General features: G+C 72.9%; 53 protein-coding genes and 2 pseudogenes (1 of these 55 running past the window's edge). 18 read left to right on the top strand and 37 right to left on the bottom strand.

Features of this window, described 5'->3' with window-relative positions; translation table 11 throughout:
- The 3 genes from GEV43_RS22515 to GEV43_RS22505 are packed head-to-tail and all read right to left on the bottom strand — an operon-like array spanning position 1 to position 3,032.
- Positions 1–378, bottom strand: coding sequence for a DUF742 domain-containing protein (locus GEV43_RS22515; RefSeq protein ID WP_160822372.1), 378 nt, complete (start codon positions 376–378; stop codon positions 1–3).
- 6 nt (positions 379–384) lie between these two features.
- Positions 385–1,611 carry a sensor histidine kinase KdpD gene (locus GEV43_RS22510; protein ID WP_160822371.1) on the bottom strand — a complete coding sequence of 409 codons (1,227 nt, stop codon included), beginning with the start codon at positions 1,609–1,611 and terminating at the stop codon, positions 385–387.
- Positions 1,551–3,032, bottom strand: a complete 1,482-nt coding sequence (locus GEV43_RS22505; protein WP_160822370.1) for a nitrate- and nitrite sensing domain-containing protein — start codon at positions 3,030–3,032, stop codon at positions 1,551–1,553. The genes GEV43_RS22510 and GEV43_RS22505 overlap by 61 nt, the downstream gene beginning before the upstream one ends.
- A gap of 337 nt (positions 3,033–3,369) precedes the next feature.
- Between GEV43_RS22505 and GEV43_RS22500 the strand changes: the two genes are divergently transcribed.
- The 3 genes from GEV43_RS22500 to GEV43_RS22490 all read left to right on the top strand — a co-directional run bounded on the left by GEV43_RS22500 (position 3,370) and on the right by GEV43_RS22490 (position 7,408).
- Positions 3,370–4,617, top strand: a complete 1,248-nt coding sequence (locus GEV43_RS22500; RefSeq protein WP_309239776.1) for an ABC transporter substrate-binding protein — start codon at positions 3,370–3,372, stop codon at positions 4,615–4,617.
- 116 nt (positions 4,618–4,733) lie between these two features.
- Positions 4,734–5,471 (top strand): DUF5701 family protein, encoded by a 738-nt coding sequence (locus GEV43_RS22495; protein WP_309239775.1) that lies wholly within the window; start codon positions 4,734–4,736, stop codon positions 5,469–5,471.
- A 332-nt stretch (positions 5,472–5,803) separates the two neighbouring features.
- Positions 5,804–7,408 (top strand): glycoside hydrolase family 3 protein, encoded by a 1,605-nt coding sequence (locus tag GEV43_RS22490; RefSeq protein WP_160822368.1) that lies wholly within the window; start codon positions 5,804–5,806, stop codon positions 7,406–7,408.
- A 330-nt stretch (positions 7,409–7,738) separates the two neighbouring features.
- Here the strand turns inward: GEV43_RS22490 and GEV43_RS22485 are convergent, their stop codons facing one another.
- The 6 genes from GEV43_RS22485 to GEV43_RS22460 form a co-directional block, all read right to left on the bottom strand.
- Positions 7,739–7,990, bottom strand: coding sequence for a hypothetical protein (locus GEV43_RS22485; RefSeq protein WP_160822367.1), 252 nt, complete (start codon positions 7,988–7,990; stop codon positions 7,739–7,741).
- 31 nt (positions 7,991–8,021) lie between these two features.
- Positions 8,022–9,551 carry a serine/threonine-protein kinase gene (locus tag GEV43_RS22480; protein ID WP_160822366.1) on the bottom strand — a complete coding sequence of 510 codons (1,530 nt, stop codon included), beginning with the start codon at positions 9,549–9,551 and terminating at the stop codon, positions 8,022–8,024.
- Positions 9,552–9,625: 74 nt separating this feature from the next.
- Positions 9,626–10,633, bottom strand: coding sequence for a family 2 encapsulin nanocompartment cargo protein polyprenyl transferase (locus tag GEV43_RS22475; protein WP_160822365.1), 1,008 nt, complete (start codon positions 10,631–10,633; stop codon positions 9,626–9,628).
- 14 nt (positions 10,634–10,647) lie between these two features.
- On the bottom strand, positions 10,648–12,018 hold the full coding sequence (locus tag GEV43_RS22470; protein ID WP_160822364.1) for a family 2B encapsulin nanocompartment shell protein: 1,371 nt from the start codon (positions 12,016–12,018) through the stop codon (positions 10,648–10,650).
- A complete protein-coding gene (locus GEV43_RS22465) occupies positions 12,015–14,504 on the bottom strand; it encodes a germacradienol/geosmin synthase (protein WP_160822363.1) in 2,490 nt (829 codons plus the stop codon). The genes GEV43_RS22470 and GEV43_RS22465 overlap by 4 nt, the downstream gene beginning before the upstream one ends.
- A complete protein-coding gene (locus GEV43_RS22460; RefSeq protein ID WP_309240029.1) occupies positions 14,504–15,889 on the bottom strand; it encodes a family 2B encapsulin nanocompartment shell protein in 1,386 nt (461 codons plus the stop codon). Before GEV43_RS22460 ends, GEV43_RS22465 begins: the two co-directional genes overlap by 1 nt.
- Positions 15,890–16,151: 262 nt before the next feature.
- Between GEV43_RS22460 and GEV43_RS22455 the strand changes: the two genes are divergently transcribed.
- Both GEV43_RS22455 and GEV43_RS22450 read left to right on the top strand, forming a co-directional pair.
- Positions 16,152–17,297 (top strand): epoxide hydrolase family protein, encoded by a 1,146-nt coding sequence (locus GEV43_RS22455; RefSeq protein ID WP_160822362.1) that lies wholly within the window; start codon positions 16,152–16,154, stop codon positions 17,295–17,297.
- Between the two features lie 266 nt (positions 17,298–17,563).
- Entirely contained in the window at positions 17,564–17,707 is a 144-nt protein-coding gene (locus tag GEV43_RS22450; RefSeq protein ID WP_160822361.1) for a hypothetical protein, read from the top strand.
- 19 nt (positions 17,708–17,726) lie between these two features.
- On the opposite strand, the gene GEV43_RS22445 is transcribed toward GEV43_RS22450, so the two are convergent.
- Both GEV43_RS22445 and GEV43_RS22440 read right to left on the bottom strand, forming a co-directional pair.
- Positions 17,727–19,124, bottom strand: coding sequence for an MFS transporter (locus GEV43_RS22445; RefSeq protein ID WP_160822360.1), 1,398 nt, complete (start codon positions 19,122–19,124; stop codon positions 17,727–17,729).
- 101 nt (positions 19,125–19,225) lie between these two features.
- Complete coding sequence (locus GEV43_RS22440; RefSeq protein ID WP_160822359.1) at positions 19,226–20,017, bottom strand: hypothetical protein; 792 nt, start codon at positions 20,015–20,017, stop codon at positions 19,226–19,228.
- Between the two features lie 296 nt (positions 20,018–20,313).
- Between GEV43_RS22440 and lpdA the strand changes: the two genes are divergently transcribed.
- On the top strand, positions 20,314–21,717 hold the full coding sequence (gene lpdA, locus GEV43_RS22435; RefSeq protein ID WP_160822358.1) for a dihydrolipoyl dehydrogenase: 1,404 nt from the start codon (positions 20,314–20,316) through the stop codon (positions 21,715–21,717).
- 279 nt (positions 21,718–21,996) lie between these two features.
- A complete protein-coding gene (gene ddaH, locus GEV43_RS22430; RefSeq protein ID WP_241683748.1) occupies positions 21,997–22,845 on the top strand; it encodes a dimethylargininase in 849 nt (282 codons plus the stop codon).
- Positions 22,846–22,864: 19 nt separating this feature from the next.
- Here the strand turns inward: ddaH and GEV43_RS22425 are convergent, their stop codons facing one another.
- On the bottom strand, positions 22,865–24,139 hold the full coding sequence (locus tag GEV43_RS22425; protein ID WP_160822356.1) for a nitrate/nitrite transporter: 1,275 nt from the start codon (positions 24,137–24,139) through the stop codon (positions 22,865–22,867).
- Positions 24,140–24,235: 96 nt separating this feature from the next.
- Here GEV43_RS22425 and GEV43_RS22420 point away from each other — a divergent pair, with 96 nt between their 5' ends.
- Positions 24,236–25,255, top strand: a complete 1,020-nt coding sequence (locus tag GEV43_RS22420; protein ID WP_175250115.1) for a transcriptional regulator — start codon at positions 24,236–24,238, stop codon at positions 25,253–25,255.
- A gap of 30 nt (positions 25,256–25,285) precedes the next feature.
- Here GEV43_RS22420 and GEV43_RS22415 read toward each other — a convergent pair whose 3' ends face one another.
- Complete coding sequence (locus GEV43_RS22415) at positions 25,286–26,719, bottom strand: wax ester/triacylglycerol synthase family O-acyltransferase (protein ID WP_160822354.1); 1,434 nt, start codon at positions 26,717–26,719, stop codon at positions 25,286–25,288.
- Between the two features lie 255 nt (positions 26,720–26,974).
- On the opposite strand from GEV43_RS22415, the gene GEV43_RS22410 reads away from it, so the two are divergent.
- Positions 26,975–27,652 carry a uracil-DNA glycosylase gene (locus GEV43_RS22410; protein ID WP_160822353.1) on the top strand — a complete coding sequence of 226 codons (678 nt, stop codon included), beginning with the start codon at positions 26,975–26,977 and terminating at the stop codon, positions 27,650–27,652.
- A 194-nt stretch (positions 27,653–27,846) separates the two neighbouring features.
- Here GEV43_RS22410 and GEV43_RS22405 read toward each other — a convergent pair whose 3' ends face one another.
- A complete protein-coding gene (locus tag GEV43_RS22405; RefSeq protein WP_241683008.1) occupies positions 27,847–28,707 on the bottom strand; it encodes a hypothetical protein in 861 nt (286 codons plus the stop codon).
- A 134-nt stretch (positions 28,708–28,841) separates the two neighbouring features.
- Here GEV43_RS22405 and GEV43_RS22400 point away from each other — a divergent pair, with 134 nt between their 5' ends.
- Both GEV43_RS22400 and GEV43_RS22395 read left to right on the top strand, forming a co-directional pair.
- Positions 28,842–29,615 carry a 1-acyl-sn-glycerol-3-phosphate acyltransferase gene (locus tag GEV43_RS22400; RefSeq protein WP_160822351.1) on the top strand — a complete coding sequence of 258 codons (774 nt, stop codon included), beginning with the start codon at positions 28,842–28,844 and terminating at the stop codon, positions 29,613–29,615.
- A gap of 53 nt (positions 29,616–29,668) precedes the next feature.
- Positions 29,669–30,841 (top strand): DUF5925 domain-containing protein, encoded by a 1,173-nt coding sequence (locus GEV43_RS22395; RefSeq protein WP_160822350.1) that lies wholly within the window; start codon positions 29,669–29,671, stop codon positions 30,839–30,841.
- 52 nt (positions 30,842–30,893) lie between these two features.
- Here the strand turns inward: GEV43_RS22395 and GEV43_RS22390 are convergent, their stop codons facing one another.
- The gene (locus tag GEV43_RS22390; protein ID WP_160822349.1) at positions 30,894–32,078 is read right to left on the bottom strand and encodes a PLP-dependent aspartate aminotransferase family protein; all 1,185 of its coding nucleotides are present in this window, start codon (positions 32,076–32,078) and stop codon (positions 30,894–30,896) included.
- Positions 32,079–32,377: 299 nt separating this feature from the next.
- The gene (locus GEV43_RS22385; RefSeq protein ID WP_175250114.1) at positions 32,378–33,313 is read right to left on the bottom strand and encodes a DUF2470 domain-containing protein; all 936 of its coding nucleotides are present in this window, start codon (positions 33,311–33,313) and stop codon (positions 32,378–32,380) included.
- A gap of 70 nt (positions 33,314–33,383) precedes the next feature.
- Between GEV43_RS22385 and rpsD the strand changes: the two genes are divergently transcribed.
- Together rpsD and GEV43_RS22375 are read left to right on the top strand one after the other, a co-directional pair.
- Positions 33,384–33,989: a 30S ribosomal protein S4 gene (rpsD, locus tag GEV43_RS22380; RefSeq protein ID WP_160822348.1), complete on the top strand. Its 606-nt coding sequence runs from the start codon at positions 33,384–33,386 to the stop codon at positions 33,987–33,989.
- Between the two features lie 137 nt (positions 33,990–34,126).
- A complete protein-coding gene (locus GEV43_RS22375) occupies positions 34,127–35,014 on the top strand; it encodes a TauD/TfdA family dioxygenase (protein WP_160822347.1) in 888 nt (295 codons plus the stop codon).
- A gap of 91 nt (positions 35,015–35,105) precedes the next feature.
- Here GEV43_RS22375 and GEV43_RS22370 read toward each other — a convergent pair whose 3' ends face one another.
- The 12 genes and pseudogenes from GEV43_RS22370 to GEV43_RS22325 all read right to left on the bottom strand — a co-directional run.
- Complete coding sequence (locus GEV43_RS22370; protein ID WP_160822346.1) at positions 35,106–35,609, bottom strand: MarR family winged helix-turn-helix transcriptional regulator; 504 nt, start codon at positions 35,607–35,609, stop codon at positions 35,106–35,108.
- Positions 35,610–35,709: 100 nt separating this feature from the next.
- Positions 35,710–36,783 (bottom strand): hypothetical protein, encoded by a 1,074-nt coding sequence (locus tag GEV43_RS22365; protein WP_160822345.1) that lies wholly within the window; start codon positions 36,781–36,783, stop codon positions 35,710–35,712.
- Between the two features lie 25 nt (positions 36,784–36,808).
- On the bottom strand, positions 36,809–38,104 hold the full coding sequence (locus GEV43_RS22360; RefSeq protein ID WP_160822344.1) for an MCE family protein: 1,296 nt from the start codon (positions 38,102–38,104) through the stop codon (positions 36,809–36,811).
- The gene (locus GEV43_RS22355; protein WP_160822343.1) at positions 38,101–39,219 is read right to left on the bottom strand and encodes an MCE family protein; all 1,119 of its coding nucleotides are present in this window, start codon (positions 39,217–39,219) and stop codon (positions 38,101–38,103) included. The genes GEV43_RS22360 and GEV43_RS22355 overlap by 4 nt, the downstream gene beginning before the upstream one ends.
- Positions 39,219–40,265 (bottom strand): MCE family protein, encoded by a 1,047-nt coding sequence (locus GEV43_RS22350; RefSeq protein WP_160822342.1) that lies wholly within the window; start codon positions 40,263–40,265, stop codon positions 39,219–39,221. Before GEV43_RS22350 ends, GEV43_RS22355 begins: the two co-directional genes overlap by 1 nt.
- On the bottom strand, positions 40,265–41,296 hold the full coding sequence (locus GEV43_RS22345) for an MCE family protein (protein WP_160822341.1): 1,032 nt from the start codon (positions 41,294–41,296) through the stop codon (positions 40,265–40,267). The genes GEV43_RS22350 and GEV43_RS22345 overlap by 1 nt, the downstream gene beginning before the upstream one ends.
- 31 nt (positions 41,297–41,327) lie before the next feature.
- Complete coding sequence (locus GEV43_RS22340; RefSeq protein ID WP_241683007.1) at positions 41,328–42,389, bottom strand: MCE family protein; 1,062 nt, start codon at positions 42,387–42,389, stop codon at positions 41,328–41,330.
- 8 nt (positions 42,390–42,397) lie between these two features.
- A complete protein-coding gene (locus GEV43_RS50795; RefSeq protein ID WP_241683006.1) occupies positions 42,398–42,553 on the bottom strand; it encodes a hypothetical protein in 156 nt (51 codons plus the stop codon).
- Positions 42,554–42,663: 110 nt separating this feature from the next.
- Positions 42,664–43,002 (bottom strand): annotated as a pseudogene (locus GEV43_RS50790) (virulence factor Mce family protein); the annotation flags it as partial.
- A gap of 35 nt (positions 43,003–43,037) precedes the next feature.
- The gene (locus tag GEV43_RS50785) at positions 43,038–43,493 is read right to left on the bottom strand and encodes an MlaD family protein (RefSeq protein ID WP_241683747.1); all 456 of its coding nucleotides are present in this window, start codon (positions 43,491–43,493) and stop codon (positions 43,038–43,040) included.
- Positions 43,490–44,344: an ABC transporter permease gene (locus tag GEV43_RS22330; protein ID WP_160822339.1), complete on the bottom strand. Its 855-nt coding sequence runs from the start codon at positions 44,342–44,344 to the stop codon at positions 43,490–43,492. Before GEV43_RS22330 ends, GEV43_RS50785 begins: the two co-directional genes overlap by 4 nt.
- Positions 44,345–44,438: 94 nt before the next feature.
- Positions 44,439–44,963: pseudogene (locus tag GEV43_RS22325) on the bottom strand (ABC transporter permease); the annotation flags it as partial.
- A gap of 466 nt (positions 44,964–45,429) precedes the next feature.
- On the opposite strand from GEV43_RS22325, the gene GEV43_RS22320 reads away from it, so the two are divergent.
- The 3 genes from GEV43_RS22320 (at position 45,430) to GEV43_RS22310 (ending at position 47,701) form a co-directional block, all read left to right on the top strand.
- The gene (locus tag GEV43_RS22320) at positions 45,430–45,945 is read left to right on the top strand and encodes a MarR family transcriptional regulator (RefSeq protein ID WP_309239773.1); all 516 of its coding nucleotides are present in this window, start codon (positions 45,430–45,432) and stop codon (positions 45,943–45,945) included.
- 375 nt (positions 45,946–46,320) lie between these two features.
- Positions 46,321–46,932, top strand: a complete 612-nt coding sequence (locus tag GEV43_RS50780; protein WP_160822338.1) for a lytic transglycosylase domain-containing protein — start codon at positions 46,321–46,323, stop codon at positions 46,930–46,932.
- 58 nt (positions 46,933–46,990) lie between these two features.
- Complete coding sequence (locus GEV43_RS22310) at positions 46,991–47,701, top strand: TetR/AcrR family transcriptional regulator (RefSeq protein WP_160822337.1); 711 nt, start codon at positions 46,991–46,993, stop codon at positions 47,699–47,701.
- A gap of 34 nt (positions 47,702–47,735) precedes the next feature.
- Here the strand turns inward: GEV43_RS22310 and GEV43_RS22305 are convergent, their stop codons facing one another.
- From GEV43_RS22305 to GEV43_RS22290, 5 genes are all read right to left on the bottom strand, one after another.
- The gene (locus GEV43_RS22305; RefSeq protein ID WP_160822336.1) at positions 47,736–48,248 is read right to left on the bottom strand and encodes a hypothetical protein; all 513 of its coding nucleotides are present in this window, start codon (positions 48,246–48,248) and stop codon (positions 47,736–47,738) included.
- A gap of 35 nt (positions 48,249–48,283) precedes the next feature.
- Complete coding sequence (locus tag GEV43_RS22300; RefSeq protein WP_160822335.1) at positions 48,284–48,721, bottom strand: hypothetical protein; 438 nt, start codon at positions 48,719–48,721, stop codon at positions 48,284–48,286.
- Positions 48,718–49,425: a hypothetical protein gene (locus GEV43_RS46930; protein WP_164717144.1), complete on the bottom strand. Its 708-nt coding sequence runs from the start codon at positions 49,423–49,425 to the stop codon at positions 48,718–48,720. The genes GEV43_RS22300 and GEV43_RS46930 overlap by 4 nt, the downstream gene beginning before the upstream one ends.
- Positions 49,426–49,732: 307 nt before the next feature.
- Positions 49,733–50,959: a helix-turn-helix domain-containing protein gene (locus GEV43_RS22295; protein WP_160822334.1), complete on the bottom strand. Its 1,227-nt coding sequence runs from the start codon at positions 50,957–50,959 to the stop codon at positions 49,733–49,735.
- A gap of 255 nt (positions 50,960–51,214) precedes the next feature.
- A complete protein-coding gene (locus GEV43_RS22290; RefSeq protein WP_160822333.1) occupies positions 51,215–52,414 on the bottom strand; it encodes a helix-turn-helix domain-containing protein in 1,200 nt (399 codons plus the stop codon).
- Positions 52,415–52,759: 345 nt separating this feature from the next.
- On the opposite strand from GEV43_RS22290, the gene GEV43_RS22285 reads away from it, so the two are divergent.
- A complete protein-coding gene (locus GEV43_RS22285) occupies positions 52,760–53,488 on the top strand; it encodes a hypothetical protein (protein WP_160822332.1) in 729 nt (242 codons plus the stop codon).
- A 6-nt stretch (positions 53,489–53,494) separates the two neighbouring features.
- On the opposite strand, the gene GEV43_RS22280 is transcribed toward GEV43_RS22285, so the two are convergent.
- Positions 53,495–54,397, bottom strand: coding sequence for an aminoglycoside phosphotransferase family protein (locus tag GEV43_RS22280; protein WP_241683005.1), 903 nt, complete (start codon positions 54,395–54,397; stop codon positions 53,495–53,497).
- 187 nt (positions 54,398–54,584) lie between these two features.
- On the opposite strand from GEV43_RS22280, the gene GEV43_RS22275 reads away from it, so the two are divergent.
- Positions 54,585–55,139 carry a GrpB family protein gene (locus GEV43_RS22275; protein WP_160822330.1) on the top strand — a complete coding sequence of 185 codons (555 nt, stop codon included), beginning with the start codon at positions 54,585–54,587 and terminating at the stop codon, positions 55,137–55,139.
- A gap of 7 nt (positions 55,140–55,146) precedes the next feature.
- Here the strand turns inward: GEV43_RS22275 and GEV43_RS22270 are convergent, their stop codons facing one another.
- The 3 genes from GEV43_RS22270 to GEV43_RS22260 all read right to left on the bottom strand — a co-directional run.
- On the bottom strand, positions 55,147–55,434 hold the full coding sequence (locus tag GEV43_RS22270) for a hypothetical protein (RefSeq protein WP_160822329.1): 288 nt from the start codon (positions 55,432–55,434) through the stop codon (positions 55,147–55,149).
- 47 nt (positions 55,435–55,481) lie between these two features.
- A complete protein-coding gene (locus tag GEV43_RS22265; RefSeq protein WP_160822328.1) occupies positions 55,482–55,673 on the bottom strand; it encodes a hypothetical protein in 192 nt (63 codons plus the stop codon).
- Between the two features lie 181 nt (positions 55,674–55,854).
- Positions 55,855–56,113, bottom strand: the 3' end of a protein-coding gene (locus GEV43_RS22260; protein ID WP_160822327.1) for a TetR/AcrR family transcriptional regulator. The gene runs 383 nt beyond the window's last position; the window shows 259 of its 642 coding nt (coding positions 384–642); its start codon lies beyond the right edge, outside the window; its stop codon occupies positions 55,855–55,857.

Raw genomic sequence — 56,113 nt, 5'->3', positions numbered from 1 at the left:
TCAGAGGGCTTGGAGACCATGCAGCACTTCCCTGAGCAGACGTTCCTTGGAGAGCGAGCTCTCCTCCTGGGGACGGGTCACCGTGATGAGCCGGTGGTGGAGCAGGTCGCCGAGCAGCACCCGGACGACGACCAGCGGCAGCCGGAGCTTGGCCGCGACCTCCGCGACCGGCTGCGGCTGGAGGCACATCTCCAGGATGTAGAGGTGCTCGGGCCCGATCCCGGGCGTGCCCGACCTCGGCCGCGCCGCCGTCGAGACGATCGTGATCATGTCGAAGCTCTCGCGCGTGGCCGGGCGGGCACGGCCGCGCGTCAGCGCGTACGACCGGACGAGGGGCCCGGCCTCCTCATCGATCCACTCGCTCCCGGGTCCGGTCATCGGACGTCACGAATCCTCGTCATCGCTCGCCGCCGTCTCGGCGCGACCGCGCCGGGTGCCCTGCTGGATGGCCGACATCATCGTCCGCAGCTCCTCCGGGGAGCGTTCCGGGGCCCGCGGTCCGGGTGCCGCGGGCGCCTGTTCCTGAGCCTCGTCGCGCAGCTGCGCGGCGAGGTTCTCCTGCCGGACCCGCTTCGGCAGCGCCGGACGCTCGCTCCGGCCGCCGCCGCTCGCGGGCCGTCGCCTGACCTCGCGCGGCGACCGCGGGAGCCGCGGCTCGCCCTGCTGCCGCGGCTGCGGCGGGGGCGGGCCCTGGATCGGCTCCTCGAATACCGTACGGGACGCGGCGGCGACGTCGGCGGGATTCGCGGTCTCACCCTCCGGTGCGCCGGCGCCGAACGGCTGGGCCGGGAGCGGTCCCGTGCCGAGCGGATCGCCCCCGAACGGGCTCGCGGCCGGTCCGCCCGGCGCCGGCGCGGAAGGCGGCCCTCCCGGGGTCTGCGGGCCCTGCAGGTGCTCCGGGGCGGACGCGTTCTGCGGCGGGACGTTGTACGGCCCGGTGGGCGGCCCGTCCTGGACGGTCTCGTACGAGCCCGAGTGCGTCGAGCCCCCGTACGGTCCGGCGGCGTGCCGTCCCGTCGGCAGTTGCAGCACCGACCCGCCCTGCGGGCCGCCGGGCCCGGCCGGGGCGCCCGGTCCGAGCTCGGCGACGCCGTGGCGCCGGCCGCCGACGACCGCGCCGACCGGGAGGAGCGCGTCCTCGGCGCGGCGGGTGGTGACCGGGGCGCCGTCGAGCGCCTCGGCGTCGCCGCGCACCACCAGGTCCTCGGGCAGCAGCACGATCGCGGCCATCCCGCCGTACGGCGAGGTGCGCAGCGTGACCTTGATGCCGTGCCGGTGCGCGAGGCGGCCGACGACGAACAGGCCGAGCTGCGCGCTGTCGGACAGGTCGAACTCGGCGGCCGTCGCGAGCCGCTCGTTGGCGGCGGCGAGGCTCGCCTCGTCCATGCTGAGGCCGCGGTCCTCGACCTCCAGGGTGAAGCCGTGCGCGACGGCCTGCCCGTGGACCTGCACGGTGGTGTGCGGCGGCGAGAACGACGCGGCGTTCTCGATCAGCTCGGCGAGCAGGTGGATGACGTCGGCGACGGCGGGGCCGACGACCGCGGCCTGGCTCATCGGCGCGACGTTGACCCGGGTGTAGTCCTCGACCTCGGACGCGGCGGCGCGGGCCACGTCGACGATCGCGACGGGCTGCGCCAGCCGCGGCCGGGCGCCTGCCCGGACAGGATGATCAGGCCCTCCGCGTGCCGGCGCATGCGGGTCGCGAGGTGGTCGACGCGGAACAGGTCCTCCAGGTCGTCCGGCGCCTCGATGCGGCGCTCCATCGCGTCGAGCAGGTTGAGCTGGCGGTGCAGGAGCGTCTGGCTGCGGCGGGCGAGGTTGACGAACACGTCGCTGACGCTGCGGCGCAGCGCGGCCTCCTCGACCGCGCCCTGGATCGCGGTGCGGCGCGCGGCGTTGAACGCGTCGCCGACCTGGTCGATCTCGCGGGTGCCGAACGCGAGCGGCGGCGCCTCGGCCGCGACGTCGACCTCCTCGCCGCGGCGCAGCCGCTGGATCACGCCGGGCAGCCGGACGTCGGCGAGGTCGAGGGCCTCGCGGCGCAGCCGGGCCAGCTCGCGGATGACCGAGCGGGCGACCCAGACCGCGAGGACGAGCGAGGCGACGACCGCGACGAGCCCGAGCGCGCCGGCGAGCACGACCCGCTGGATGATGGCGTCGGAGATCGGCTTGGCGCGCCGCTCGGCGGACGCCGCCACCGACAGCTCCAGCCCGCGCAGGCGGGTGAGGTTGGAGTCGGCGGTGGTCTTCCACAGCACGCTCGCCGCGCCCTTGGACCGGACGAGCCGGGCCGAGGCGACGAAGCGGTCCTCCAGCGCGCGCAGCCGCCCGGACTCGGGCATCGCGGCGACCCGCTGGTAGTAGCTCTGGTCCTCCGCGCGCAGCTCGCCCGCGGTGAAGGTGTAGAGGGACCGCTGCGTGCCGACGAGCTTGACGAAGTCGGCGTGCTCGGCGGCGGTCATCCGCCCGGCGGCGAGCGCGCCGGCGAGCAGCGCGTCCTCCTGCGCGAGCGTCTCGCGGGCGCGGCCGAGCGCGGCCTGGTTGCGGGCGTCCTTGGCGACCTCGGAGTTGTCCAGCGTCGACAGCGACGACTGGAGCGTGCCGATGTCGCTGATCAGCGCGCTGTAGTCGGCGAACGAGCGGGCCCGCCCGGTCGCGCCGGAGTCGATGCCGCGGCGGCCCGCGGCGAGCGCGTCCAGCCCGGCGCCGATCTTGTCGGCGAGCCGGCGGGCCTGCGCGGGCGCGGCGTCCCTGGCGCCCTGGTCGCGCACGAGGCCGCGGAACAGGTCGGCCTGCCGGTCGGTGACCAGCCGCGCGGACTCCATCGAGGCGCGGTCGCCGTCGGTGCGCCCGCCGAGGTAGACCATCGACTGGCGGCGCTCGGCCTGGAGCGCGCTGCCGAGCGCGCCCGACGGGTAGCCGAAGTGCTCCTGGACGGTCTTGACGTGCCGCAGGTTGAGGCCCTCGCCGAGCGCGATGCTGGCGGCGAACGCCCAGAGCACGCCGAGCGCGACCACCGACACGGTGACCATGAGGACGACCTTGAACCGGATCGACCTGAACCGACCGGCCTTCGGGCCGTCGCGCCGGTGGCTGACGGCTGGCTCGGTTCGGCGGCCTCGGGTTAGCACGGCGACTGCATCTCTCCGGTCGGCGGGGGACGTGTTGACGGGATGGTGCGCGGGCGCGCGCCCGGCCGCGGCCGGACGGCTCCCGCGGACGCCTCGCGCGGAACGCTGGGGAACGCTGCGGAGCGGTTCGCACGGAACGCAGGAGAGCCTAGGACGGACGCGGACGTGTGTCGACAGTTTCCTGATCATCACGGTTTGTGTCCACTCGGGCCTTCCGGACCCTCTACGATCGGCTAGCGTGATCTTTGGAACCCCGTCCGTGACGACGTCCCGCCCCCGCCGTTCGTTCCGCGCGCCGTTCCGCCCGTCCCGCGTGTCCCGCGCGGGTGCGGCCGCCGCCGCGCTGGCCGTGCTCGCCGCCGCGACCGCGTGCGGCGGGGACGGCTCCGGCAAGGCGGCGGCGCTGCCGAACGTCCCGATGCAGCAGGACGTCGGCGCGTCGGAGGGCAGGCTGAAGCTCGTCATCTGGGCCGGGTACGCCGAGAACGGCTCCAACGACAAGAAGGTCGACTGGGTCACGCCGTTCACCCGGGCGACCGGCTGCAAGGTCGAGGCCAAGGTCGCCGACACGTCCGACGCGATGGTCGAGCTGATGAAGACCGGCCAGTACGACGGGGTGTCGGCGTCCGGCGACGCGAGCCTGCGGCTGGTCTACGGCGGCACGGTCGCGCCGGTCAACACCGGCCTGGTCAAGGGGTACGCCGACGTCGCGCCGTTCCTGAAGAACCAGCCGTACAACTCGGCGCGCGGGCAGATGTACGGGGTGCCGCACGGCTACGGCGCCAACATGCTGATGTACCGCACCGACAAGATGCCGCAGCGCCCGACGTCGTGGAACGTGGTGTGGGACAAGGACTCCCCCGCCGCCGGGCACGTGGTCGCGTACGACTCGCCGATCTACATCGCCGACGCCGCGCTCTACCTGAAGACGCACCGGCCGGACCTGAAGATCAAGGACGTCTACGCGCTGGACGACGACCAGTTCCAGGCCGCGGTGGACCTGCTCAAGCAGCAGCGGCCGAACGTCAACCAGTACTGGGCGAGCTACACCGACGAGCTCCAGTCGTTCAAGAGCGCCAACAACTACGCGGGCACGGCCTGGCAGGTGACCGCCAACCTGGCGCTGGCCGAGAAGGCGCCGGTCGCGACCACGATCCCGGCCGAGGGCGCGACGGGCTGGTCGGACACCTGGATGATCTCCTCGCGGGCGCAGCATCCGAACTGCATGTACAAGTGGATGAACTGGATCACCACGCCGCGGGTGCAGGCGCAGGTCGCGCAGTGGTTCGGCGAGGCGCCGGCCGTCCCGAAGGCGTGCCGGTACACCGAGAAGGGCTTCTGCGCCACGTTCCACGTGGGCGACCCGGCGTTCTACAAGCGGCTGGCGTTCTGGCGGACGCCGACGGCCGACTGCGGTGACGGCCGGGGCAACGACTGCGTCGAGTACAGCCGCTGGGCGCGGGCCTGGACCCAGATCAAGGGCTGAGCTCTCCGCCAGGGCCGGGGCCGGACGGGTTTTTCTCCGGAACGGGAATGGGCCGCGTAACTCCGTACGTTGTATGGAGTTACATCGCCCCGCACCCCGACAGAGAGGCCCGCCACGTGACGCCCACCCCGTCCGGCCCGTCCACGCCCGCGACCTCGCCCGCGCCCGCCCGCGCCGTTCCGCACGCGGTGCCGTACGAGGCGCCGGAGGCGTTCGACGCGGGCATGGAGTTCGACCGGCAGGTCCTCAACCTGCTCGACCTGCGCTACCACCGGACCGCCGGGATGAGCGCCGAGTCGTTCACCGCGCTGCTCGCCCCGCTGCGCGCGGCCGTCACCGCCCGCGCCGACGGGATGGCGCCGCCCGAGGACGGCCGCGTCCCGTTCGTGCTGGTCGTGACGCGCGAACTGATGCCGCCCGCGGAGGGCATCGCGCTGACCGCGCTCGACGGCCGCCGCGAGCCCGGCGTCGTCGACCGCCACTACGCCGAGGGCGACCTCGAACGGTTCGTCACGACCGAGGAGGTCGGGCAGCCGGACGCGCCCGCGTACGTGCTGTTCGGCGTCGAACGGGGCGAGGAGTTCTGCGGCGAGGTCCCGAACGACGCGTTGGCCGTGATCGCCGGTCGCGGCCGTACCCCGCTCACCATCGAGGAGGGCATCGCGCTCGTCACCCACCATCCGTCCGTGCTCGCCAAGAACAAGTGCTTCTCGCTCGGCGGCTCGCGCTGCGGCGACCGGCGCGTCCCCGCCATCTGGATCAGCCGGAAGGCGCCGAAGCTCGGCTGGTGCTGGGCGGGCAACCCGCACACCTGGCTCGGCGTGGCGAGCGCCGCCCACCGCGCCGCCGCCTGACCGCGCCCGCCCTCGCCCCGTTCCGTCCCAGCGGCGCCGGGCGAGGGCGGCGCCTGACCGCCGGTCCACACGGTGACCTGGGGCGCGCCGCGCGCGCCCGCCGGGAGCGGCCGTACTGTCAAGATCTTCCATTGACTCCCCGCGCGGCGCCCAGTGGTCTAGACCAGAAGTGAAACCGAGCGAGGAGGCAGGATGAGACGACGCCGCAGCACCGCCGTTTCCACCGTCGTGGCCGCCGCCCTGGGCCTGTCGCTGGCCCCGCCGCGCACGCCTCGGCGGCGGCCCCGGCCCGGCCCGCGCGCGGCTGCGACCCCGACGCCCACCTCGCGCGGATGACCGACGCGGAGAAGGTCGGCCAGCTCGTCATGGCCGTCACCCACGACGGCCCGGACGGGATGCCGAACGAGGAGACGCGCCGCTCGCTCCAGGATCTGAAGATCGGGTCGGTCATCACGTCCGAGCCGCGCACGCCCGGCCTCGCCGCGCGCTACTCCAACCAGGTGCAGCGCTGGGCGCGGGCGACGCGGCTCGGGCTGCCGCTGCTGGTCTCGGGCGACTTCGAGTTCGGGACGACGCACAACGTGCGCGAGGGGACGACCCCGCTGCCGAACGCGATGGGCCTCGGGGCGGCCCGCGATCCGGGCCTCGCCCGCGACGCCGCGCGCATCACCGCGGCCGAGGCGCGCGCCATGGGCTTCCAGTGGAACTACGCGCCGGTCGCCGACGTCAACACCAACCCGCGCAACCCGATCATCGGCGTCCGGTCGTTCGGCGCGGACACCGGCCTGGTGGGCACGCTCGCCGCCGCGCAGGTCCGCGCGTACCGGGACGCCGGGATCATCGCGACGCCCAAGCACTTCCCCGGGCACGGCGACACCGAGACCGACAGCCACACCGGGCTGCCGAGCGTGGCCTACGACCGGGCCACGCTGGACCGCGTGCACCTGCCGCCGTTCCGCGCCGCGATCGGCGCCGGCGCGGACGCGCTGATGACCGCGCACGTCATCGTCAAGTCCGTCGACCCCGACCTGCCCGCGACGCTGTCGTCCAAGGTCCTGAACGGGGTGCTGCGCGGCGACCTCGGCTTCAAGGGCCTCATCGTCACCGACGCGATGGACATGGACGCGATCGCCAAGAACTGGGGCACCCGCGAGGCCACGGTGATGGCGGTGAAGGCCGGAGCGGACGTCATCATGTCCACCGGCGCGTACGAGACGCACGTGGACGCCGTGGACGCCCTGCTCGACGCGCTGCGCTCCGGCGAGCTGCCCCGCGCCCGCGTGGACGAGTCGGCGCGCCGCGTCCTCGCGCTCAAGTGCGGGTCGGGCGTCTTCCGGCACCGCTACGTGGACCCGGAGGCGGCCGAACGGCTCGCGGGCAACGCCGCGTTCCTGCGCAAGGCCGACCGGATGGGCGTCGCCGCGACCACCCTCGTCCGCAACGAGGGCCGCGTGCTGCCGTTCGACCCGAAGTCGGGCGCGCGGACGCTGGTCGCCGCGGCGGTGCAGGCGCCGCAGTTCGCGCAGGCGGTGGACGGCGCGTCCGCCGGGCCGGTGACGGCCTGGCAGCCGGCCACGCCCGACCCGACCGACGCCGAGATCGCCGACGCGGTCGCGAAGGCCCGGGACGCCGACCGGATCCTGGTCGCGACGTTCTCCTCCGGCGCCCTGCCCGCCGGGCAGGCGAAGCTGGTCCGCGCGCTCCAGGCCACCGGCAAGCCGCTCGCGGCCGTCGCGACGGGCCTGCCGTACGACCTGACGTCGTACCCGGACGTGCGCGCGTACGTGGCGAACTACGCGACGACCGCCCGCACGCAGCGCTTCAACATGACCCAGTACCGCGCGACCGCGGAGGTCCTGTTCGGCCGCCAGCCGGGCGGACGGCTCCCGGCGGCGATCGGCGACCTGTACCCGTACGGCCACGGGCTCCGCTACTAGGACCGGCGCGGCCTTACCTCATGCTCCAGGTGTACGTGCCCGGAGGGTGACTGCGCCGCACGGCGAAGGTCGGGTGCCGTCCCGAGGGGGATGAACGGGGTGGCCGTCCCAGGCCAGGATGAATCAGGCCGAACGGGACGGCCCACCCCCGTCCGCCGACGAAGGGAACCACCATGACCGCCCAGACCCGCACGAGGACCAGAATCCGACGGCGCCCCTCCGCACGCCGCAGACGCCACGACGCCCTGGACCTGCGCACCCCGTCGGGCCGCCCGCTCGCCTACTGACCATCCCGAGCCCCCGCCGCCGGGGGCTCGGGCGCGGGTACGCCTAGGGCCAGCGGTAGGCGGCGCCCCGCGTCGGGACGTGGTACGGCAGGTAGCACATCGTCGTCACGTGCTCGTCCTTGCAGGTCAGGCAGAGGTAGGTGCGGTGCCCGCGCAGGCCCCGGCCGCGCGCGGCGCAGGGCGGGCACACGCACGGCGACCATCCCACGATGACGCGCCCCGGCTCCAGCCGGTGCCCGCGCGGGCACAGGAACGGCACGTGTTCGCGGGTCGCGCCCGCCCGTTTCGCCTGCACGACCCACCACCCTACTCGAACGTATGATCGACTAGCGCAGGGCGTAGCAGTAGTTCGACCTGCCCTTGAAGTAGTGCCGCGCGCGGGGGTCGGAGAAGCGCCACCGGCAGCCCTGGTCGCGCTGCGCGGCGTTCAGGAGCATCGTCCCGCCCTTGCGCTTCACGCAGTACGCGCCGGGCTTCGGCGTCTCCCGGTACTCGACCCACTCCCAGCCGAGCTTGACGCAGTACGCGCTGAAGTGGCCGGGCCCGAGTTCGACGCGGCGCGCGGGGGCCGAGCTCTTCGGCTTGCGGGACGGCGCGGGCCGCGACGGGGACCCGGACGGCGCCGAAGGCCGGGCCGACGACGGTCCCGGCCGCGCGGACGCCGACCGCTTCCCGGCCGCGCTGTCGTGCCCGCCGCTCGGGCTCGACGACACCGCCGTCACCCCGCTCGCCGAGGGCGCGCGGTCGTCGGCGGACGACCCGCCGCCCGACCGCGTCATCACCACGGCCACCGTCCCCGCGACGGCCAGCACCCCCACGCTCGCGAGGGCGACCGGCAGCGCCTTGCGCCTCCGTTCCGGCGCGGGCACGGGCGGGGCCGCGGGCGGGGGCATCGAGACCGGCGGAAGGGTCGTGGCCTCCCGCGCGGGCTCCGGAACGGGTGGCACCACCGGGCCCGGAGCCGGAGCGGGGTCCGGGGCCGGAGCGGGGTCCGGGGCCGGAGCCGAGCCCGGGGCGTGGTCCGGGGCGGGCGGCAGGGTGGCGGACTCGGCCGCCGACTCCGAACGGCGCACCAGCCGGTCGAGGACCCGCTGCGCCGTCGGACGCCGCGCCGGGTCCTTCGCCAGGCACTCCGCGAGCAGCCCGCGCAGCGGCTCCTCCACGCCGTCCAGCGCCGGCTCCTCGTGCGCGATCCGGTTCAGCACGATCGGGATGGACTCGTTGCCGAACGGGGGCCGTCCCGTCGCCGCGAACACCATCGTCGACGCCCACGCGAACACGTCCACCGCCGGGCCGAGCCCGCCCGGCTGGAGCTGCTCGGGCGCCATGTACGCGGGCGTCCCGACCGCGCTGCTCACCATCGTCTGCGCGCCGCTGAGCGCGCGGGCGATGCCGAAGTCGATCACGCGCGGGCCGTCCGTGCCGAGCAGGACGTTCTGCGGCTTGAAGTCGCGGTGCACGATCCCGGCGTCGTGCAGCGCGACGAGCGCGGTGGCCGTCGCGACCGCGAGCCGGTCGAGGGCGCTGCCGCGCCTCGGCCCCCCGGCGCGGACCACGTGGTGCAGCGACGGCCCGTCCACGTACTCGCTGACGATGAACGGCCGGTCGCCGAACGTCCCGAAGTCGAGGACCTGCGCGGTGCAGAACCGCGCGACCTGCTTGGCGGCCTGGAGCTCGCGGCCGAACGTCGCGCCGGTGATCCGCGTGTGGAACAGCTTGACCGCCGCCGGTTCGCCGGTCTCCTCGTCGCGGGCCAGGTAGACCACGCCCTGGCCGCCCTCCCCGAGCCGCCCGACGACGCGGCGCCCGCCGAGCCGTTCGGGGTCGGCGGGTTCGAGCGGCTGGAGGTCCGGCACGCCTGCACTATAACGACGCGGACCGCACGGGCACCGGGCGCGCGGTCACGGAACCGCCCGGCGCCCGCGCGGCGTCAGTGGTCGCGCAGCGCGACCAGCTCGGCGAGGGCCTTCAGCTCCTCGGCCGCGGCGGGACGCGGCGCCGCGGCGTCCAGGGCGGTGAGCGCCTCGGCGAGCAGCTCCGCGGCCCGTTCCACCGCCCAGGAACGGCCGCCCGCCGACTCGATGAGCGCGGCGGCGCGCGCGGGCTCGTCGCCGGTGAGCGGCTCGGCGCGCAGGTAGAGCGCCGTGAGCTCGCGCCCGGCGGGCGTGCCGGACCCGAGCGCGGCCACGACCGGCAGCGACTTCTTGCGGCTGCGCAGGTCGTTGTGCACGGGCTTGCCGGTGACGGCCGGGTCGCCCCAGATGCCGAGCAGGTCGTCGACGAGCTGGAACGCGAGCCCGAGCCGTTCGCCGAACGCCCGCAGGTGCCCGACCCGCGCGTCCGTCCCGCCGCCGTACACCGCGCCGAGCGCGCACGCGGCGCCGATCAGCGCGCCGGTCTTGCGCCGGGCCATCTCCAGGCACTCGGGCAGCGTCACGTCCGACCGCTCCTCGAACGACATGTCGGAGCTCTGCCCCTCGGTCAGGTCGAGGACCGCCGTGCTCAGCGTGCGGAACGCGGCGGGCCGGTGGTCTTCGGCGAGGATCTCGAACGCGCACGCCAGCATCGCGTCGCCCGCGAGGATCGCCGCGTTCGTGCCGAACACGCTCCACACCGTCGGCCGGTGCCTGCGGGTGAGGTCGCCGTCCATGACGTCGTCGTGCAGGAGCGAGAAGTTGTGCGCCAGCTCGACCGCGACCGCCGCCCGGACCGCGTCCGGCGCGGACCCGCCGACGGCCTCGGCGGCGAGCAGGGTGAGCGTCGGCCTGATCGCCTTGCCGCCGCCGCGCCCGTCCTGCCAGCCGAAGTGGTACGCGCCGATGCGCCGCATCGACTCGGGCAGCCCGTCCACCGCCCGGCGGAGCGCGGGCTCGACGAGCCCGCGGCTCCAGGTCAGGACCTCCTGCGCCGAACGGGCCGTGCCCGGGGCCGCCGCCATGTTCCCCCCTCGCCTCAACGCGCGATCTCCACGTTCTCCAGGACGCCGACCGCGTCGGGGACGAGGATCGCGGCGGAGTAGTAGGCGCTGACGAGGTAGGACAGGATCGCCTTCTCGCTCACGCCCTTGAACCGCACCGACAGGCCCGGCCGGACCTCGTCCGGGATGCCGGTCTGGTGCAGGCCGACGACGCCCTGGTCGTCCACGCCCGTGCGCATCACCAGGATCGAGCTGGTGCCGGTCGGGGTGACCGGGATCTTGTCGCACGGGAAGATCGGCACGCCGCGCCACGCCTGCACGCACCGCCCGTGCGCCTGGACGGTGCCGGGGTAGACGCCGCGCCGCGTGCACTCGCGGCCGAACGCGGCGATCGTCTTCGGATGGGCCAGGAAGAACCGCGACTTGCGGCGCCGGCACAGCAGGTCGTCCAGGTCGGCCGGGGTGGGCGGGCCCCCGGAGGTCTGGATGCGCTGCCGCAGGTCGGCGTTGTGCAGCAGGCCGAAGTCGCGGTTGTTGACCAGCTCGTGCTCCTGCCGCTCGCGGATCTCCTCGATGGTCAGCCGGAGCTGCTGCTCGATCTGGTCCATCGGCTCGTTGTAGAGGTCGGCGACGCGGGTGTGGACGCGCAGCACCGTCTGGGTGACGGCGAGCCCGTACTCGCGCGGCGAGCCCTCGTAGTCCACGAACGTGCCGGGCAGGTCGGCCTCGCCCTCGTGCCCGGCGGACAGGTCGATCGCGGCCTCCCCCTTCGGGTTGCGCGGCGGCTCGGGAGCCGTCCGGTACTCCTCCAGGTGCGTGCGGAGCGCCTCGGACCGGTCGGTCAGCTCGGCGATCGCCTCCTGGGAGAGCGTCAGCACCGTGCAGGGCGTGAGGGCCCGTACGGAGCGGTCCCACTCCTCGGACCCGCCGAGCAGCGCCCGGTCGCCGAAGAAGTCGCCGTCGGCGCGCACGCCGAGGCGGGTCTCGCCGCCGTACGCGCCGGCGCCGATCTCGGCGACCTTGCCGTGCGCGATGAGGTAGAGCTGGTCGAGGGGACGGCCCCGCTCGACGATCACGTCGCCCGGCGCGTACTCCCGCTGGGTGAACCGGTCGGCGATGCCTTCCAGCACCTCGGGATCGTCCAGGTGCCGCAGCGGGGGCAGCTCCGCCAGCTCCGGCGGGACGACCCGCACCTCCGCCCCGGTGTTGACGAACGTCAGGCGCCCGTCGCCGAGCTGGAACGTCAGGCGGCGGTTCACCCGGTAGGTCCCGGCGTGCGCCTCCACCCAGGGCAGCAGCCGCAGCAGCCACCGCGGCGTGATGCTCTGCATCTGCGGTACGGACTTGGTGGTGGTCGCGAGGTTGCGCGCCGCCGCCGTACCAAGGCTCAACCGCTGTTCCGTCATGAGCTGCGACCTCCCGGCGTTACTGCGTGGACGGCTGCGTCGCCGGCCCCGCGCGCGGGCCCGTTGACGCTGGTGTGGACGGCCGCCTGGGCGGCCGGGGACGAGACGACGCGCGGCGGGCCGACGCGCGCGGCGGACGTGCCGAGCCCGGTGGGCCCGTCGAGCACGCGCCGCAGCGCCCCGCCGAACGGCCGCCCGTCCGGAACGCGACGCGCCGGGGCGGAGGCCGCGGGCGGGGGCGCGGGCGGGGTCGCGGAACGGGGCGGGTGGTAGCGGCCCGACTTCGCGGCCCAGTGGGTCTCTCCGGCCATCCAGCTCCGCAGGCCCTGGACGTACCGGTCGATCCGCTCGCGCGCGGCCGGGCCGAGGTCGTGCTCGTCCGCGAGCGCGGGCAGGTCGTCGTGGACGACGCGTTCGAACTGCCGGATCCGCGCGCCGACCAGGTCGGCGACGATCCCGGCCGCCCGCCGCGCGTCGCAGCCGAGGAAGTGCCGGACGGCGACGACGCCGTTGTTGAGCTCGCCCTCGGCCGCGGTCTCCTTCTCGTACGACACCAGGTCGTTGTGGAGGCCGACGATGTCGGCGTACGCGTCGCCGAGGGCCCGCATGGGCGCGGAGCCGTCGAACGCGGCGGGCAGCCCGGCCGACGTCGCGCCGCGCAGCAGCCGGGCCGAGAAGTCGCCGCCGGTCGTCCTGCGCCGCATCTCGACGTAGTCGACCGGGTCCGGGACGCGTCCCTGGGCGAGGCCCGCCAGCTCCCACAGCCAGCTCTCGACGAGGTCGAGGACGGCCGAGGCGAGCCCGGCGCGGTCGCCGGCCGCCATGCGCGGCGCGGTACGGGCCCAGAGGTCGGCGAGGCCCCGTTCGACGGGGTCGGCGGGGTCGGGCGGCGGCGACGCGTCCGCCGGCATGAACTCCGCGAGCCGCGCGACGAGCGCCTTGGCGCCCGCCAGGTCGCGGGGCCGCTTGTAGCGCTCCACGAACAGGTCGTCGAGGTGGAAGCCCCACAGGTGCCAGTCGTTGACCAGCTCCAGCTCGGGAGTGCGCAGGTCGGGATGGGTCAGCGCGGCGAACAGCCCGTAGTCGGCCGCGTCGAACGCGGCCTCGTCCCAGACGCCCGTGCCGAACAGGCCCATCTCGCGCGCCCACTCCTTGCCGTGCGCGCGGACCGCGCGGACGCGGGGGTTCAGGCGCGGCTCGTACGGCAGCGACACCTCGGGCACCGTGAACGGCTCGCCCGCGTCCGCCCCTGGCTCGGCGGGATGCCCGCCGGAGCGGGCGAGCGAGCGGAACCGCGTCATCGCCGCCGTGCCGAGGCCCGGACCGGACGTGCCCGCGGGCAGGAGCCGCGCGAGCCCGGAGCCGTTCGCCGCCGGGTTGCGGTCGGCGGCGGCCTCCTCGTTCATGTAGCGGCTGGAGCGCAGGTGCCACTGGTGGCCGCCCGCCTGCCAGTCCTGGAGGCCCTTGACGTAGGCGAGGACGTCGCCGCGCGCGGCGAGGCTCAGGCCGCGCTCCTCGAACAGCGCGGGCAGCTCGGTGAGGGCGGTGTTCTCGAACTGCCGGAGCCGCGAGGTCAGCAGGTCGTTGGTGATGTCGGCGGCCCGCTGCGGGCCGACGTCGAAGAACCGCTCCATCACCAGCACGCCGTTGTTGACCTCGCCCTCCTGCTCGGTCTCGCGCTGGTAGGAGAAGATGTCGTTGCGCAGGTGGACGGCGTCGGAGAACGTGTCGCGCAGCACGCGCAGGGGCCGCGTCCCGGCCACCTCCGCCGGGACCTCGGCCCCCGTCGCGACCTCCACCAGGCCCGCCGACCAGGGCGCGCCGCCGACCTTGCGGCGCATCTCGACGTAGTCGACCGGGTTGGGCACCCGGCCCTCGTTGATGTTGGCCAGCTCCCAGAGCGACTCCTGGAGCAGGTTGAGGGTGCTCTCGGCGAACCGTTCGCGCCACGCCCGCGACATCAGCGGAACGGTGCGCGCCCACAGGTCGGCGAGCCCCCGCTCGACCGGGTTGCGGGGCTCGGGAGCGGGCCCGTCCGCGCCGCCGGGCCCGCCCCCCTCCCCGTCCGCGCCCGTGCCGACCGGCATGAACGCGGGCAGCCTCGCCAGGTACTCCCGCGCGCCCGCCATGTCGCCGGTGCGCTTGTAGGTGTCGAGGAAGTGGTCGTCGAAGTAGAAGACCCAGACGTACCAGTCGTTGACCAGGTCCAGGATCGGCGCGGGGGCGTCGGGGTGGGTGTAGGCGGTGAGCAGGGCGTAGTCGTGGGCGTCGTAGTCGGCCTCGTCCCAGATCAGGGGGCCGGACGGGTCGCCGCCGAGGATGCCCGTCGCGTGCGCCCACGCGCGGGAGTGGTCGCGGGTGCCTTCGAGGTGCGGGTTGAGCCGGGCGGGATGCGGGGTGTAGAAGGCGGGAAGGTCGTACGGCCTCGCGGAGGCGGTCCCGCGGTCCCCGGGGGTGCCGCCCGCGGAGCCGGTGGGCGGTCGCACTACGCCGCTCCTCCGTGCGCGATCTCGACGCTCTCCAGGATCGCGAGCGCGTCGGGCACGAGGACGGCCGCCGAGTAGTAGGCGCTGACCAGGTACGAGATGATCGCCTTCTCGTCGATGCCCATGAACCGGACCGACAGGCCGGGCTGGACCTCGTCCGGGATGCCGATCTGGTGCAGGCCGATGACGCCCTGCGCGGCCTCGCCGGTGCGCATCAGCAGCACCGAGCTGGTCAGGGTCGGGCTGATCGGGATCTTGTTGCACGGGAAGATCGGCACGCCGCGCCAGGCGGGGACCTGGTTGCCGTTGACGTCGACGTTGCCGGGGTAGACGCCGCGCGCGCTGCACTCGCGGCCGAACGCCGCGATCGTCTTCGGGTGCGCGAGGAAGAACGCCGGGTCCTTCCAGACCAGGGTGAGCAGCTCGTCCATGTCGTCGGGCGTCGGGGGGCCGGACCGGGTGTGCAGGCGCTGGGTGAGGTCGGCGTTGTGCAGCAGCCCGAAGCCGCGGTTGTTGACCAGCTCGTGCTCCTGCCGCTCGCGCAGCGCCTCGATGGTCAGCCGGAGCTGCTGCTCGGTCTGGTCCATCGGCTCGTTGTAGAGGTCGGCGACGCGCGAGTGGACGCGCAGCACGGTCTGGGCGACGCTCAGCTCGTACTCGCGGGGGGCGCTCTCGTAGTCGACGAACGTGCCGGGCAGGTCGGGCTCGCCGTCGTGCCCGGACGCCATCTCGATCCTGGCCTCGCCGCCCTCGTCCTGCGGGCGTTCGGGCCGGTCGCGGTAGGCCGCGACGTGGTCGCGCAGCTCGTCGGAGCGGCCGGTCGCCTCGCGGAACTCGGACTCGGGCAGCTCCAGCAGCGTGCACGCCGTCACGGCCTTGATCGTGCGGTCCCACTCGCCCGCGTCGCCGGCGAGGACGTCGGCGCCGAAGAACTGGCCGTCGGCGAGGACGCGCAGGATCGCGTCGTCGCCGTACTCGCCCCGGCCGATCTCGTTGAGCTTGCCGTGCGCGATCAGGTAGACGGTGTCGGCGGGGCGGCCCGCCTCCACGACCACGTCGCCGGGCTCGTACTCGCGCTGGGTGAAGCGGTCGGCGAGGGCGGACAGGACGGGCTCGTCCTCGAAGCCGCGCAGCGGGGGCAGCTCGCCCAGTTCGAGGGGGATGACGCGGACGTCGGCGCCGGTGGTCACGAACGTGACGCGGCCGTCGCCGACGGTGTAGGTGAGGCGGCGGTTGACGCGGTAGGCGCCGCCCGCGGCCTGCACCCACGGCAGCAGCTTGAGGAGCCACCGGGAGGAGATGCCCTGCATCTGGGGGACGGACTTGGTCGTCGTCGCCAGATTGCGCGCCGCCGACGTACCGAGGCTCAACTGCTGTTCCGTCACGATCCACACCACCGATCCGTTGTCTGCTTGACAGAGGCCGCCCTCGGCCGGAGAACTATTTCGAGGGTGAATAGAAAATCGACGAAAAGAGCGCCGGAGTTTGGGAGGCGCCCTGCGCCGATCGCTCCGTGCCGCACCAAAGACATTACCTACGGTAATCACTTGATCGCAACGAGAGAATCGTCTTACCTCTCCATTACCTTGTGACCCACCCGGGATATGGCGGACAGCTTCTGGCCGCTACACCTCCTACGGTGCGGGGATGACCGAAACCACGACCACCGCCGTGCGGCCGTTCACCGTCCGGATCTCCGAGCAGGACCTCCGGGACCTGCGCGAACGCCTCGAACGCACCCGCTGGCCGGACGAGCCGCGCGGCGCCGGATGGTCCTACGGCGTCCGGCGCGACTATGCGCGCGAACTGGCCGACCGCTGGCGGGCGAACTACGACTGGCGCGGGCACGAGGCGGAGCTCAACCGTTTTCCGCAGTTCACGACATCGATCGACGGACAGGACGTGCATTTCCTGCATGTCCGTTCCCCCGAGCCCGGCGCGCTGCCGCTGGTGCTGACGCACGGATGGCCGGGTCCGTACACCGAACTGCTGCCCCTCGTCGGGCCGCTGGCCGACCCGCGGGCGCACGGCGCCGACCCCGCGGACGCGTTCCACGTCGTCGTGCCGTCCATTCCGGGGTTCGGGTTCTCGGGGCCGACGCGGGAGACGGGCTGGGACGTCGCGCGGATCGCGCGGGCGTGGGCGGAGCTGATGGCGCGCCTCGGCTACGAGCGGTACGGCGCGCAGGGCGGCGACTTCGGGTCGCTCATCTCCCCGGAACTCGGCCGGGTGGCGCCCGACCGCGTCGCCGGCGTGCACGTGAACGCGTTGGTCACCGCGCCGCCGGACGACGACCCGGCCGCGCTGGAAGGGCTGGCGGACAAGGATCTCGCGCGGCTCGCGCGCCTGCGGCGATGGCACCAGGAGCTGTCGGGGTACGCGGCGATCCAGAGCACCCGGCCGCAGACGCTCGCGTTCGCCCTGGCCGACTCGCCCGCCGGGCTGCTCGCCTGGTACGCCGACTGGTGGGCGGGCCACGGCGACAAGGTCGGCGCGCTGGACCCGGACGCCCTCCTGACCAACCTCTCGGTGGCGTGGTTCACCGGGACCGCCGCGTCGGCGGCCCGCCTGTACCGCGAGAGCGCGGCGCTGTGGGGCTCACCTCCGCAGCGTTCGGCGGTGCCTGTGGGCGTGGCGGTCTTCGCGGGCGACTCGTCCATCCGGCGGTTCGCCGAGTGCGCGCACGCCGTCGTCCGGTGGACGGAGTTCGACGCGGGCGGGCACTTCGCGGCGATGGAGGCGCCGGACCTGCTGGCCGGGGACGTCCGCGCGTTCTTCCGCCCGCTCCGCTGACCCGCCCGCTCCGCTGACCCGCTCGCCCGTACGCCGCCGGGCCGTCCGCCCGGACGCCTCCGGACGTGACCCGGCGGGCGGGCCGACGACCAGCCGTTTTTACGTTCTTTAAGGTTTCTTCGCAGGTCAATGGGGGTCATTGTGCTGCATATCACCCTGCGGAACGGCGCTCGCCAGGAACGGCCTGCCGCATCCTGGTGTTGCACAGGATGAGCATCGGACCCGGGTCCAGGAAGGACCCGGCCGGACCGGAAGGGAGGCCCCCCATGACCACCGTATGGATCGCACTGCTGATCGAGACCGGTGCCGCCCTCGGGATCTCGGCGTCGCTGGTGGGCTGGGCCCGCCGGTACTTCGCCACCGAGGCCGGCCCCGCCGAAGGGCGGGTCGCCATCGAGACCGCCGAGTAGCCGCCGAGTAGCGGCCGGCTCAGGCACGCGCCCCGGAACCCGCCGGTTCCGGGGCGTTCTCGTGCCCGACCTTCTCGATCGGCACGCGCGCCGTCTCCGGGATGCGCAGGATCGGCACCAGCGCGACCAGCCCGGCGAGCATCAGGTAGAAGGCCGGCACGTAGTTGCTGCCGGTCGCGTCGATCAGCGACCCGACCAGCACCGCGCAGGTGCCGCCGAACAGCGACGTGGAGATGTTGTAGCCGATCGCGAACGCCCCGTACCGCACCTTGGTCGGGAACATCGCCGGGAACGTCGCGCCGACCACCGCCAGCATCAGCACCAGCAGCCCGCCGATGATCGCGTAGCCGACCGCGACGCCCGCCGGGTTGTGCAGCTGCATGAGGGCGAACGCAGGCCAGGCCAGCACGATGTAGCCGATCGCGGCCGTCAGCAGCAGCGGCTTGCGGCCGATCCGGTCCGACAGGTGGCCGAGCGGCAGGATGACCAGGATCATCGCCGCCTCCACCCCGATCGTGATGAGCTGCGAGCTGACGTCGGCCAGGCCCAGGAAGTCGATCAGGTACGACGGCATGAACGTCAGCAGCGTGTAGTCCGCGATGTTCAGCAGGAACACGATCCCGATCAGCATCAGGATGCGCTCCCAGCTGTGCAGCAGCGTCTCCTTGAGCGGCGACTTGGCCTTCTCGCCCGCCTCCTCCATGTTCTGGAACGTCGGGGTGTCCTCGATCTTCTCCCGCACGTACAGGCCGACGAGGCCGAGCGGCAGCGCCACCAGGAACGGGATCCGCCAGCCCCAGTCGTGCATCGCCTCGGACCCGAGGATGAGGTTGATGAGCAGCACCAGCCCGGCGCCCATGATGTAGCCGGACAGCGTGCCGAGTTCGAGGAAGCTGCCGAAGAACCCGCGCCGGTTGGTCGGCGCGTACTCGGCGATCATCGTCGCCGCGCCGCCGTACTCGCCGCCCGTCGAGAACCCCTGGATCAGCCGCACCGCGAGCAGCAGCAGCGGCGCCGCGACGCCGATCGTGTGGTAGCCGGGCAGGATCCCGATGACGAACGTCGAGCCCGACATCAGGATGATCGTGATCGCGAGGACCCGCTTGCGGCCGAGCTTGTCGCCCATCGGCCCGAAGAACAGCCCGCCGAACGGGCGGGCGAGGAACGCGGCGGCGATCAGTGCGAACGAGCGGAGCGTCGCGTTGCCGCCCTCGTCGGGCGGGAAGAACACGGTGCCGACGATCGAGGTCATGACCCCGGCGCTGAACACGCCGAAGTCGAACCACTCGACGCAGTTGCCCATCGCGGACGCGAGGACGGCCTTGCGCACCGACGACTCGTCGGCCTGGTGGTGGGGCGCTCCGTCCGCCGCCGCGGGGACGTCGCCTTCTCCCGGCGGGTCCGCTGCCTGGTTCATCCCACCGTCACCTCCCGGATCTTCTCTGCCCCAAGATCGGCTACGCCTAACGTGGAGCGCCGGGCCGGTGACGGGGAGCGAGAACGCCGGGAGGCCGCCTGCTACCGCTTCCCGCGCTCGCGCCGGCCCCTGGCCTTCCCGGCGCCCGCCGCGGTGCCCGCGGCGCCGCCGGAACGTTCCCCCTGTTTCCCGTTCGACGCCTTTCGGGCGGAACCTCTTCCGGCCGGGGCGCCGTCTTCGGACCCGTCCTGCCGCGCTCCGGCCTCAGCGAGATCGGCCTCGTCCAGCTCGACGGTCGTGCCCGTCCGCGCCGAGTCCTTCGCGGCGCCGAACGCGTCGGGCGCGTCGTCGGGAGTGTCGTCGGGGGTGGCGGCCGTGCCGGTGGCGGGCGTGTCGGCGGTGGACGTCTCGGCCGTGGTCGTCCCGGCGCCGGACGAGTCGCCCCCGGCCGGCGCGGCCGGCTCCTCCGGCTCCTCCGGCCCGTCCGCGAGTTCCGGGAGGTCGGGGAGTTCGGGCAGGGCCGCGGTGCGCTGCGGGTCGTCCTCGCCGAGCAGGTCGTCCTCGGGGATGGCGAGCAGGGCCTGGGTCGTCTGCGCCTCGCGGGTGATGACGCCGCTCGCGAGCACGGTGTTGCGGTGCCGCAGCGCGCCGTTCTCGCGGAGCAGGTCGTCGACCTCGGCGCGGGCGCGGCCGATCCGCTTGGCCATCCGCAGGTGCACCAGGAACCCGCCGGCGGCGAGGCCGAGGATGAACCCGGCGACCGGCAGGCCGACGAGCGGCGGGGCCAGCGTCGCGGCCACCGCGGCGATGACCAGCGCGACGACCGCCGCAAGTGCGCCAAAGTGCTGCTCCGCCCAGTCCAGGACGGTGTTGACGCGCTTGGGAATCCTCACTCGTCTATCCTCCGTTTCGGCTGGGCAGGGGCGGGCTCGCCGCTCGCCCGGGGGCCGCTCCGCCCTGCCGCCAACGACGTGGCGGTCCGCCGGGTTCCGCGCCCCGGCCGGGATCGGCCCTTCCGCCGGGATATCTCCAAGGTCACCGGCGTATCACGAGAGCCGGGACGAAACCCTAACAGCAAGTGACGAAGAACCTCCAACGGTGGTCCTCCGGTCACGGGCCGTGGCCGCACCGCCCCGCCCGGCCCCGGCCGGGATGCGAGGAGGGCCCGGCGGCGAATATCGTCGTTAGAATGAGCAATCACTTTGACGTCGTGGTCCTGGGCTCCGGTCCGGGTGGATATGTCGCCGCGATCCGGGCGGCGCAGCTCGGGCTGAAGACGGCGATCATCGAGGAGCGGTACTGGGGCGGCGTCTGCCTCAACGTGGGCTGCATCCCGTCCAAGGCGCTGCTGCGCAACGCCGAGCTGGCGCACATCTTCACCCAGGAGCAGGACAAGTACGGGATCAAGGCCGAGGGCCCGGTCTCGTTCGACTACGGCGTCGCGTACCAGCGCAGCCGGCAGGTCTCGGAGAAGCTCGTCAAGGGCGTCCAGTTCCTGATGAAGAAGAACAAGATCACCACGTTCGACGGCCGGGGCACGTTCACCGACCCCAATACCCTCCAGGTGGCGAAGGCCGACGGGTCCACCGAGACGGTCACGTTCGGCAACTGCATCATCGCGGCGGGCGCGCACACCAAGCTGCTGCCCGGCACCTCGCTGTCCGAGCGCGTGGTGACCTACGAGGAGCAGATCCTGTCCTCGGACCTGCCCGAGAGCATCGTCATCGCGGGCGCGGGCGCGATCGGCGTCGAGTTCGCCTACGTGCTGCACAACTACGGCGTCAAGGTCACGATCGTCGAGTTCCTCGACCGGATGGTGCCGAACGAGGACGCCGACGTGTCCAAGGAGCTGGCCAAGCGCTACCGCAAGCTCGGCGTCGAGGTGCTGACCTCCACCCGCGTCGACTCGATCGACGACTCGGGCGCCAAGGTCAAGGTCACCGTCACCGGCAAGGACGGCGCGCAGAAGGTGCTGGAGGCCGACAAGGTGCTCCAGGCGATCGGGTTCCAGCCGAACGTCGAGGGCTACGGCCTCGACAAGACCGGCGTGCGGCTGACCGAGCGCGGCGCGATCGACGTGGACGGCCGCTGCCGCACGTCCGTCCCGCACATCTACGCGATCGGCGACGTGACCGCCAAGCTGATGCTCGCGCACGCCGCCGAGGCCATGGGCATCGTCGCCGCCGAGACCATCGCGGACGCCGAGACGATGGAGCTCGACTACGTGATGATCCCGCGCGCCACGTACTGCCAGCCGCAGGTCGCCAGCTTCGGCTGGACCGAGGCGCAGGCCAGGGAGCAGGGCTTCGACGTCAAGGTCGCCAAGTTCCCCTACAGCGCCAACGGCAAGGCGCTCGGCATGGGCGAGGGCGACGGCTTCGTCAAGGTGATCAGCGACGAGCGGTACGGCGAGATCCTCGGCGCGCACCTGATCGGCCCGGAGGTCACCGAGCTGCTGCCGGAGCTGACCCTGGCGCAGCAGTGGGACCTGACCGTCCACGAGGTGTCCCGCAACGTGCACGCCCACCCGACGCTGGGCGAGGCCGTGAAGGAGGCCGTGCACGGCCTGGCCGGGCACATGATCAACCTGTAGGACCCCGGGGAGGCGGGCGGGCGGCCGCGTCCGCCGCCTCCCGACGCGCGGGCGGGACGGCGCGGCCGGGACGGCGCGGCCGGACCGCCCGCCCGCGCGCAACGATCCGCCGTTCCGGCCCGCAACAAGCAACGAAACACCTGCTCAGCGCAAGAACGACGCATTGGATCCGGGGTCCCGGCTTTCTAGGCTTTCGATCATCGGGACGGCTCGCCGCCGTCCCGGACGTCCCGTCCTCACGACCGGAAGCCTGGAGCCCACATGTCCGTTTCGCCGGCGATGGAGCCGAGCACCGCGCCCGCCCCGGTGGCGGTCCCGACACGACGCCACTACCTGATGTGCCGCCCCGAGCACTTCGACGTCACGTACGCGATCAACCCCTGGATGGACCCGGCCGCGGGCGCCGACGCGCGCCGGGCCGTCGCCCAGTGGGAGGCGCTGCGCGAGGCGTACCTCGGGCTCGGCCACGAGGTCAGCCTGATCGAGCCGGTGCCGGGTCTGCCCGACATGGTGTTCGCGGCGAACGGCGGCCTGGTCGTCGGCGGCCGGGCGTACGGCGCGCGGTTCACCCATCCCGAACGGCGCGCGGAGGGCCCCGCGTACATGGACTGGTTCCGCCGCAACGGCTTCCCCGACGTGCTCGAACCGGCGCACACCAACGAGGGCGAGGGCGACTTCCTCACGCTCGACCGCGTGATCCTCGCCGGGACGGGCTTCCGCACCGACCTCGCCGCCCACCAGGAGGCGCAGGAGTTCCTGGGCCGCCCCGTGGTCACGCTCCGGCTGGTGGACCCGCGCTTCTACCACCTGGACACGGCGCTGTTCCCGCTGGACGGCGAGAACGTGGCGTACTACCCGGGCGCGTTCTCGCCCGGCAGCCGCGCCGTTCTCGAACGCCTCTTCCCGGACGCGCTCATCGCCTCCGAGCGCGACGCGGCCGTCCTCGGCCTGAACGCGGTGAGCGACGGCCTGAACGTCGTCGTCAACGCCGAGGCCGGGGACCTGATCGCCGCGCTCCGGCGGCTCGGCCGCACGCCGGTGCCCGTGGACCTGTCCGAGCTGCGCAAGGCGGGCGGCGGGCCCAAGTGCTGCACGCTGGAGCTGCGTCCGGCCGCCGCGCTGCCGTGAGAGGGCGGGCGCGGCCCCGCTAGCGCGGGACGCGGCGGTCGCGCAGCGCCTCGCGGAGGGGGCGCACGAGCACGCCTTCCTCCGCGAGGACCCGGCGGGCGAGGACGCGGCTGCGCAGCACGCCCGCGATCCCGACCGCCCAGATGAGGGCCTGGACCGTCCAGGCGGCGCGGAACGCCTCGGGCGTGAACTCCCGGCCCGGCGACATCGCGTCCAGCACGAGGCCGATCAGCAGGATCGCGAGCAGCGCCGCGACGAACCCGCCGACGTTGACGATGCCGGTCGCGGTGCCCTGCCGTCCGGGCGGGTTGAACGTCCGGGCGAAGTCGAAGCCGATCATCGCGCCGGGGCCGCCGAGCGCGAGCCCGAGCACGAGCACCACCAGCAGCCACGCGGGCGCCGGGGGCGGCACGGCGAGCACCGCGGCCCACACCGCGACGTTGACGCCGACGATGCCGAGCACGAGCGTGGAGCGGCGCAGCGGGTAGCGGCCGACCAGCCGCCCGATGAACGGCCCGGACACCACGTTCATCAGCACGAACAGCGTGAGCAGCGCGCTCGCCGTGGCGGGCGCCATGCCCTGCCCGCTCACCAGGTAGGGAAAGCCCCACATCAGCGCGAACGTGTTGGACGAGAACTGGGTGACGAAGTGCGACCACAGGCCGAGCCGCGTCCCCGGGTGCCGCCACGCCTGGACGAGGTTGCGGCCCACGTGCGCGAGCGGGACCGAGGCGGTCCGTTCGGCGCCTGGCGGGGCGTCGCGCAGCACCGCGAGCGACAGGACGGCGACGAGCACGCCGAGCGCCGACGCCGACCCGAACGCGGTGCTCCAGCCGGGCCCGTGCAGCAGCGCGACCAGCGGGACGGCGCTCAGCACCTGCCCGAGCTGGCCGAGCAGCCCGGTGAGCTGGGTGACGAGCGGCACCTGCCGTCCGGGGAACCACGTGGTGACGACGCCGAGCACGCTGATGAACGTCATCGCGTCGCCGGCGCCGACCAGCACGCGGGCGAGCACGGCGGTCGGCACGGCCGTGGAGAACGCCATGATCGCCTGCCCGGCGGCCATGCACAGCGCCCCGGCGGCGACCATGCGGCGCGGGCCGAACCGGTCCAGCAGCAGCCCGACCGGCACCTGGAGCCCGGCGTAGACCAGGAGCTGGAGGACGGTGAACGTCGCGAGGATCCCGGCGGAGGCGCCGAACCGGTCGGCGGCGTCCTGGCCGACCACGCCGAACGAGGTCCGGTGGAGCACGGCGACGACGTAGGCGAGGACGCCCACCCCCAGAGCGCCCACGCGGCCGGGGCGGCCTTCCCGGCGCCCGTACCGTCCTGGGGTCTTTGGGGGGTATGCACGAATAAACACTTTAGGTGACGTTCTAGGGTGGGGGCCGTGTGGGAGCGGGTGCGCGCGCGGCTCCGCGAGGAGCGCCACGGCCTCGGCCTCAGGGCCGCCGGCCTCTACCCCGGCGTCCCGCGCGCCGGCGCGACGGAGCTGCTGACCGCGCCCGGCTGGCTCCCGGACGCGCCCGTTCCGCTGGAGTCCGTACGGGTGGAGTGGGACCCGGCGCCGCCGCCGCCCGCCGTGGCCGACCCGAAGGACGGCCTGCCGCCCGGCCACCGCACGTACGCCGAGGCCATGGCCGCGCTCGCGCCCCCGGCCGTCTTCGAGGACCGCCCGTCGTACCGCCTCCTCCACGCCGCCCTCCCCGCCCCCTCGGGCCCGAACACGGGGGCGGTGCTGCGGCTGGGTCCGGCGCGCTACTTCGACGGCGTGAACGTCGGGGAGGCCGTCGCGCACGAGCTGGCCGCCGGAACGGACGGGCTCCCGCTCCGGACGCGGATCGGCGACCCGTGCGACCTGTCCCGCCGCGCCGCGCTCCTCGCGATCACGACGCTGACCGTCACGGAGTCCGGCCGGTACGTCCGGCACTGGCGGGACCCGGCGAAGGTCGCCCACGCGGGCGGCCTCTTCCAGGTGATGCCGGTCGGGATGTTCCAGCCGCTCTCCGGCGGGCCCGGCGACCTCGACCCGTGGCGCTGCATGGTCCGCGAGTACAGCGAGGAGCTGCTCGGGACGGGCGAGGACTACGGCGACGGTTTCGACCAGGAGTCCTGGCCGTTCCACCGGGCCCTCACCGCGGCGCGCCGCGACGGCCGCGTGCGCGTGCACTGCCTGGGCCTCGGCGTGGACCCGCTGACGCTGGCCGTCGACCTGCTCACCGTGGCCGTGTTCCGCGACGAGGCGTTCGACACCTTCTTCGGCGAACGCCTCGTCGCGGAGAACGCGGAGGGCCTCGTCAGCCTGGCCGCGTTCGACGGAACGGTCCCCGAGCCCGTGCAGCCCGCCGGCGCCGCCGCGCTGGACCTGGCCTGGCGGCACCGGCGGGCGCTCGGCGTCCGCGCCGGCTGACGGCGCGGCGCGGGGCGCGGCCCGGCGGGGTCAGCCGCGGCTGAGGGCCTTGAGCTCGTCCACGGCGTCGGCGAGGTGGTCGATGATCTCGGACGGGTTGGGGATCAGGTCGCGGCAGGCGACGACGCCGACGTCCACCGTCCCGTCGTAGGAGAACACGGTGATGTTGAGCCCGCCCGTGAGGTCGGAGACGACCGAGATCGGGTAGTAGCCGAGCACCTTCGCGCCGCACAGGTAGAGCGGGAACTGCGGGCCCGGCACGTTCGAGACGATCAGGTTGAACGGGCGGAGCGGCGCCTGCATCGCGAGCCGGGTCACCGGCCCCGCGATCGCCGCCGGGAGCAGGCCGCTCAGCTCCCGCACCCAGCTCCCCGACGAGGCGGCGAACCGCCGCTTGGCGAGGTCCAGGTCGGCGCGGACGGCGGCGTAGCGCTCGGCCGGGTCGGCGAGGTGGGTGGCGAGCGGCGCGGTCATCAGCGAGACCTGGTTGCCGCCCTCGTCCTCCACTCCGTTCTTGCGCAGCGAGACCGGGACGCCCGCGACGAGCGGCCCGTCCGGCAGCTCGCCGCGCTTGTCGAGCCAGCCGCGCAGCGCGGTCGCGCACAGGGCCATCACGACGTCGTTGACGCTGCCGCCGAGGGCCGCGCGGATCTGCTTGACCTCGGCGAGCGGCACCTCCCCGAACGCGACCGCCCGCCGCCGCCCGACCGGCAGGTTGAACGGCGTGGGCGGCGCCGCGACGCGCGGCGCCCTCGGCACCTCCTCGCGGCGCAGCGCGCCGTGCACGACCTGCGAGACGAGCCCGACGCCCGGCAGCGCCGCGACGCCCGGGATCTCGTCGAGGTACGGGGCCGTGCGCGCGACCGACAGGGCGGTGCGCAGCGGATGGGCGGCGGCCTTGAGCAGGCTCGTGCCGACCATGCTGAACGGGCCGGGCGCGCGGGCGGGCTCACCGTCGTCGGCCGGGAGCTCGCGCGGCTCGGGCGACAGGTCGAGCAGCGCGCCGAGCGTCTCGGCGGCCATCACGCCGTCGATCGCGGCGTGGTGGGCCTTGACGTACACGCCGGTCCGGCCGCCCTCCAGGCCCTGGATCAGGACCATCTCCCAGAGCGGGCGGGAGCGGTCGAGCGGCGTCTCGTGCAGCATCGCGACGGCGTCGGCGAGCTGCCGGTCGCCGCCGGGCGCGGGGAGGCCGATCTCCCTGATGTGCCGTTCGGGATCGAAGTCCGGATCGTCCTCCCAGTACGGGCGGTCGAGCCGGAGCGGCACCTGGGCGAGCCTGCGGCGCAGGGGCTTGGCCGCGAGGTGGGCCCGCTCCCGGACCAGGCCCGCCATCATCTCCACGGTCAGCCCGCCGCCGGGGCACGCCGCGGCGTCCACGACGCCGAGTCCGGCGATGTGCGGATGGACGGTCCCGGTCTCCGCGTTGAGGAAGGTGGCGTCCACGGTGGTCAACTGGCTCATGCTGCATCCCGTCCGCTCGTCCTGCGCCTGCCTACCCCCTAGGAGTTATGCAGTCGAGCGCCGTTGGTCAATGAGTGCTGTCAGGAAGTAACGCCGACTTAACGGGACGTTTCATCCCATTCATCTGCACTACGCCGGAACGGTGGGAAACTTCCCGCGTTCTTCCGTCCCGATGTGGTCAGAGAACCTCACAGAACGTGATCAAGACCGCGTTCCGCGAACGCCGCCATGATCACGACGTTAGGGTGGTGCGCCATGACGGGACGACCACTCTCGGAGATCGTCGAGGCGGGATGGGCGACCGCCCTGGCCCCGGTGGCGGATCGGATCGCCGCCATGGGCGAGTTCCTGCGCGCCGAGGTCAACGCCGGCCGCCGCTACCTCCCGGCGGGCGACCACATCCTGCGGGCGTTCACCCAGCCGTTCGACGAGGTGCGGGTGCTGATCGTCGGGCAGGACCCCTACCCGACGCCCGGCCACGCGGTCGGGCTCAGCTTCTCGGTCGCGCCGGACGTCCGCCCGCTGCCCGCCAGCCTGGTCAACATCTTCCAGGAGCTGAGCGACGACCTCGGCCTCCCCAGCCCCTCCACCGGCGACCTCTCCCCGTGGACGGACCAGGGCGTCTGCCTGCTCAACAGGTCGCTGACCGTACGGCCCGGCAGGCCCAACTCGCACGAGGGCAAGGGCTGGGAAGAGGTCACCGAGCAGGCCATGCGCGCGCTCGCCGCCCGCGGCCGCCCCCTGGTCGCCATCCTGTGGGGCCGCAACGCCCGCAACCTCAAGCCGCTCCTCGGCAACGTCCCGTGCGTCGAGTCGTCGCACCCGAGCCCGAGGGCGGCGAGCTACGGCTTCTTCGGCTCGCGCCCGTTCAGCCGCGCCAACCAGCTCCTGGAACGCCAGGGCGGCAGCCCGGTGGACTGGAAGCTGCCTTGATCAAGCCCCGGCCCGGTCCGCTCGCCCAGGGGCTCGCTCCCTGACCGTTGCTTTGCGAGTGCTGCATCGCTTCGCGATCTGTCCGGGCGAGGCTCGCCTTCGGCCTCGCCTCGCCCGGACAGTTAACGCACTCGCGCGACGGCTGAGGCCCGCGCGGGCTGAGGTGGGCACCTGGCCTCCGCGGGGCGCTCCGGTCAGGCTTCGGGGAGGCGGGCCAGGAGGGACGCGAACTCCGCCGAGCCCTCCGACTCCTCGCCGGGGGCGAGGGGGGTCAGGCGGCGCTCCCCGTGGCTCCAGTAGACGCCGGGCGCGCACGGGTCGTCGGCCGCGGCGTGCATCTCGCGCACCACGTCGGCGAAGACGGGCAGCACCTCGCGGACGGCGGGCGCGGTCGTGATCGGGTAGAGCAGCAGCGTGCTGTGGGACGGCACCCCGACGAGCGCGCCGTGCTCGTTCGGGCCGGGCAGGAACTGGTCGACCTCGCTCAGCAGCGCCGACACGTAGCGGCTGCCGGGCTTGGTCACCACCCGCACGTCGCGGCCGGGCAGCAGCGGCTGGTCGCGGACGGCGACGTCGGCGAGCTCGCGGTCGTGGGTGTTGGTCATCACGTAGCCGAGCTTGCGCAGCCCGAGCAGCCCGGCGCGGGCCTTGGTCAGCGGGCCCCCGTACCTCGGGTGCTCGATCATCACCATCGCGTCGAAGTGGTCGCCGGCGGGCACCACCACCAGGCCCTCGCGGTCGCGCGGCGCGAGCTTCGGCACGATGCGCAGCCGCAGCAGCTCGCGCACGTCGCCGAACAGCTCCATCTCGCCGACCGCGAGGAACGCGCGGTCGCCGACCTCGCGGACCCACTCGCGGACCAGGCGCGGCCAGGCCCCGCGCGGCTCGCGCGCGCAGCGCTCCAGCACCGTCCACGTGGACGCCCGCGCCTCGGACCGCCCGACCGGCAGCACCACCTCCGACGTCCCGGAGTCGAACCAGGCGGTGGGCGCCACCACGGGCAGCACGTCGCGGATGAGCGCGTGCACGTCCGCCGCCGCGTCCAACGGTTCCATGCTCATCCCCCTTCACCCGATCACGTCACAACCCAACCTTCTCAGAGTTCCGGCCCGCTGTGCGATCCATCGACGGGTCCGCCTTACTGACGGGTCCCCTCGCTGATCATCGCAGCCTCAAGTACGGTGCATCCATGTCCGATATCGTGTATCCACCGGTGATCAAGACGGCTCTGGGGCTGTTCAAGGCGCTGAACCTGAAGTTCCGTCTGGAGGGGACCGAGAACATCCCCGGCACCGGCGGCGCGGTGCTCGTCTCCAACCACGTCAGCTACCTGGACTTCATCTTCGCCGGGCTCGCCGCCCACCCCGCGGGCCGCCTCGTGCGCTTCATGGCGAAGAAGGAGATCTTCGACAACCGGATCGCCGGTCCGCTGATGCGCGGCATGCACCACATCCCCGTCGACCGCGACGCCGGCGCCGCGTCGTACAAGGCGGCGCTGAACGCCCTCAAGGGCGGCGAGATCATCGGTGTCTTCGCCGAGGCGACGATCAGCCGCTCGTTCACCGTCAAGGAGATCAAGAGCGGCGCGGTGCGGATGGCCGTCGCGTCGAAGGTCCCGCTCGTCCCGGTCGCGATCTGGGGCCCGCAGCGGATGTGGACCAAGGGCCGCAAGAAGCGGCTGCTCCAGCGCAACGTCCCCGTGACGATCCTCATCGGCGAGCCGATGCACCCGAAGCGCGGCGACGACTACGACAAGGTGACCGAGGAGCTGCACTCGCGCATGTCCGAGCTGCTGGAGAAGGCGCAGCGCGAGTACCCCGACGTCCCGGCGAAGGGCGAGACGTGGTGGCAGCCCGCCTACCTCGGCGGTACGGCCCCGACGCCCGAGGAGGCCGCCGAGCTCGACCGCCGGGAGGCCGAGGACCGCAAGGCCCGGCGCGAGTCCCGTCCGGACGCGGGCTGAACGCCGGGTAATTGGGTGGACGGCCGTAGTCGCGCGCGCGGATCATCGTTGCCATGACGGTGTCGCGGAAGGAGCCGCAGGAGATCCTGCATCTGGTCGAGCCACGGGAGACCGACGACGATCCCGGGGCCGGCCTGACGCTGCCCGTCATCCTCAACCTGAACGACGCCAACTCCCCGGCCGACGTGATGGACGTGCTGTCGCTGCGGCGGTTCGCGTCCGGCGAGCAGCCGTGGTCGCGGTCGGCGCGGCTCGACCACGTCAAGCCGTCCGCGCCGCTGCGCCCGGACGACGCGCGGGTCCTGCGCGTCGCGCGCGAGGAGGGCAAGGAGTCGACGCTCGCCGAGGGCGACGGCTGGACGGTGCTGACCAACCGGTGGAAGCACGGCAGCGCGTACGTCGCGGTGTCGGCCGTCACCGACGAGCTGGCCGAGTCGGTCCTCGCCGAGTGCGTCCGCGACGCGACCGAGCCGCCGAAGACCAGCGAGAACGTCGAGATGGGGTTCTGGCACCTCGGCTCCCGCGGGCCCGTCCGCACCGAGCGGGCGATCTCCGCCGACCCGTGGGAGACGATCCGCGGCAACTACACCGCGCGGGTGGCCGAGGCGTTCGACGAGGTCATGAAGATGACCCGCGACGACGTCTCGGGCCGGCTCCTGCTGCTGCACGGCCCTCCGGGCACCGGCAAGACGACCGCGCTGCGGGCCCTGGCGCGCGCGTGGGGCAAGTGGTGCGTGGCCGACTGCGTGCTCGACCCCGAGGCGCTGTTCGGCGCGACCAGCTACCTGATGGAGGTCGCGGTCGGCGAGGACGACGACGAGGAGGAGAACCGCCGCTGGCGGCTGCTCATCCTGGAGGACTGCGACGAGCTGATCCGCGGCGAGGCCAAGCAGTCGACCGGGCAGGGCCTGTCGCGGCTGCTCAACCTCACCGACGGGATGCTCGGGCAGGGCCGGGACGTCCTCGTCGCGATCACCACCAACGAGGACCTGGCGCGCCTGCACCCGGCGGTCGTCCGCCCCGGGCGCTGCCTGGCGCAGATCGAGGTGGGGCGGCTCAGCCGCGCCGAGTCGCAGGCGTGGCTGGCCGCGTCCGCCCCGGGCGTCGAGGTCCCCGCGTTCGGTCCGGAGGGCGCGACGCTGGCCGACCTGGTGGCCCTGCGCAACGGCGAGAAGCGCGCTGAGCGGCGCGACGACGCGTCCGAGGCCACCGGGTTCTACCTGTAGCCGCGCGGGCTCCCGCGGCCCGTCCGGGCGCGGGCTCGGCGCGCGGGGACGGTCAGGGGGCGGCTTTGGCGAGGGCCTGCTCGATGTCGTTCCAGAGGTCGTCGGGGTGCTCCAGGCCGGGGGCGATCCTGACCGTGGCCTCGCCGATGCCCGCGGCGGCGAGGCCGGCCGCGTCGAGCCGGCGGTGCGAGGTGCTGGCGGGGTGCATGACGAGCGTGGAGACGTCGCCGAGCGAGGTGGCGAGGGACGCGAGCCGTACGGACTCGATGAACGCGCGGCCCGCGTCCCGTCCCCCGGCGGGCTCGAACGACAGCACGGCGCCGTACCCGCCGTCCAGGGCCCGGGTCGCGAGGACGTGCTGCGGGTGGCCGGGCAGCCCGGGGTAGGCGACCGAGGCGACGGCGGGGTGGGCCTCCAGCCGCCGAGCGAGGTCGAGGGTCGTGCGGCTCTGCCGTTCGATCCGCATCGCGAGCGTCGCCATGCCGCGCAGGACGAGCCAGGCCGAGTGCGGCGCGGCGGTCGCGCCGACGTCGAGCCCGTGCCGCCAGACCCGCCGGTGCACGTCCGGGTCGGCGAACGCCGCGGCGCCGCCCACGACGTCGGCGTGCCCGCCGAGGTACTTGGTGACCGAGTGGACCGAGACGTCCGCGCCCTGGAGGAGCGGCCGGCACAGGACGGGCGTGAACGTGTTGTCCACGACGGTGAGCACGCCGGTCCCGCGCACCGCCCCGGCGAGCGCGGACACGTCGGCCACGTGCGTGGACGGGTTGGCGATCGTCTCCAGGTACAGCACCCTGGTCTCCGGGCGCAGCGCCGCGCGGACGGCGTCGGGGTCGTCCCCGGGCACGTGGGTCACCGCGACGCCCCACCGGTCGGCGAGGTCGTGCAGCAGCCCGTGCGTGCCCCCGTACAGGGACGACTGGGCGATCACGTGGTCGCCGGACCTCAGCAGCGCCGTCAGGACGGTGGTGATCGCGCCCATCCCGGACGCGGCGGCGAGCGCGCCCGCCCCGCCCTCCAGGTCGGCGACGGCGCGTTCGAGGGAGCGGACGGTCGGGTTGCCCATCCGGCCGTAGATGAACGCGCCGTCCGGGCCCTCGAACGCCTCGGCCATCGCCGCGGCGTCGTCGAAGGCGAACAGGTGGCCCTGGTAGATGGGGACGCCGAGCGGGCGGCTGGCGTCGGGCCCGATCACGGGCGGGTGGACGGCGCGGGTCTCCCAGTGGTGTTCGGTCATGCTCCCAGCGTGCTGCCGGGGCGGCGCCGCGGGACAGGTCCAATTTCCGCCAGTGGCCCGGACCGCGCCCCCCGTCGTCGTGCTCGCAGCACCGGACCACCGGCCCGGCCGGGCCGCCGCGTCCCTGACGCTCGTCCGCGGATCCGCCGCAGGGATCGCCCACCCCGCGAGGGAGACCCTGCGGGCGGGCCGTAGACGGGCGGAGAACGGAGCGGCCCACGACCGGAGACCCGAGCATGTCCCAGAACGGGCATCATGGACATCCGGGAGACCACTGCCATCAACCCTGAAACCGGTCGTTACCGGTGGGGTGCGGGTGGCGGAGACCACGTGCCGCCCGCGGCGAACAGCCTCCGGTAGACGCGGCGCAGACCGTGGAGATCACTGACAGGCTCGGCGAACGCGAGCCGCAGGTCGAACGGCTCGGACCCGTCCGCCTCCGCGTCCAAGCAGCGCAGCCACATCCCGTAGCGGTCGAGCGACAGCGGCCGCACCGTCGGGGAGGGCGCCTGCGCGCCGTCGCCGCACCCGTCCTCGCGTCCCGCCGGGCAGCCGCCCTCCGGGCCCGTCCAGGGCAGCAGGCCCGTCAGTTCCCCACGGTGGCGCGAGTCGAGATGGGAGAGAATACCGCCCTCTACCGCCACGAACGGGTCGGGCTCCGCGGCGGCGTACTCCTCCGGCTCGATCGTGGCGCTCCCCCAGGCGTCGTCGATCTCGACCTGCGCGACCTCCAGTGCGAGCAGCGCCCATTCGGTGTCGGCGGACGCGCCGCCGAAGCCGAGCAGTTCGGGGCGCGGGTGGAGGCGGGACAGCCGCAGCGCCGCCGCGCGCCGTTCCTCCGCGGGGATCTCGGTGACCCAGCCGTGCAGCCATGCCCGCCCGCGGACCCGGTCGGGCAGCGGCACCGGGGCGACGTCGGCGATCCGCAGCACCGCGGGCACGTCCGCCTCGACCGAGAGGGCGGCCACGACCTGCGAGGACGCGGGAATGAGCAGCAGCGGCCGGCCGTTGCGGTCTGTGGCGTGCGCGGGCACGCACAGCTCGTGGTCGTCCGGATGGCCGGGCGTCACGAGGACCGCGCCCGACACGCCGTAGGCGAGGGTGCGCGCCCGTTCGGCGGCCGTCGGCACCACGACCGCCGCCGCCCCCGGAGCCCCCGCACCGGCGGGCCCGCCCGCCACCCGCCGCCCCGCCGGGACCCCGGTCTCCGTCGCCGCGTTCTCGGTCTCGTCCACCGCGCCCTCCCCTTGACCCACTAAGTTAGGGTTACCTAAGTAAGGCTTACCTAACCACTGGAGGCACACGTTGAACAACCCCCGTCCGAAGGTCCGGCTCTCCCGGGCGCTCGGCATCCCGCTGACCCCGAAGAGCGTCAAGTACTTCGAGGCCCGTCCCTACCCGCCGGGCGTGCACGGCCGCGCCCGCAAGCAGGAGACCGACTACAAGGTCCGGCTGCGCGAGAAGCAGCGGCTGCGCGCGCAGTACAACATCCGCGAGGCCCAGCTCCGCAACGCGTTCGCGAAGGCGTCGAAGATCGAGGGCAAGACCGGCGAGGCGCTGATCGTCGATCTGGAGCGCCGCCTCGACGCGCTGGTGCTGCGCTCCGGCTTCGCGCGCACGATCTACCAGGCGCGGCAGTTCGTCGTGCACCGGCACGTGCTGGTCAACGGCCGCCGCGTCGACCGCCCGTCCTACCGGCTGGTGCCCGGCGACGTGATCACGATCGCCGAGCGGAGCCGTTCGATGGTCCCGTTCCAGGTCGCCGCGGCCGGCGGGCACGCCGAGCAGGTGCCGCCCTACCTGGAGGTGCGCGCCGACGCCCTCGCCGCGCGGCTCGCCCGGCTGCCCGAACGGCGCGAGATCCCGGTGATCTGCGACGAGCAGCTCGTGGTCGAGCACTACTCCCGCTGAGCCGGCGGGACGTTCCGGCGGCCCGCCCTCTGGACAGGTGTCCGTCCGCATCGGTTACCATCAACCTAGCGATTGCTTGGCTGAGCGTGCGAGCGTGGACGACCGAGCGGACACCCACCCCGAGGGAGGCCCAGGACATGATCGAATTCCACCCCATGACCCGGAACATCGGCGCCGAGGTCAGCGGCGTCGATCTCGGCAAGCCCCTCGACGCCGAGCAGACCCAGCAGATCCGCGACGGGCTGCTGAAGCACATGGTCCTGTTCTTCCGCGACCAGCACATCAGCGACGAGGAGCACGTGGCGTTCGCCAAGCAGTTCGGCACCGCCAACCTGCCGCCGATGGACACCTCGGGCAGCCCCGTCCACGTCCTGGACCAGACCGACCCCCAGGGCGAGGGCGGGGACCAGTGGCACAGCGACAACACGTTCATGACCACGCCCCCGATGGGGTCGCTGCTGCGCGCGGTCATCCTGCCCGAGGTCGGCGGCGACACCCTCTGGGCCAACATGTACATGGCCTACGACTCGCTCGCGCCCTGGCTCCAGCGGCTCTGCGACGAGCTGTACGCCGAGCACGACCTGACCATGTCGGTCACCAAGGCCATCGACAAGGGCCACCACATGGACCTGCGCGCCATGCAGGACAAGAACCCCCCGGTCACCCACCCCGTCGTCCGCGTCCACCCGGAGACCGGCCGCAAGGCCCTCTACGTCAACCGGTCCTCGGTCACCCGCCTCATCGGCCTGTCCCGCCGCGAGAACGAGGCGATCCTGCCGCTGCTGTTCGACGCCGTCCGCGACCCGCAGTTCCAGGTCCGGCTGAAGTGGCGGGTCGGCACGCTGGCGTTCTGGGACAACCGTCCGACGCAGCACTACGCGGTCGCCGACTACACCCAGCGCCGCAAGATGCACCGCGTCACGATCAACTGCCCCGCCGAGATCGACAACGGCGTCCCGAAGGGCCCGAACGGCGTGACGGGCGAGGACGCCCCGGCCGAGGCCAACGCCGCCCGCTACCTCTGACCCGCCCCCGAGCCCGCGGCGCGCCCCGCCTCGCACCGGAGCGCGCCGCGCCCCGGCGACCCCGCCCGCGCGCCCAGCGCGCGGGCGTGGGTCAGCGGAGGGTGCCGAGTTCTTCTTTGGCGTGGGCTCGGAGGGACGCCAGGGCGTCCGCAAGGGCGGTGCGCTGCGCGGACGTGAGGGGCGCGGCGAAGTGGGCGCGCAGCGTCTCGGAGTGCACGCGCCGCCCCTCGTCGAGCTTGCGGCGGCCCTCCGCGGTGAGGCCCACCATCTGGCGCCGCCGGTCGCCCTCGGCGGCCTGCCGCCGGACGAGCCCCGCCGCCTCCATCCGGTCGATCAGCCGGGTCATCCCGCCGCTGGTCAGGATCAGCTCCTCGGCGAGGCGGCCCATCGACCGCGGGCGGTCGTCGCCCGCGTCCGACAGCCGGAGCAGCACCTCGAACGCCGCGTGCCGGAGGCCGACCCGGCGCTCCAGCTCGCGCGCCGCGATCCGTTCCAGCAGCCCGGCCGTCACCAGCAGGTCGCCGAACTCCCGCAGCACGGCCGTGTCCGGGACCTCGGCGAGTCCCTGGGAGCGCGCTCCCGTCGTCGTGTCCATGTCCCCCGTCCCCTCGCCCCCATCCTCGTTCAACGCGTCGCGCCCCGCACGGCTTCCGGCGTGCGGGGCGCGTCGATCACGGGACGGGGCCTCGGAAGGGTCAGTTCTTCGGCTTCTCCGACTTGCCGCTGGACGGCTGGCCGCTCGGCGTGCCGCCGGTGCCGGGGAGCCCGTTCTGGCCGGTGCCGCCCGCCGGGGTCGAGTCGTTCTGCCCGGACGCGTAGATCTTGGTGACCTTCCACTTGCCGTCGATCTTGGCCAGGGCCAGCCTGATCAGCGTGGACGGCTCGGTGTTGGTGCCGTCCTTGCTGGTCACCCCGATGTCGGCCATGACCACGGCGGTGGCGAACTTGCCGTCGACCGATCCCACGAAGACCTGGCCGGTCTTGGACGACAGCGCGAGCTGCGGGTTGCTCTTGAACGTGTTGCCGAGGTTCGGGAGCGTGGACTGCTTGTAGCTCTCCAGCAGGTCGCCGCCCATGTACTTCTGGGCCTTCTCCATCTGCGACTGGTAGTTGGAGGCGTTGTAGGACAGCGCGGTGTCGCCGTAGCCTGTGGCGACCTCGACGATCTTCTTGCGCTCGGCCTCCTTGGCGGCCTTGTCGCTCGCGCTCGTCCACTGCCAGATCGCGAGGCTCGCCAGCAGCGCGACGAGCACCACCACAACGACCGCCGGAACGACGCCGAGGCCGAACACGGTCGTCCTGGGCACGCCGTCCTTGGCGGCCTTCTCTGCGGCGATCTCCTCGCGGATCGCGCCGTACCCCTTGGAGCCTGCCGCGGCGGCGTCCCCGTCGTCCTCGGCGGGCGGGTCGATGCGTTCGACGGTGCGCTTGGCCGCGGGCTTCGGCGCGGCGGGCTTGGACGGCTTGGCCGGACGGGCGGCCTCCTCGTCGTCGTCCTCGGCGTCGATCGCCTCCAGCACCTCGTCGAGGTCCTCGTCGTCGATGACCTCGATGACCCGGACCCGCCGCTTGCGCTTGGCGGGCCGCGCCGCCGGCCCGGCCGCCGCCTCCCGCTCCTCGCCGACCTCGTCGGGCTTGCCGGTCTCGCCGGTCTCGTCGGCGACGGCCTTCGCGCCCGGCGCCTCGACCTCCGCGGCCGAGGGGGCGTCCGCATCGGCGACGTCGGTCTCCGCGGCGTCCTCGGTGCCCTTGGTGGTCTTGGCAGTCACTTCAGGTACTCCTCGGGGGTTGGGGTCAGTCCCTGCCGCGCCGCAGCCGGGACAGGCGGGACATCACGGGAACCGAGCGCAGCATGACCCTGACCAGCACCAGCAGCGCGATGACCGGGGGAACGTACACTAGCCAAAGCGGCGGTCCGCCAGAAGAGTCCTGGTCGGCCTTGTTCGCGGCGTTCTCCGCCTGCATGTTCTTGTAGGACGGGTCGTGCGTCGGGATGGTCGCGCCGGGGTCCTTCGCCTTGTACGGCTTCTGCTTGGTGAGCGCCGGGGTACGGCCGCCCTCGCAGGTCGGGACCTTGTTCACCGCGGGCTGCGGCATCGGGTACTTGTACTCCACCGTCGCGAGCTTCTTGAGGGTGACCAGGAAGACCACGTTGAGGACCGGCTGGCCCTGGTCCCGCCCGATCACGTTGTCGAGCACGACCTTCAATTGCGGAGCCTTCGCGAGGGTGTCGCTCAGGTCCGACAGGTAGTCGGGGTTGTACCGGCTGAAACCGAGCGTACCGAGCTGGTCAACAGTGCACTCGAAGTCGGGGCCCGTCTCGTCCAGCAGCTTGTTGACCGTGCTCAGCAGGTCGGGGCCGTTGTCGCGCAGCTCGGCGATCTGGCCGCGCACCTGCGCGAGCGCGCCGGTGAGGGCGGCGAGGTTGTCGATCCCCGCGCCGAGCTGCCCGCGGTTGCGGTTCAGCACGTTGGTGATCTTGCCGAGGTCCTTGGTGAGCCCGTCGAGGAGCTCGGTGTTGTCGGCGAACGTGGTGGTGAGCTGGTCGCCGCCATTGATGATCTGGCGCAGCGAGTCCTCGCGGCCGGCCCAGCCCTCGGCGAGCTCGTGGGTGAGCGTGCGGGCGTCCTCCGGCTTGATGGCCTTCAGCGTCTGGATGACCGCGCCGAACAGGTCGCCGTACTTCGGCGGGACCTTGGTCTGCTCGACCGGGATGACCGCGTTCGCGCGCAGCGGCGGCGCGCCGCCCTTGCCCGGGGCGGGCGTCAGCTCGACGACGGGCTCGCCGACCGCGGACTTGCGCGCGGCGGCGGCGGTGACGCCCTGCGGCACCTTGACGCCCTTCTCCATGTCGAGCCGGACCACGACCTTCTTGCCGACCAGCTTCACCGAGTCGATCTTGCCGACGCGCAGCCCGAGGTAGTCGACCTCGAAGCCGGGGTGCAGGCCGGGCGAGGACTCGAACTCGACCGTGATGTGGTACGGCCGGTCGATGAAGTCGAACCGGACGACGTTGTTGAACGCCCACACCACCATGATCACGGCGAGGGCGGCGAACACCGCCAGGTTGATCGTCAGGCGCCTGCTCATCGCTGCCGCTCCCAGAACTTGTCGAGGTCCGGCAGCGCGCCGCGCAGGTCCTTCGGCAGCCGCGGCCCCTCGGGCGCCGCTCCGCCGCCCTGCCCGCCGCCCTGGCCCCTGGCGTTCTTACCGCCCTTGCCCGCCTTCGGGTTGTTGCCGCCGAGCCCGGGGATCAGCGGCGTCCCGTCCGGCCACACGACCCGCAGGATCGGGTAGAGCAGCAGCTGGCCGTCGTAGCTCGCCCTCGGCAGCTTGTCCTCGAACTTGACCAGGCCGTTCACCAGGTCGGTGAGGCGCTTGCGGTTGCCGCCGAGCTGCGCGAGGACCGGGTCGAGGTCGCGCAGCAGGTTGCGGAACCGGGTGATCCGCCCCTCCAGCACCTTGTCGTTCAGCTCGGCCGCCATCCGGGTGAGCCGCTCGACGGTCTTGAGGATCTTGTTCTTGTTGTCGTTGAGCACCTGCGTGGTGCGCTGGAGCTGGACGGGCGCCTCGTCGAGCTCGTCGCCGCCCTTGGCCAGCGACCGGCCGAGCGTGGCGAAGTTGTCGACCGCCCGGCCCAGCTCGCCGCGCTGGTCGGCGAAGATCTTCAGCAGGTCGTTGGTCTTGGCGATGGCGGTGTTGAGCTTCTTGCCGTTGCCGTCCAGCGCGGTCGCGCCGGCGTTGACGACGGTCGCGATGTCGTCCCCGGCCAGCGCCTTGAGCAGCGGCCCGGTCTGCCCGATGACCTGCTCGAACGCCGGCTGGACGCTGGTGTCGGCGATCGCCGCCCGGTTCGCCAGGTACGGCCCGCGGTCCATGCTGCCGCCCGGCGGCATCAGCAGGTCCACATAGTTCTCGCCGAGCAGCGAGGTCACCTTGATCTCCGCCCGGGTGCCCTGCGGGATCCGGTACTCCTTCTTGATCGACAGGGTGGCCTTGGCGCGGTAGCCGTCCAGCTCCACCTTCTTGACGCTGCCGATCGTGAGGTCGGACATCTTCACGCTGTGCCCGGCGACCAGGCCCTGCGCGTCGTCGAACGTGGCGGTGAGCGTGACCCCGCCGCCCGGCGCGCCCATCGTCTTGTACGAGCAGCCCGAGACCGACAGGACCAGGGCCACCACGAGCACCAGCGCCTTGCGGCCCATCAGTGGCCTCCGTTCTGCTGGAACGGGCAGTTGGAGTTGGGCTTCGGCAGCGGGCAGCCGACGTTGTCGTCGTTCATCAGGCCCTTGAGCCAGGTTCGCAGGAACGCGTCGGTCGCGAACCGGATCTGGAGCGACTTGTTCTTCGGGTTGTAGCCGCCGACGAGCGCGTCGCTGATGCCGGGCAGCGCCTGGAGGAGCTGCGCGAGCGACTTGGAGTTGCCCTTCAGCACCAGCGCGACGCGGCCGATCACCGCCAGGTCGTACGGGAGCTGCCCCTTGTACTTCTGGAGGAGCTTGTCGCCGTTCCTGGACAGGTCGAGGATGCCGTTGACCAGGTCCTGGAGCTCGCCGCGCTCGGACGACAGGACCCGGGTGGCCTCGCCGAAGTCGCGGATCATCGTGCCGAGGACCTCCTCGCGGCCCCGCACCACCCCGGCGAGGCGGCTGAGGTTCCGCGCGACCTGGATCAGCTCCTTGTCCTGCCCGGCGACGTTCTCCACCAGGCGGGAGCTCTGCTCCAGCGTCGCGTTGAAGTCCTTGCCGTTGCCCTTGAACGTGGCGGCGGCGTTGCCGAGCGCGGTCTGCATCTTGGTCGGGTCGAGCGCGTTGGCGAGGTTGGTGAACGAGCTGAGCGCGTCGTCCACCTCGACCGGGACGTGGGTGCGCTCGATCGGGATCTGGTCGGAGGTCTCCTTCGCCTCGCCGGGCCGCCACGCGGGGTGCAGCACGAGGTTGCGCTCGCCGACGAGGTTCAGCGGGACGATCGACGCCTGCACGCCGCGCGGGAGCGGGACGTCGCCCTTGATGTGGAACGTGACCTTGATCCGGTCGCCCTGGGTCTCGACGTCGTCCACCAGGCCGACGTCCGAGCCCATCACCTTGACCTTGGAGTCCTTGTAGAACGAGCGGGCCTTGGTCAGGTAGACGACCATGGTCCGGTCGCCGCCGCCCGTGCCGCCGAGCGAGCAGCCGCCGGCGGAGACGAGCAGGGCGGCGGTCAGCGCGAGGCAGAGGCCGATGGCCCGCCGGTTCCAGAGCGGTCGCATCAGTTGCCTCCTCCCTGTTTCGGTGGCCGGCGGGTGGAGATCGGGCCGGCCGGCTGGAGCGGGCCGAGCCCGGTGAGCAGGCCCTCGACCCACGGCCCGTTGCCCTTGAGGTTGGCGACCTGGGTGAAGGTCGGGCCGAGCAGCGAGAAGTCGGTGTTGAGCGCGTCCATGTTGGGCGCGAGCCGGGTGGTCAGCAGGTGCAGGTTGTCCAGCAGCGTGTTCAGCTGCTTCTGGTTGCGGGAGATCGTGTTGGACAGCGTGCGGACGGTCCGGCTGCCCTGCCCGATCGTGGAGGCCAGCTCGTTGCGCCGCTGGACCAGGGTGTTCAGCAGCACCTGGCTGGAGGAGATGATCTGCTTCAGCTTCTCGTCCTTGGCGGCGAGGGTGCCGGTGATGGTCTTGCTGCCCTCGATCAGCTTCTCGATCTCGGGGTAGGAGTCGTTCAGCGTGCGCGAGAGCGCCTGGACGTTCTCCAGGATCCGGCGCAGCTGCGCCGCGCTCGGCGACTTGATCTTGGTGACCTCGGTGAGCAGCTTGTCGACGCTCTTCTGGTCGAGCTTGCCGACGATGTTCTGCGCGCCCTCCAGCGCCTCCGGCACGGTGAACGGGACGCTGGTGCGCGCGAGCGGGATCCGCCGCCGCGGCTCGGGCACGTTCGCCATGTACGGCTTGGCGACGGGCCCGGACAGCCGCAGGTAGCGCCCGCCGAGCAGCGTCGCCGTCTGGATCTCGGCGCGGGTGCCGGGGCCGAGGTCGATGCCCGCGTTGACGTGCCAGCTGATGATGACGCGGCCGTGCTTGAAGTCGGGCTCCACCGAGGTGATCCGGCCCGCCTTGACGCCCGCGACCCGTACGTCCTGGCCCTTCTTGACCCCGGCGGTGTCGGTGAACTCCCCGCTCATGGTGTAGCCGCTGTCGAACAGGTGGAGCTGCCCGACGGCGAACGCGAACACGCAGCCCGCGCCGAGCACGGCCAGCGTCACGATCGCGACGATCTTGTGGTTGACGTCCCGCAGGGATTTCAGCGCCATGGCCCGGCCGCCTCCCTCACGTCGGCTCCCATCACTGGCCTCCCTGAAGCATCGCCTTGAGCTTGGTGAGGTCGGCCTTGGAGGGGCCGGTCGTCCCGGGCGCCTTCGGAAGCTGCATCGGGAACGGGCACGGGCCCTGCACGATGTTCAGGCACAGGGCGTTGGTGCGCAGGTAGTGGCCGCCGTTCCCGGCGGCGAAGAGCTGCCGGAGGGTGAGCGGGAGGTTCTGCACCATCTTCTCGAGCTGGTCGACGTTCAGCCGGAACGTGTCGCTGAACTTGCCGAGGTTGTCGATGATCCGGGCGAGCTGCGCGTCCTGGCCGCCGAGCACCTGGTTGAGGTTGGTGGTCACGCCCGACACCTGCACGACGGCGTCCTCAAGGAGCTTGTGGTTGTTGGCGAAGACCCTGGCCAGCGACTCCAGGTTGTCGACGCTGGCCGCGATCTGCCGGTCGCGCTTGGCGACCACGCCCACGACCGTCTCGTAGTTCTTGATCATTCCCTGGATGGTCTTCTTGCGGGTCGCGAACGTCTGGAGCAGCCCGTCGAAGTTCTGCACCATCAGGCCGATGTTCTGCTCGTTGCCGTCCAGCGCCTGGGAGAACGAGAACAGGATCTTGTTGAGCTGGTTCGGGTCGAGGTTGCGGGTCAGCGGGCCGAGGCTGTTGACCACGTCGCCGAGGTCCACGACCGACCGGGTGTGCGGGACGCGCGACCCGTTCCCGAGCCTTCCGGGGCTGCGGCCGGGCTCCAGGTAGACGATCCGCTGGCCCATCACGTTGCGCCAGCGGATCGAGGCGGTCGAGTCGTCGGGCATCCGCACGCCCTTGTCGACCTCCATCCCCACCACGGCCTTGCCCCGCTTCACCTTGATCGACTTGACCTGCCCGACCGGCGTCCCGGCGACCTTCACCTGGTCGCCGGTCAGCAGGCCCGTCACGTCGTCGAACGTCGCGGTGAGCTTGTAGCGGTCGTTGAAGCTCGTGCCGAGGATCTGCTGACCGATGAAGAACGTCAGCACCCCGGTCACGATGACGAACGCGACGAACTTCAGCGTCGTGCCGTACTGCGGCCCGCGCGCGGATTTGCGCATCCGCGGGCTCATGGCCGGACCACCGTGTTGCCGGCCGTCCTGGCGCCGCCGGCGTTGGGGTCGGCCTTCTGGTCGAAGGCCGTCTTCTTCGGCTTGGCCGGGCAGACGTCGATGAGGGTCTGGCAGATGTCCAGCGGCAGCGTGTCGACCGCCTGCGCCAGCATCGAGCCCTCGGGCCCGGAACGCGGATGATCTGGGAGAGCAGGGCGAAGAATCCGTTCAGGCTGTCGAGGAGGACGGGGATGTTGCGCCGCTGCCGGGCCGTCACGTTGACGATGCCGCCGACGTTGTCGACGACCCGGCCGAGGTTGGCGCCGTGCCCTTGCAGCGTGGTGCCGACCCGGTCGGTCAGCTCCGCGGACCCGTCGAGGATCTGCTCGACCTTGTCGGGCCGCTCGTTGATCGCGGGGGCGAGCCGGTTGAAGTCGCCGGTGAAGCGGGTCCAGGTCTCGCCCTTGGCGGCGAGGGTGCCCGACAGGCCGGTGAGGTCGTTCACCAGGCCCTGGAGGATCGCGCGGTCCTTGTGCGTCGCGTCGATGATCTTGGCGCCGTTGTCGAACACGCGGCGCAGCGCGGGGCCCTGCCCGGACAGCCCGGCGGAGAACGTGTGCAGGACCGTCGCGAGCTCGTCCGGGTTGATCGCCTGGGTCAGCTTGTAGGTGGGCCAGGCGGTGTCGGACAGCTCCTCGGGTCCTTGGTCTTGGCGACCGTCCCGCCGTCGGGGAGGTAGGGGCCGTGCAGCTCGCCGGGACCGAGGTCCAGCGCCATGTCCTTCGGGCCGAACACCGACACCGGCTCGATCGTCGCGCTCGTCGTCGCGGGGATCCGCACGCCCTTGTCGACCCGCATCCGGACGCTGACCCTGCCGTCGCGCCGCAGCTTGACGGTGTCGATGCCGCCGACGGTGATGCCGCGGATCTTGACGTCCGACTTGCCGGGGTCCAGGCCCTGCCCGGCCCGGCCGAACGACGCGGTGTAGTAGGTCGAGCCCGCGTGCGAGGGGGTGGAGCCGACCGCCACGAACGTGGCGGCCGCCGCGATCACCCCGGCCCCGACGACGCCGAAGATCGTGCGCGAGCGGCTGGAGAGGGTCTCTTCGCTCATCCGGTCAGCCTCACCGTGCTGCCGTGGCCCCAGAAGATGTAGGACAGGACCAGGTTCATCAGGATCATCAGGATCGTGGACTCGCGGATCGCGCGGCCCGCGGCGACGCCGACGCCGACCGGCCCGCCCGCCGCGTAGTAGCCGCGGTAGCAGTGGACGAACATGACGATGAACGCGAAGACCGCCACCTTGATCACGCTGTAGAACACGTCGATCGGCGGCAGGTACAGGTGGAAGTAGTAGTCGTAGATGCCGGGCGACAGGCCGTAGTACTGGATCGAGATGAACCGCGTCGCGAAGAACGCCATGAACAGCGACACCAGGTAGAGCGGCACGAGCGCGATGACGCCGGCGGCGACGCGGGTGCAGACCAGGTAGGCCAGGGAGTTGATGCCCATGACCTCCAGCGCGTCGATCTCCTCGGAGATCCGCATCGCGCCGATCTCGGCGGTGAAGCCGGTGCCGACCTGCGCGACCAGCGCGACGCCCGCGATGATCGGGGTGACCTCGCGGACGTTGGAGTAGCTCGCGACCAGCCCGGTGAACGCCTCGGCGCCGATCCGCTCCAGCCCGGGGTAGCCCTGGAGCCCGACCATCGCGCCGGTGGCGAGCGACATCGTGGCGATGACGAAGATCATGCCGCCGCCGATGACGAGCGCGCCGACGCCGACGGTGATGTCGCTGACCTGCTTGGCGAGCGTCTTGCCGTACTTGCGGCGCAGGATGATGTCGAAGAACAGGTGGTACAGCACCCGGCCGAGGAAGATCGGCAGGTTGGCCGCGGCGGCCAGGCCCGCGGTACGGCTCGTCACCGCCCGGCCGATCTTGCGTACGGGGGAAATGGCGACCATCAGAACGACCTCGGGGGAACAGGACCTGGTAGATCATCTGGAGCGTGTAGTTGATGGCGAACACCACGATCGAGGTGACCACCACCGCCTTGTTGACCGCGCGGCCCACGCCCACCGGCCCGTAGTCGCAGTTCATCCCCATGTAGCAGGCGACGGCCGCGGCGACGAAGCCGAAGATCCACGCCTTGAACAGCGTGATCACCAGGTCCGAGAACTGGAGCAGAGTGGTGGCGCCGTCGAAGAACGCGCCGGGGCTGACTCCCTGCTGGATGACGTTGAAGTAGTAGCCGCCGAGGACGCCCGCGAGGATCACCACGGAGCACAGCAGCATCGAGACCGTGCTCGCCGCCCACAGCCTGGGGGTGACCAGGCGGTGGATCGGGTTGATGCCCATGACCTCCATCGCCGCGAGTTCGTCGCGGATGTTGCGGGCTCCCATGTCGGAGGTCATGGCCGAGCCGCCGACGCCGGACACCAGCAGCGCCGCGGCGAGCGGCGCGACCTGCTGGATCATCGCGGCGACGAGCAGCGCGCCCGTTCCGGACTGCGCGCCGAGCTGGCGCGCGATGTCACCGACCTGCAACGAGATGGTCGCGCCCAGCGGCACGGCGATCAGCATGACGGGGATGCTGGTCACGCGGGCGAGGAACCAGCACTGCTCGATGAACTCGCCCCACCATTGGCGCAGGTCCCAGGTGCGTCGCAGCCCTTCGAGCAGGGTGACGCAGAGCAGCCCGGTCTCGTCGAGGGCGCGCGAGACGCGCCTCCTCGCCAGATCCGGTGCCTTGGTCAGGCTCAAGGCCATCAGCCGGAGACCTCCCCCTCGGGGGTGGGGTGAAGGGTCATTCCAGCCTCCTTCTTTCTCGGACGTCGGCGCCCATCCGATACTCCGGTCCCGGCCGTTCCGCCGGCGGCGCGACCGCGCGTCGCGTCACCGTGGTCCCGCCCGGAGCCCGGGACCACACGAGGCCCGGACGAGTTCACGCGAACACACCGGTACCACCTGTGATCTGGAGCACTCTATGGGAAGAAGCTCTAAGAAGCGAGTACTTACATGTTGATTTGTCCGAAGCTACGATCGGTCGGTGCGAACAGAGGCGCAACGACGCGTAGACCCACTGGTCACCGGCATCCAGGAGCGGTGGGAGGGGCAGGGACTGCCCGGCGGGCCGTGGCCGTTCATGGCGATGTGCTCGGTCGGCAGGCTGCACCAGCTCCTCAACAAGGCCCTGGACGCCGAGCTGAAGAAGCTCGGCCTGGCCCGCACCGGCTACTTCCTGCTGACCACCCTCGCGCTGACGAGCAGCGGCGGCGCGCGGCTGAGCACGCTCAGCCGGTTCCTGATGCTGCACCCGACGTCGGTGAAGCTGACCGTCGACCAGCTCAAGGCGGCCGGCCTGGTCACCAGGACCCGGCACCCGAACGACCGGCGCGCGACGCTCGTCACGATCACCGAGGCGGGGCGGGAGCGGGCCGGAGCGGTGAACGACGCGCTCGAATCGCCCGACGGTGCGTTCGCGGCGTTCGGCGGCGAGATGCACCGCGAGCTGTTCGAGGCGTTGCAGGCGCCGCGCCTCGCCGCCGGGGACCTCGAACTCTGACGCGTTCTCCGACGCGTTCCGAGGCCCGTCCGGCCGGTCTTCGCGCGGCCTCCGCCGCGACGTCCTTCGCGTTGAACCGTGTGTGACACCGCCTGCGTACCTGGTCACCGACGACGACTTCTCACTGGCGATAAGGCAATCTACTCCTATGCCACAGAGCCACGGCACGCGCAGGCGCACCACCGTTCCACAGCCACGCCGGTCCCCGGAGCACTCTTCGGGCGGAGCCCGCGGGGGCGGTACGACCGGTCCCGGGGCGGGGGCGACGGCTCGTCCGGCGGCGGGCGGCGCAGGAGGCGCGAGGGCGGCGGGCGGCCGCGGCTCTCGAAGCGGCGGCGCACGTGGCGGGCCCTGACCCACAACGCGACCATCACCGTGGCCGCCGTCTGCGCGCTGGCGGCCGGCGTCATGCTCGTCGACGTGGACGGCATGTTCGGCGGTGAGGACGCCAAGCCGAAGGCCGCGGCGAACGGCGACCTGTCGGCGAACGACATGCTGGCGATGATGCGCTCGTCCGACATGGACCCGATCGCGGCCGACTCCGTCGCGGCGGCCAAGCAGCGCGCCTACGAGCAGCACCAGCGCCAGCTCAAGGAGCTGAAGGAGAAGGCCAAGCGCGACGCCAAGGCCCGCGCCAAGCTGAAGGAGCAGCGGGAGCGCGAACGGCTCGCCAAGTCCAACCCGAGCGCGGCCCAGAACCAGAAGTACGGCCGCAAGATGAGCGCGCTCAAGGGCTGGGGCGGATGCTGGTCGTCGCTGAAGACGCTGTGGGAGCACGAGAGCGGCTGGAACGAGCGCGCCGTCAACCCGTCCAGCGGCGCGTACGGCATCCCGCAGGCGCTCCCGGGCTCGAAGCTGGCGAGCGCGGGCAAGGACTGGCGCACCAGCTCCCCCACCCAGATCGCGTGGGGCCTCAACTACATCAAGGCCCGCTACAAGGACCCGTGCGGCGCGTGGGCCTGGTGGTCGTCGCACCACTGGTACTGACCGGCCTTCGGGGGCCGGGGCTTCGCCGCGCGAACCGACGGGCTGGCACCATGTGTAGATGCGGACGAGCAAGCCACGGCAGGCCAACGGCGGAGAGCCCGGCGCGGGCCCCGGCCCGGGCTCCGGCGGCGGGCCGAGTCCCGGCGGCGGGCACGGCTCCGGCGGCGGGACGGGCTCCGGCGGCGGGCGGCAGTGGGCGCGCGCGGACGCGACCCGCCAGGCCCTGCTGACCGCGGCGCTGAGCGTCTTCGCCGACCGCGGCTACGGCGACGCGGGCATCGCCGAGATCGTCGAGCGGTCCGGGATCAGCGTGGGCAGCCTCTACCACCACTACGGCGGCAAGTCGGGCCTCTACCTCGCGCTGTGGGAGGAGCTGAGCGCCGAGCAGGAGAGCAGCGCGACCCGTACGGTGTCGGCCGCGCGAGCGAACGGCGAGACCGACCCGATCGCACTGTTCATCGCCGGCGCCCGCGCGTACCTCCAGGTCTGCTGGGAACGGCGCGAGGCGGCCCGGCTCTTCCACGGCGGCGAGGGCCCGCCCGGGTTCTCGCTGATGCGCCGCAGCCGCTCGCAGCGGTGGATCGGGCAGAACACCAAGCTGCTGCGCGGCGCCGCCGCCGGGCCGGGACGCAAGGAGCAGGTGCTGAGCCTGGTCCTCACGACGGTCATCGGCGAGGCGGGCCGCGAGATCGCCACCGCCGAGGACGCCACCGAGGCCACCGAGATCATCGACGAGGTCTGCCGCATCCTCATCCGCCTGGCCCGCTGACCCCGCCCGCGCGCCGTCCGGGGGCGCGGGTCGTTCACCTGCGCAGGTGGGCGGAGGCGGACGGCAGGGCCAGCAGGGCGGCGGCGAGCAGCGCGCACGCGGCCACGGCGAGCACGCACCAGGCCACGGTGGCGTCGCCGTCCAGCATTCCGAGGGCCCGGCGGACGGGTTCGGCGGCGAGGAGCGGCGTGGCCGTCCACACGACCGTGCGCGCGGCGCGGTGCCCTTGCAGCAGTTCGGGAACGGCGTAGACCAGCAGCGCGCCCGTCGCGAGCAGCACGGCGCACACCCCGGCGCTCGCCGCGCCGCCGGGCGCGGCGTCCTGCGGCCCGGCGGGTCCGGGCACGACGGCGTCGAGCGCCCGCAGCGGCCAGGTCCGTTCGCGGGTGCTGGAGAGGAGGGCGAACGTCAGGACGGCCGTACTCCCCCACGCCGCGCACAGCACCGCCACGGCCGAACGCACCGCGACGGGCCGGTCGTTCCTGGCCGCGCGCCCGGTCCCCGTTCCGGTCACCGCGCGCCGCTCGCGTTCAACGGTCGAGTGCATGGCGGATTCGTGCCGGGTTCCGGCCCGGCCTGCGGTTACGGGCGGGCGGCACGGGGCGGGCGGAGGGGGAGCCAGGCGATGCGGACGGGCCGCGCGGGAGCGGGCTGGGGCGGGAGGGTGCGGAGCCGCGCCTCGGTGATGCGCTTGCCGGCGAGCTGGAGCTGTACGCGGCCGGCCCGCCGGAGCGGGGGGTCGGCACGGCGGGCCAGCCGCAGCCTGAGGAGCAGCAGCGTCACCGACACCGTCATCGCGGCGAGGAAGCCCGCCTGGACCGACGACAGCTCCTCCATCGTGAACATCTGGCGGGGGCCCTTGCGCAGGCTCGACACCGGGACGAGGGGCATCGGGCTCGGCGCGAGCTGCGGCGAGGCGACCGGGGGCAGCGCCACCTGCGGGCCGCGCATGCCGCCGAGCGGGTTGAACGTGGAGTTCGTCAGCGGCGGGACGTCCGGCGGCAGGTTGGACGCGCTCATGCCGGGCGGCAGGGCCCCGACGAGTCGGTGATGATGAGCTTCGCCGACTTGGACGCGCCGGACGCCTTGCTCGCCGACGCGCTGACGTTCAGCGTGACGATGCCCGGCCTGGCGCTGGACGGGGCGCTGACGGTCGCGAGCACGCTCGCCCCGCCGGCTCCGACGCTGCCCAGCGACCGGCTGCTCGGGCTGACCGACGCGCCGGACGCCGACAGCCGCACGACGGTGCCGGCCGCCGTGCCGCCGCTGGACGACACGTGCACGGTCGCGGTGATCGACCCGCCGGGCCGCATCGTCGCCGACGACACCGACAGCCCGATGCCGAGCCGCGCCCGGCCGGGCTCGTCCGGCTTGCCGGGCCCGTGGCCGCCCGGCTTGTCCGGCGGGTCGGTCGGGGGCTTGGTGGGCGGGTCCGTCGGCTTGGTCGGCGGGTCCGTGGGCTTGGTCGGCGGATCGGTCGGCTTGGTCGGCGGGTCCGTCGGAGGATCGGTGGGCGGATCCGTCGGGGGGTCGGTGGGCGGGTCCGTCGGAGGATCGGTGGGGGGATCGCTCGGCGGGTCGGGCGTCGGCGTGTCGGACGCGCCGCCGGAGTCCCCGGGGGACGGGGTGGGATCGGCGATCACCGGCGGGGCCGCCGAGACGGCGACGACCGCCGCCACGCCGAGTCCGGCGAGGATGGAACCTCCGGCCGATCGTGAACGCACCCTTCACGCACCTCCACCGCGTCGCGACCGTCTTCCGAAATTGCACCGAATTGGATGGAAGCACGCGACGAATCGGTAAATCAACCCCGGTCGCGAAGCTTAGTGTCGATTGCTGATCATCTGCACATTCCACTTTCGGCGTTTATCAACGAGTGCGCGTTTCGTCCTGCCCGCTCAAGGGCGTCCGGCCCGGGTTCCGGCCATCCGCGCCAACTTTTCCGTCCCCGCCCCAACCCGCCCTTGATCGTCCGGCGGCGGGACGGGCGGGACGGGACGGAGCGGGCGGAGCGGGGCGGGGCGGTGGCGTTCAGCCGTCGGTGCCGGTGCGGGTGGCGTCGCGGGTCAGACCCTGGCGGAGCCACATGGCGCGCAGGACGACCTCGATGGCGAACCGGGAGTCGGGGTCGGTGAGGCGGTCGCCGAGGGCGCCTTCGAGCTGCCGCATCCGGTAGCGGACGGTCTGCGGGTGGATCTGGAGCTCCTCGGCGATGCTGGCGGCGGTGCCGCGGATCATCAGCCAGGTGCGCAGGGTGTCGAGGAGGCGGTCGCGCTGGCGGGAGTTGAGCCCGTCCATCTCGGTGAGGTTGCGGCGGGCGAGCTGGTCGATGAGCGCCTGGTCCGACAGCAGCCAGAGCGTGATGAGGTGGTCCTCGCACAGCGTCACGGGGCCGTCCCCGAGGACGCCGCTCTCGACCAGGCCGAGGGCCTGCCGCGCCCAGCGCAGCGAGTCGGCGGCGTGCGCGACGGGCACCGTGAGCCCGACGGCGATCTGCCCCTCCGGCAGGGCGTGCGCGAGCGACGCGCGCCGTTCGGCCGTCACCTCCCCCGGCACGAGGAGGAACGGCTCGGCGGCGGTGAGGTCGGCGAGGACGTCGGCGTCGAGGGCGGCCCGCACGTACGGGGAGCCGGGCGGCGCGGCGACCAGCGTGACTTCGCCCGGGACGGGCCAGCCGGCGCGCCCGGCGAGCTCGTCCAGGACGCGGCGCGAGGCGAGCGGGCGGCGCAGCATCAGCTCCAGCAGCCGCCGCCGGTGCCCCTCGACCTCCTCGTCGGGCCGCGCGTCCGCGTACCCCTCCAGCGCGAGCGCGGCGAGCTCGTCGATGTAGGCGAACAGCGCGTCGGCGAGCTGCGCCATCACGGCGGACGACAGGTGCCTGCGCGGCCCGACCTTCATGATGCGGCGCCACGCCACCTGCGCGCCGATGCGGAACGCGGCCTGGAGGGTGTCGAGCGTCCGCCCCTCCTGCGCCTCGAAGCGGCCGAGCCTGCGGTACGTCTCGTCGTGCCGGTCGCGCGGGGCGGCCGGGTTGGCGACCTGGTCCACGAAGTGCGCGAGGGCGCGTTCGACCCCGATCCGCAGGGCCTCGACGTAGGGGCCCTGCATCGGCCTGCCGTACTCCGGGATCGACTTGCGGACCTCGTGGATGATCTCCTGTGCGAGGCTGGGGAGCTCCGGCCGCATCAGGGCGGCGAGCCGGCGTGGAAGCCTCGGCGGCCGCCGGTCCACAACCCCCCGGTCGAGCGTCCGCGTCATTGATGACACCTCCGAGTGCGCCTCCGTCACGGGCCCTGGCGTGTCACCGGGCGGGGCACCCGGCGTCCCGGACGGTCGGCGGTACGGCATATGGCGTCGAGGGCGCACCGAGCGGGGGACCCCTGTGCGCCCCCCGACAGGTTGTGAACTGAAGCACACCGAAGGTAGATCGGAACCGCAGCCCCTTTAGGTAAAGGCAGCTTAAAATCACGCGCGGTCGCGCCCGTGATACTCACTGTCCTACAAATCGGTCGGTCAACGCAGCGACGGCCTCCGTTCCCTCAACCGGTGCGCGCGGAGCACCGCGTCGAGCACGAATCGCGAATCCGGATCGTTCAACTGCTCGTCGAACGTCTCGCTGATCTGCCGCATCCGATACCGGACGGTCTGCGGGTGGACTCTCAGCCGGCGTGCCGTCTCCACCGCGTTCCCCTGCGCCTCCAGCCACGCCCCCAGGGTTTCGGTCACGCGCAATCTCTGCGTTCGGCTCATTCGCGTGAACGGGGCCAATCGGCGGCGCGCGACCTGATCGAGCAACGCCCCGTCCGAAAGCAGCCACAACGCGAGGAGATGGCGTTCGCACAAAGTCGGCCCGGCGTCCTCCAGGACGCCCGCCTCGACCAGGGCGAGCGCCTGCCGCGCCCAGCGCAGCGAGTCGTTCGCCTCGGCCAGCGGGACGGTCAGCCCGACGACCGAGCGGCGCTCGGGCAGCGCCCGCAGCAGCATCTCCCGGCGCGCCTCGTCGAACGCCCCGGGCACCAGCAGGTGCGGCTCGGCGTCGCCGAGGTCGGCGAGGACGTCGGCGTCCAGCGCGGCGCGGTCGCACCGCGTGCCGACCGGCAGGGCGATCATGGTGGCCTCGTCCGGCACGGTCCATCCGGCCTCGGCGGCGGGCCGTTCCAGCGCGGTGCCCGGGACGCCCGGCCGCCGCAGCACCAGCCGCAGCAGCCGCCGGTGGTGCCCGGCGATCTCGTCGGCGCTCTGCGACCGCGCCTCCAGGTAGCCCTGCACCGACAGGGAGGCCAGCTCGTCGATGTAGGCGAACAGCGCGTCGGCGAGCCGGGTCATCACCGCCGACGACAGGCGCCGCCGCCTCCCGACCTGCGCGACGCGCCGCCACGCGATCTGCACGCCGACGCGGTAGGCGGCCTGGAGGGCGTCGAGCGAGCGCCCCTCGTACGCCTCGCTCCGGCCGAGCGCGCGGCACAGCTCGTCGCGCCGTTCGTGGGTGTCGCTCGTGCCCGAGATCTGGTCGACGAACGCGGCCATGGCCTGCTCGACGCTCACCCGGATCGCCGGGCGCTTCGCCGTCCCTGCCGCGCGCGCGTACTCGGGGACCGACCGGCGGATCTCGCCGATGATGTCCTCGGCCAGCGACGGCAATTCGGCACTGAGAATGGCGATGACCTGCGGCGGGATTTGCTCGGAGAGATGATCTCGCCCGGCGAGGGTCATCGTCCACCTCTCCTTCCCGCCGCCGCGGAACGACCCATTGCCCGGTAAACGTAACCCAAGCCCGTGGCGCTCGCACCATTCCTTGCCGGATTTCTCCGCGCGCTCGCCTTTTTCCGCGCCGCGCAGTACCAGGTCATCCGCCACACCGGTCCCCCATCCACTCACCCGGAGACAGAATGGATGCCGCCGACGAGCACCCGATGACAAAACCGCAAAAGATCGCAGACGAATTGTTACACGCGGCATTCCATTGCCGTCCCGCGCGTGTTCACGGCACGCCGTCACCCTGTGTCGAGGGCCGCGGCGGAGTTCCCCGGACGGGTGGCCTCTTGCGGACGATCATCTGTGCCGGACGACCTGGTCCGTTCAGACCGGCTCTGCTGTCCTACGGAAATGGGATGGTGGAGCAGGAGAAGGCAGGAACGGGAACTGCACCGGGCCGCGTTCGAGGGCAGGATCGACACGTTCGGCGACTTCGGGAGGGGCACGGTCGGCGGCGCCGACCTCACGCCCGACGGCATCAACGAGACCGCGAAGGCCCTGTTCCATCAGGGCAGACGCGACGAGGCCCTGCGGCTGTGGCGCGGCCTCGCCGAGAGCGGCGACCTGACCGGCATGGCCAACCTGGTGATCGAGTGCGCCGCCGACGGCGACCAAGACGAGGCGCTGGAGTGGTGGCGGAAGGCGGTGCGCGAGGGCCTCGACATCCCGGCGCACGACCCCGGCCTCAAGCTGCGCACGACCGGCCGCGACCGCGCGGCCGAGGGCTGGTGGCGAGCCGCGGGCGAACGGCTCAAGGACGACCGGAGCTGCGAGTACCTGGGCATCTCGCTCCGCGAACGCGGCGAAGAGGAGGAGGCGGCGCTCGCCCTGCGCCCCGCCGCCGAACGCGGCGACCCCGCGTGCGCCCGGGAACTCGCCGCCCTGGCCCTCGCGAGGGCCGACCGCGAAACCGACCCGGCAAGGAGACGACTCGCCGCGGCGGAGGGCCTGAAGTGGGCGCGCAAGGCAGCCGCGGGCGGCGACGAACGTTCCCGCGCCATGCTGGCCGACCTCGAACAAGGCCCGACCTGACCCCGTTCAACGATCAGCGACAAGCCCACCGAGACGGCTCCGCGCTTCAGCGGCCCGCGCCGATTCCCCTTCCAGCTCGTCCGGCGAGGGCAGAACGGCCGTCAGCCCCCACGCGCGCCCGCGCGCCCACGTCGCGTCGTCCACCCCGAGCGTCTCCCGGAACACCGGACGGGTGTCGGCGTCCAGGAACGCCCAGGCCGCGATCAGGTCGCACGCCGGGTCGCCCACGGCCATCGTCCCGAAGTCGATGACGGCGGCCAGGCGCCCGTCGCGGACGAGCAGGTTGCCGGGCGCGGGGTCGCCGTGGATCCACACCGGCGGCCCGTCCCACGGCGGAGCGGCCAGCGCCGCCTCCCACACCGCGGTCACAGCGGCGGTGTCGACCAGCCCGTCCAGCGCTGCGATCCGCGCCCGCATCCGCGTCGCGTGGACGGCGGAGTCCCGATCGTCGTCCACGGGAACCCCGCGGAACCCGTTGCTCCACTCGGGCTCCGGCCCTCCCGCCGCGTCGACGCGCCGCAACGCGAGGAGGAACTCGGCCAGCTCAACGGCCGCGCGGCGCGGGTCGGCGACGCGGTCCAGCGACGCCCGCTCGCCGTCCAGCCACCGGTAGACCGACCAGGGGAACGGGTACTCGGCGCTCGGCTCCCCCTGGGCCAGCGGCACGGGCACGGGCAGCGGCAGGTGCGGCGCGAGGCGCGGCAGCCACCGCTGCTCCCGCGCCACCTGCCCCTCCCACCTGGCGAAACGCGGGAGCCGTACGGACATGTCGTCGCCCAGGCGGAACGTCACGTTGTCCACGCCCTGCGTCGCCACCGGCACGATCGGCAGTCCCGCCCACCCGGGGAACTGCGCGGCGATCAACCGGCGGACGACCGGTACGTCCACCTGGACGGCATCATCAGACAACGCGCTTCCTTTCGGTCGGCCCCCATCCCAGCCGCCACACCCGTCCGGGGTCCACTCATTTATCCGGCCCCGCCCGCCCTGAGAGCGGCACCCGCACAGGGACGACCTCGGCTTTCGTTGCTGGTCTTGGGGTTGCGGGGTTGCGAATATCCGGCTGGGGAGCCGACCGGCGCGGTAATGTCGCCGGATGCCCACCGCGCCCTTCGCTCCCGGCCTCGGCCTCACCGACGGCACCATCCGGATCGCCAACAGCAATCCCGACTGGCCGGAGACGTACGAGCGCCTGGCGTCCGACCTGCGCGCCGCGCTGGGCGACCTGGCCGTCGCGATCGAGCACGTCGGGTCCACGTCGGTGCCGGGGCTCCCCGCCAAGCCGATCCTCGACATCGCCGCGGGCCTCGCGCCCGGCGCGCCGGCGGAGGCCGTCGTCGCGGCGATCACCGGTCTCGGGTACGAGGACCGCGGCGACAAGGACGACGAGGGCGGGCGGCTCTTCGTCCTGCGCAGCCGCCCGTCGTACCGCATCGCGCACGTGCACGCCGTCCCGCACGGCGACCACCGGTGGGACGCCTACCTGGCGGTCCGCGACCGGCTCCGCGAGGACGCCGAGGCCCGCGACGCGTACGGGGCGCTGAAGCGCCGCCTGGCCCGCGAGCACCTCAACGACCGTCCCGCCTACGGCGAGGCCAAGACCGGGTTCGTCCGGTCGCTCCTCAGCGCGCCGCCGGCCGGCGCCGAGTAGCGTCCGCCTACAACAGCACGATCCGCCCGGTCTCGACGACGTCGACGCCCCACTCCCGCCCGTCGATCTCGACGCTCCGGGGTAGTAGCCGCCCCTGTTCGACCCGTTCGCACGGCAGCTTCTCCACGACGTCCACGACGACCACGGGCTCGTCCGTCCAGACGCCGCCGCGCGTACGGCATCCGAGCCCGACGCCGACGACGTTCGGGTCCGTTCCCAGGTACTTGTCGACGATCCGGTCCCGCGCCCTGGCGAGCGCCGCCTGCTCCTCGTCCCCGAACCCGCGCTGTCCCATCCCGTCCTCCTACCCGGCCACGGGCGGCTCGCCTCGAACTCCCGCTCTCAGGGGCGCGCCTTCAACCGTCCGTCGGGAGTGACGTCGAGAAACGCGCGGAACATCCGGTCGGGGAAGCATTGGGAGCGCACCTCCTCGGGCCGCGCCACCGCCGACGCGTCGACCAGCACGCGCCCCCGCGAACCGGTGATGACGACCCGCCACGGCGCGACCGGCACACCCCGCGCGGAACGGCCCATTTCTCTATCATCCGAGCGCTCCCAGCCGCTGAACAGGCCCAACCCCCTGGCGCGGGCCTACGTCCGGACGACTCGTTCCGTCGGAAAGGGCCGATGGGCTCTCCGGCGGGGCTGCGCGCGAAGCTCCCGTACGTTCACGCCGCTCACGCGCGGATGTCGTGGGTCCGTCTGGGCGGGGCGTTCAGGGGCTCGTTGTGGCGGGAGCCGGTTCTGTGTTGCGGGCGGGGACGGCCGGTCGCGGGCGTTCGGTGGGGGTGGTGGTCTGCCAGGCGGCTTCGATCATGCGGAAGATCTCGTGGACCGCGGCGTCCGGGTCGGGGGCCTCGCGGGCCAGGGAGTGGGCGTCGATCACGAACCTCGCGATCGTCCGGCAGGCCGTGGGGGTCCGGGACAGGGCGGGATCGGCCGCGATGGCCGTCGCCAGGGACTCCGCGTGGCGC

Source organism: Actinomadura sp. J1-007 (assembly GCF_009793335.1).
GTDB lineage: Bacteria > Actinomycetota > Actinomycetes > Streptosporangiales > Streptosporangiaceae > Spirillospora > Spirillospora yumaensis.
The sequence above is the reverse complement of the archived record's forward strand: the minus strand, read 5'-3'. Positions and strand labels throughout refer to the sequence as shown.

Coding starts and splice junctions, on each gene's coding strand:
- GEV43_RS22415 (WP_160822354.1), bottom strand. CDS start 26,719: ATGAGCCAGTTGACCACCGTGGACGCCACCTTCCTCAACGCGGAGACC.
- GEV43_RS22345 (WP_160822341.1), bottom strand. CDS start 41,296: ATGGCGCTGAAATCCCTGCGGGACGTCAACCACAAGATCGTCGCGATC.
- GEV43_RS22305 (WP_160822336.1), bottom strand. CDS start 48,248: ATGCACTCGACCGTTGAACGCGAGCGGCGCGCGGTGACCGGAACGGGG.
- GEV43_RS22505 (WP_160822370.1), bottom strand. CDS start 3,032: ATGGTCACCGTGTCGGTGGTCGCGCTCGGCGTGCTCTGGGCGTTCGCC.
- GEV43_RS50785 (WP_241683747.1), bottom strand. CDS start 43,493: ATGAGCGAAGAGACCCTCTCCAGCCGCTCGCGCACGATCTTCGGCGTC.
- GEV43_RS22265 (WP_160822328.1), bottom strand. CDS start 55,673: ATGGGCCGTTCCGCGCGGGGTGTGCCGGTCGCGCCGTGGCGGGTCGTC.
- GEV43_RS22405 (WP_241683008.1), bottom strand. CDS start 28,707: ATGGAACCGTTGGACGCGGCGGCGGACGTGCACGCGCTCATCCGCGAC.
- GEV43_RS22375 (WP_160822347.1), top strand. CDS start 34,127: ATGATCGAATTCCACCCCATGACCCGGAACATCGGCGCCGAGGTCAGC.
- GEV43_RS22300 (WP_160822335.1), bottom strand. CDS start 48,721: ATGAGCGCGTCCAACCTGCCGCCGGACGTCCCGCCGCTGACGAACTCC.
- GEV43_RS22330 (WP_160822339.1), bottom strand. CDS start 44,344: ATGGTCGCCATTTCCCCCGTACGCAAGATCGGCCGGGCGGTGACGAGC.
- GEV43_RS22515 (WP_160822372.1), bottom strand. CDS start 378: ATGACCGGACCCGGGAGCGAGTGGATCGATGAGGAGGCCGGGCCCCTC.
- ddaH (WP_241683748.1), top strand. CDS start 21,997: ATGGAGCCGAGCACCGCGCCCGCCCCGGTGGCGGTCCCGACACGACGC.
- GEV43_RS22340 (WP_241683007.1), bottom strand. CDS start 42,389: ATGCGCAAATCCGCGCGCGGGCCGCAGTACGGCACGACGCTGAAGTTC.
- GEV43_RS22445 (WP_160822360.1), bottom strand. CDS start 19,124: ATGAACCAGGCAGCGGACCCGCCGGGAGAAGGCGACGTCCCCGCGGCG.
- GEV43_RS50795 (WP_241683006.1), bottom strand. CDS start 42,553: ATGCTGGCGCAGGCGGTCGACACGCTGCCGCTGGACATCTGCCAGACC.
- GEV43_RS22370 (WP_160822346.1), bottom strand. CDS start 35,609: ATGGACACGACGACGGGAGCGCGCTCCCAGGGACTCGCCGAGGTCCCG.
- lpdA (WP_160822358.1), top strand. CDS start 20,314: ATGAGCAATCACTTTGACGTCGTGGTCCTGGGCTCCGGTCCGGGTGGA.
- GEV43_RS22350 (WP_160822342.1), bottom strand. CDS start 40,265: ATGCGACCGCTCTGGAACCGGCGGGCCATCGGCCTCTGCCTCGCGCTG.
- GEV43_RS22455 (WP_160822362.1), top strand. CDS start 16,152: ATGACCGAAACCACGACCACCGCCGTGCGGCCGTTCACCGTCCGGATC.
- GEV43_RS22355 (WP_160822343.1), bottom strand. CDS start 39,219: ATGGGCCGCAAGGCGCTGGTGCTCGTGGTGGCCCTGGTCCTGTCGGTC.
- GEV43_RS22310 (WP_160822337.1), top strand. CDS start 46,991: ATGCGGACGAGCAAGCCACGGCAGGCCAACGGCGGAGAGCCCGGCGCG.
- GEV43_RS22450 (WP_160822361.1), top strand. CDS start 17,564: ATGACCACCGTATGGATCGCACTGCTGATCGAGACCGGTGCCGCCCTC.
- GEV43_RS22295 (WP_160822334.1), bottom strand. CDS start 50,959: ATGACGCGGACGCTCGACCGGGGGGTTGTGGACCGGCGGCCGCCGAGG.
- GEV43_RS22470 (WP_160822364.1), bottom strand. CDS start 12,018: ATGACGGAACAGCGGTTGAGCCTTGGTACGGCGGCGGCGCGCAACCTC.
- GEV43_RS22275 (WP_160822330.1), top strand. CDS start 54,585: ATGCCCACCGCGCCCTTCGCTCCCGGCCTCGGCCTCACCGACGGCACC.
- GEV43_RS22290 (WP_160822333.1), bottom strand. CDS start 52,414: ATGACCCTCGCCGGGCGAGATCATCTCTCCGAGCAAATCCCGCCGCAG.
- GEV43_RS22490 (WP_160822368.1), top strand. CDS start 5,804: ATGACCGACGCGGAGAAGGTCGGCCAGCTCGTCATGGCCGTCACCCAC.
- GEV43_RS22270 (WP_160822329.1), bottom strand. CDS start 55,434: ATGGGACAGCGCGGGTTCGGGGACGAGGAGCAGGCGGCGCTCGCCAGG.
- GEV43_RS22360 (WP_160822344.1), bottom strand. CDS start 38,104: ATGAGCAGGCGCCTGACGATCAACCTGGCGGTGTTCGCCGCCCTCGCC.
- GEV43_RS22475 (WP_160822365.1), bottom strand. CDS start 10,633: ATGGCGGCGGCCCCGGGCACGGCCCGTTCGGCGCAGGAGGTCCTGACC.
- GEV43_RS22400 (WP_160822351.1), top strand. CDS start 28,842: ATGTCCGATATCGTGTATCCACCGGTGATCAAGACGGCTCTGGGGCTG.
- GEV43_RS22390 (WP_160822349.1), bottom strand. CDS start 32,078: ATGACCGAACACCACTGGGAGACCCGCGCCGTCCACCCGCCCGTGATC.
- GEV43_RS22395 (WP_160822350.1), top strand. CDS start 29,669: ATGACGGTGTCGCGGAAGGAGCCGCAGGAGATCCTGCATCTGGTCGAG.
- GEV43_RS22410 (WP_160822353.1), top strand. CDS start 26,975: ATGACGGGACGACCACTCTCGGAGATCGTCGAGGCGGGATGGGCGACC.